This window comes from Streptomyces sp. NPDC048434, from assembly GCF_043200375.1.
Lineage (GTDB): Bacteria > Actinomycetota > Actinomycetes > Streptomycetales > Streptomycetaceae > Streptomyces.
On sequence record NZ_JBICXQ010000004.1, the window covers coordinates 291,011 to 343,917 of the forward strand.

Here is a 52,907-nt window from a genome sequence, read left to right on the forward strand (position 1 = left end):
TCAGTAAAAGAGAAAGCCCGCCCGAGTAACAGGCCCGGGCGGGCGGTTCTGGGGCCTTCAGGGCCCTACGCAGGCATCGTGGCCGAGGACGGCGCCTCGACGGGAGCCTGCTCATCCTCGGGAACCGAGATCACCCAGTGCGTCTCCTGGCGCGGCCGGAGATAGCACACCCAGTACAGCGCGGCGACGGCCACGATGACGCCGGTGACGACCAGACTCGTCGTGCTCTGCTGGTAGAGCACCCAGGCCAGCACCACGATCAGCAGCGCCGGGACGGCCGGCCACAGCGGCATCCGCCAGGCCAGCCGGTGCTTGTGCTCGCCACGGCGCGAGGCCAGGGCGCCCAGGGCGACGAAGACATACATCGCGGCGACGGCCACGCCGGTGACCTCGCTCAGGGTGTCGAGGTTGACGAAGCACAGGGCCGCCCCGGGGACACCCACCGCGAGAGTGGCTGCCCAGGGGGAGCCGAAGCGCCGGCCGACGTGCGAGAAGACGCGGTTGACCGCCGTCGGCCAGGCCGCGTCACGCGCCGAGGAGAACACCACACGGGAGTTCTGGATCACCATCACGATCGCCGCGTTGATGATCGCCAGAGCGATACACAGGCTGACGAACGTGCCGACACCCGAGTTGCTCCAGTCCCGCACCATGCCGGCGACATCACCGGCACCGAGGGTCTTCAGGTCGGGGGCGCCGAGGGTGATTGCGACCACCGGGATCAGGACGACGGCCGCGCCGATGCCGAGGGTCCACAGCACCGTACGGGAGACGTTGCGGCGGGGGTTCTCCATCTCCTCGGCGAGGTACACGGCGGTGGAGAAGCCCTGCAGGATGAAGAGCGCGGTGGCCAGGCCAGTCACGAGGAGGCCTGCGGTGACCGCGGAGCTGTGTCCGTGCCCGGCGTCGATCACGGGGTGCACGAGCACGGAAGCGGACCGGTGGGCGTGGGTGAAACCGAGGAAGGCGACGACCGCGCAGGCCACGACCTCCAGCACCAGGAAGATGCCGGTGATCCAGGCGTTGGCACGCAGATCGAGCAGACCCATCGCGGTGGCCAGCAGCATCACACCGGCAGCGGTGTACTGCGGATCGAGATGGACGATCGGTGCCAGATAGTCGGCCGTGCCCAGGGCGATGATGGGCGGCACGATCATGACGACGATCAGCGAGAGGATGAATACCAGCCACCCTGCGAGGCGCCCCATGAGCGTGCCGACCATGGCGTACTCGCCACCGGAGCTCGGTATCAGCGTGCCGAGCTCGGAGTAGGTGAAGGCCACCCCGATACACAGCAGTGCCGCGACGGCGATGGTCAGTGCGGTGCCCGTGCCCAGGCTGGCGAACGAGTCCGGCACGATCACGAAGAGCGAGGACGCCGGGGTCAGACAGGACAGCGTGAGCAGGGTGCCGCCGACCACACCGATCGACCTGGTGAGTTTGGGGGCGCCGGGGGCATCCCCCTCCGTCGCACTGCGGGTGACCCGCTCAGGAGCTGCGGAGGCAACAGGCGTGTAGGGCATATCGGTATCCGTATCCCATCGGTGCTGGCGGCAGGAGGGGGCTGCGTCCTGGAGGAGGAACGCCGCAAAGCGTTCTGAACCCGGACATCCGCAGGTCCCGCTTTGGTGACCGAATAAAACCCCTGCCGACGACCCACGTCAAGGTCTTGTTAAGGCCTTGAGACAACGAAATCCGTAGCATTACCGGGCCACCGGAACGCTTATCCACGACCAAATCGCGGATGAGGAGCGGATTTCGCGGCCGGAAGGGCGATGCGGCATCCGACAGGGACACCGCCGAATCCGTTGCGGTTCCGCCGAAACCCGCTGCCGGTGCGGTCAGTCCTCGTGCGCGTGCACACGGGCGATGAGCAGCGCGACATCGTCGTGGTCGTGCTCATCGCGCAGCGCGCCCAGGAGGCGGTCGCAGAGGTCCTCCAGATCCTGCTCGGGCTCCCTCAGCAGCTCCAGGAGGTCGTCCAGGCGGGCGTCGATGGGCTGGTCCCGGGTTTCGATCAGACCGTCGGTGTAGAGCACCAGCAGATCGCCGTCGCGGAGCGGAACCGTGGTCTGCTCGAAGGGGACGCCCCCGACGCCGAGCGGTGCGCCGGTGGGCAGATCGAGCAGCTCGGGAGCCCGGTCCGGGCGTACCACGATGGGTGGCAGATGCCCGGCGACGGCGACCCGGCACAGGGCGCGGTGCGGGTCGTACACGGCGTACAGGCAGGTGGCGAAGGCCGGATCGAGACCGCCGGCGATGTGATCGAGGTGGCGCAGCACCTCGGCCGGGTCGAGGTCGAGGTCGGCCAGCGCGCGGGTGGTGGTGCGCAACTGGCCCATGGTGGCGGCGGCGTTGATGCCGCTGCCCATGACGTCGCCGACCACCAGCGCGGTCTTGTCGCCGGTCACCGGGATGGCATCGAACCAGTCACCGCCGACCTCACTGGCCGCCTGGGCGGGCTGGTAGCGGTAGGCGATCTCCATGGCCGTGGGCTGCGGCGGCCGGTGGTTCATCAGATGGCGCTGGAGGGTGAGCGCGGTGCGGCGTTCGCTCTGGTAGGAGCGGGCGTTGTCTATGCAGACCGCTGCCCGCGCGGCCAGCTCGACCGCGAGCACCGCGTCGTCCTCGTCGAACGGCTCCGGGTTGCGGACGCGGTACAGCGACAGCGCGCCGAGGACCTCACCGCGGGCGATGAGCGGGACGGCCAGATAGGAGTGCAGCCCGGCCTTTCCCAGGAGAGCGGCGCCCTGCGGGTCCGCGGCGATGTGCTCCAGATCGTCCGGGCCCACGTGCGGGATGCGCACCGGACGGGCTTCGGTCACACAGCGGGTGATCAGCCGGTCGGCTTCATAGGAGGCGATCTGGCCGGTGGGGTCGGCGGCGCGGACGGCCTCGGTGGAGTAGGCCGTGGCCACCGCGAGCGCCCGGAAGCGGGCCGGGCCGCCGCGGGAGAGCGAGGTCGGGCGCCGGCCGTCGAGCACGGCATCGAGGACGTCGACCGCGGCCAGGTCCGCCAGCTCGGGCACGATGACGTCGGCCAGTTCATGGGCGGTCTGGTCGACGTCGAGGGTGGTACCGACGGTTGCGGAGGCGTCGGCGATGACGGCCAGCCGCCTGCGGGCGCGGGCGGCCTCGGTGGCGGCGCGGTGCTGCTCGGTGACGTCCACGACCGACGTGGCCAGCCCCAGCACCCGGCCGTGGGCGTCCTCCAGCCGGTAGTACGACACCGACCAGGCGCGGTCGGCGTGCGGATCGGCAGCGGTGCGGCCGAGGGTGAACTGGTCGAGCAGCGGGGTTCCGGTGTCGAGAACCTGGCGCATGCCGTCGACGATGGCGTCGGCGTCCAGGAAGGACAGCGCTTCCCGGACATCGTGACCGAGGTGCTGGTCGGCGGGCAGCTCGTTGATGCGTTCCAGCGCCGGATTGACCATGACGAAGCGCAGCGATGTGTCGAGGACCGCCAGGCCGATCGGCGACTGGGCGACGAGGCGTACGGACAGCGCCAGATCCCGCTCGACCCGCCGCAGCACGGCCTGGTCGGTGGCGATGCCCAGGGCGTAGGACTCACCGCGCTCGTCCAGCAGCCGCATGTTGCGGAATTCGACGAGCCGGGTGCTGCCGTCCTTGTGCTGGACCGGGAAGACCCCCGCCCAGCTCTCGCCGCCCGCCATGACCTGGGAGAAGAGACTCAGCACCAGATCGAAGTGTTCCGGTCCGACCAGCAGCTGCGCCGCGGGCCGGCCGAGCGCCTCCTCCGCGCTCCAGCCGAAGAGTTGCTCCGCCTGGGGGCTCCACAGGGTGATCCGCCCGTCCGCGTCCAGCATCACGGCGGCCACGCCCAGTACATCCAGCAGGCCGCCGGGCTGCCCCGGCGTGGCCCCGACCGGGGCGGCGCCCTCGGGGAACGCGTCGGTCGCACCCATCCAGGCACTCCTTCCGCCGGTCACCGCTGACCGACAGCCGTGGCGCTCTCCGTACATCGGCCGGTTCTCGCTGTGCTTCCGTTGCCTTCCATCATCTCTCGACACGGGACGGACCCGCAGGGAGAGCGAGATCCGCAGGGCATCGGCGCCCCGTGCGCGAGCGAGCATTATCCGTCGCTGTTCCCAGGTCGGCGACCTTGTTGGCGATATTCGGGGCGATGATTCCGGACGCGCGTGCGGTACGGGCCTGCGGGGCGGTGGCCTGAGACCACAAAGCCGGCTCCGCAGCGCGGCCGCCGGGGGCTCTCCGTACGTCACCGTCCGACTTGGAGATGTTGATCGACAGCGACTACCCTGGCATTAGTTGCCTCTAGCAACTAAATACATGTATACCGCATCCGGCGTGGCCGACCGTGCCCGCCGACGTCAGGAGGAAGCCTCCCCCCATGCCCATCGCCGCCCCGACATTCCGTACCTATGTAGAGGAGAACCTCGATGTACTTAGCGCCGACCCGGCGCGTGAGGCCCTGGTGCACCAAGGCCGCCGCGTCACAGCAGGTGAGTTCCGCGCACTGGTCCACCGCATGGCACGGGCACTGTGCGCCCAGGGCATCGACCGCGGAACGACCGTCACGCTACTGAGCGGCAACCTGCCGGAGATCATCGCCGCCCGTTACGCGGCCAACCTGATCGGCGCCCGGGTCAACTACCTCTACAACAAGCTGTCCGCCGAATCCCAGGCCGACATCGTCCGCGATGTCGAGACCCGCGCCCTGATCGTCGACCCGCGCTATGCCGAACGTGCCGCCGAGGTCACCGAGTTGGCGCCGGTGGCGGACATCCTCGTCCTCGGTCCCGCCAAGGTGGGCACGGATCTGCTGGAGCTGGCGGCCGGCCAGTCCGACGAGCCGTTCGCGAGCCGGGCCCGGCCCGACGACGTCTGCACCATCCGCCACACCGGCGGCACCACCGGCCATCCGAAGGGCATCTGCACCACCTTCGAGCAGGCACGCTGGTTCCACGGAGTGCTCCAGCAGCCGGAGTCCGAGCACCGGCAGCTGGTCTGCACCACCCTGGCACACGCCGCCGGCCTGATGGCCGACAGCACGCTGCACGCGGGCGGCACGGTCGTCCTGCTCGACGACTTCGACCCGAGCACCGCGCTCGCCGCCATCGAACGCGAGCGCATCACCGAGATGTTCCTGCTGCCGCCGCTGCTCTACCAGTTGATGGACCACCCGGACGCCCGGCACACCGACACCTCCAGCCTGCAGATGCTGACCTACGGCGGCTGCCAGGCATCCCCGGCCCGGATAGCCGACGCGGTACGGGCCTTCGGGCCGGTGCTGATGCAGGGCTACGGGCAGAACGAGGCCGGCGGCATCAGCATGCTCAGCCAGGAGGACCACGACCCGCAGCGCCCCGAGCGGCTGCGTTCGGCGGGGAAGCTGCTGCCCGATGTCGAGGTGGCGATCCGCGACGAATCGGGTCGCGATCTGCCGGCCGGCGAGCACGGCGAGATCTGCGTCCGCTCCGCCATGATCATGAAGGGGTACTGGAAGCAGCCCGCGCTGACCGCCGAGGTGCTGCGGGACGGCTGGCTGCACACGGGGGACGTCGGATTCCTCGACGACGAGGGGTACTTGACGATCGTCGACCGGCTCAAGGACATGATCGTCGTGGTCGGCGGCCATGTGTACACCACGGAACTGGAGGACCTGCTGAACTCGCACCCGCAGGTACTGCAGAGCGCCGTGTTCGGTGTCCGTGACGCCGACCGCATGGAGCGGGTGCACGCCGTGGTGGTGCGGGCGCCCGGCAGCATCGTCGACGGGCAGCAGCTGCGCGAGATGGTCTGCGCGGAACGCGGTGCGATGTACGAACCGGCCCGGATCACCTTTGTCGAGTCGCTGCCGCTGACCGATGCCGGAAAGCCCGACAAGAAGGAGCTGCGCCGGCGGGCCGAGCAGGAGGCCGGCACCGCGGGATGACAGCGACGAGCCGCCGCAGCTGAGGGCTGCGGCGGCCTGTCAGTACTACTGCAGGTCAGAGGATGCCCAGCAGGCCGAAGGGGAAGCCCCCGAAGCCCCCGAAGCGGCCGAAGCCGCCGAAGCCGCCGAAGCCGCCGAAGCGGCCATTGTCGAAACGGTCGAAGCCGCCGTGGTGGTGGCAGTGGTGCCTGTGGTGGTGACGACCGTGGTGGTCACCCTGGGACGATGCGGCCGGCGCCTGAGGTGCGGCCGAAGCCATGCCGGCGAGCGGGACGACGGTGGCGGCGGCAATCGCCGCGGCGGCCACGGAGCGGCCTATGAACTTGCGCATTGCGTTTCTCCTGTTTGGCAGGAAATCTGACATTCGATGAGTACCGCGTCCCGCCGGAAACCCTGCAGACACGACGAACAGCCACTCCAACGGCCCCAAGAATTGCTCCACTCGCGGTAATGGATCGGCAAAACCACCTGGTGAACACCCGGCTCAGAGCCGGATGATGACGAGGGCCGCATCGTCGGTGGCGCCGCCGGGCGGCAGCAGATCCGCCAGCAGCGCGTCGGCGAGCGCCTCGGCGCCGGCACCCTGGTGCCGCGTCAGCGCGTCGGCCAGCCGCGCCAGTCCGACGTCGACGTCCTCGTGGCGGCGCTCGATCAGCCCGTCCGTGTACAGGACCAGCACGGCGTCTTCGGTGAAGTCGACAGACGCCTCCGGGCGGTCCACATGCTCGGGCCGCGCCCCCAAGGGCGGGTCGGTCGCCTCGTCCAGCAGCACCACGGTGCCGTCCGGGTGCAGCAGCGCCGGCGGTGGATGGCCCGCGCTGCTGTAGGCGATGGTGTGGGTGGTCCAGTCGATGATGGCCTGCACCGCGGTGGTGGATTCCGCGCCGTCCACCGAGCGGGCGTAGATGCCCAGTACCTCCAGCGCCCTGGCGGGGCTGTCGGCGACCCTGGTGGCGGCACTCAGCGCGCTGCGGAGCTGGCCCATGACGCAGGCGGCGGCCAGACCGTGGCCGACGACATCGCCGACAGCCACGGCCATCCGGTCCCCGGGCAGATCGGCCAGGTCGTACCAGTCGCCGCAGACATTGAGCGCGCCGATCGCGGGCCGGTAGCGCAATGCGGCCCGGTGATGCCCCACGGGCCGGGGCGCGGGCAGCATCGCCTCCTGGAGGGCCAGCACCACCTCCCGCTCCTGTGCATGGGACTGCCGGAGCCGGTCGTTGACCTCCTGGAGATCCTGGGCACGGGTGAACAGCTCGGCCTCCATCCGCTCCCGGTCGCCGCCGCGGGCACGGGCGCGGGCGCCGGCGCCGGCGCCGGCCAGGACGATCTCGGTGACCTCCTCGACCCGGTGCACGATCAGCTGGACCCGCCCCTCGGCGTCGAGCACGGGAGCATTGACCGGGCTCCAGTAGCGCTCCTCGAACGCCCCCGACCGGCCCCGGGCCTCGACGTCGTAACGCTGCAGCGCCATGGTGTCGCTCGCGCAGGTGGCCACGACACGTTCCAGGGACGCCCGGAGATTGCGCATACCGGTTGCGTCCGGGTCGTCGGGGTTTTCGGGGAACACCTCGAAGAGCAGGTGGCCGACCAGCTGATGGCGTTCGCGCCCGGACCGCCGCAGCAGGGCCTCGTTGACGTCGGCGATCACGAACTGCGGGGTGAGCAGCAGCACTCCGCCCGGCAGCGCCTGGAAGACCGCCGCATAGTCGACCGGGAACGCGCTCACGTGCTGCCTGCGTCCGGCGAGGGGACCCGGGTCCCGGGAGGCAGGGGTGTGAGCGCGGCCGGGAACATCGGGTCGATGAAGATCGTCCACGCCGTGACGCGCACGGCCGCCGGCGAGAGCGTCTCCTTCGCCGCTCCCGTCCCGGCGTCCCGCTGTGCTCCCGGTGCGTGCTGGTGGTTCGCCTCCGGTGCGTTCCTGTCGTGCGCCACGTGCGGAATGTTCCCGTCCGGACCGGGCGCGCGCATGACGGGAACCGAGTCCGTACGCCCCGTCGGCACGCGAACGACGAGGCCGGTCCCGCCCGGTGGCCGCCGCGGCGGATACCCCCGTTCGGGTCAGTCGTCCCCGCGCGGTCGGCGGTGGGCGCGCCGGATCTCCGGACGGTCGGCCGCCTCGACCAGCCAGTCCAGGTCGGCGAGCTCGTCGGTGACGGTGTTGGTGAGGGTGCCGAGGCCCTCGATGGTGATCTCCACGAGGTCTCCGGCGGCCAGGGTGAAGTCCAGCTCGGGCACGATGCCGGTGCCGGTCGAGAGCACCACGCCGTCGGGGAAGGGCTGGCCGCGCCGCAGATGCCCGACGAGCTCGTGCGGTGTCCGGTGGAAGGCGGCGGTGGAGGTCGTGCCCTCGTACGCGATGCCACCGCCCCGGCGCACCACGAGGGCGATCTCCAGCGCGCCGGGGTCGGTGATCTCCCATGCGGGGACGAGGGCCGCGGAGACCGCACAGCTGCCGGCGTAGATCTTGGCCTGCGGGAGGTAGAGCGGGTTCTCGCCTTCGATGGAGCGGGAGCTGACATCGTCGACGATGAGGCAGCCGACGGTCTCCCCGTGCCGGTTGACGACCAGTCCGAGTTCCGGCTCGGGCACATTGAGCGGGGAGTCCGCACGGAGGGCGACCGGCTCGCCGTCCGTGACGATCCGCCAGGGCACGGCCTTGAAGAACAGCTCCGGCCGCTCGGCGTCGTAGATCCGCTCGTACACCGTCTGCTCGGTGCTCTCGGCAACCCTCGCGGCGCGGGACCGCTCATAGGTGACACCGGCCGCCCACAGTTCCATCCGCCCGTCCAGCGGCGGCAGCAGCAGCACCTCGTGCTCGGTGTGGGTGGGGCGGCCGGCCGCGGTGGCCTCGGCCAGATCGCGCAACGCGGCGGCGCGCAGCCGGAGCAGATCGGCGATCTGTGTCCCCTCCGGGAAGGCCCGGATTTTCCCCTGGTCGTCGGCGATTCCGGTCTGTACGGCCGGGGCGCTTGCGGTGTCGTCGATGAAGCGCACGATGCGGGTCATGGACTCCCCTTTCATGGGCCTTCCCTGTCGGTGATCGGTGGGGCGGCGGGGGCTCACTGCGAGATGCGCGGGACCTGTGCCGGCCGCCGGGCGTCGCGGCCCACCCAGCGGAAGCCGGTGACGACCACGGCGCCCGCGGCGACCACTGCGCCGATGACATACAGTCCGGCCGCGCCCGAGCCGGTGCCGGTCTCGACCAGGCCCATCACATACGGCCCGAGGAATCCGCCGAGGTTCCCGAAGCCCGAGATCAGTGCGATGGTTCCGGCCATCCGGGCGCCGCTGAGGATCGTGGGCGGCACCGTCCAGAAGACCGGCTGGGCACCGAGGAATCCGAAGGCCGCGAGGCCGAGCGCACCGATCGCGGCGAGTTCCTGCAGGCCGAAGCGCTCGGTATCTGCCAGATCGACGCCTGCCGGCTGGGCGGCGTCAACGAGGCGGTGGCCGCACTGCTGCTGGCCGCCGCGCACGGGGTGCCGGTCTGCCCGCACGCGGGTGGGGTCGGCCTGTGCGAACTGGTCCAGCATCTCTCGGTGTTCGACTACATCGCCGTCAGCGGCTCCATGGACGACCGGGTCATCGAGTACGTCGACCATCTGCACGAGCACTTCCACGACCCGGTGCGCATTCGCGGTTCGCGCTATCTGGTGCCCGAGGCCCCCGGCTACAGCGCGCAGATCCGCGGGGAGATCCTGGAGGCCTACCGCTACCCCGGCGGTGCGGTGTGGACCGGGATGACATCCTGAGGCCATGGCGACCAGAAGAGACGGGGGCGACGGCGTCGGGAGCGTCGTCGACGAGGCGATCGGCAGGCTCAAGCACCGTATCGAGACCGGGGAGTTCGCGCCCGGCCAGCGGCTGCCTCCGGAGAGCCGGCTCGCCGCCGAGCTGCAGCTGTCCCGCCCGTCCCTGCGGGAGGCGGTGCGCGCGCTCGTCATGGCCGGGGTCCTCGAAGTGCGGCGCGGCGACGGCACGTTCGTCACCGATCTGCGGCCGGACCGCCTGCTCAACGCCATCGGCAGCTTTCTCGAACTCGCCCAGGACACCGGCCTGGGCGAGATGTTCGAGTGCCGCAAGATGCTGGAGCCGAGCGCGACCGCGCTGGCGGCCACCCGTATCGACGAGGCGGCACTGGACGGCCTGCTTACGCGGATCGAGCGGATGCGCACCCTGCAGGACCCCGAGGAGCTGGTCCGGGAGGACCTCGCCTTCCACGCGGACATCATCGCGGCGACGGGGAACCGCACCCTGCTGTCGCTGGCGTCCTCGGTCAGCCGGCTGACGGCCCGGGCCCGGATCTGGCGGGCCCTGGTCAAGAGCGATGTGCTGGCCTGGACACACCAGCAGCACATGGACATCTACAAGGCACTGCGCGCACACGACAGCCTCGGCGCGTTCACCGCGGCGACCCGTCATGTCAGCGATGTGGAGTCCTGGGTCCAGGAACGGCTCGACGCGGTACGCGATCACGACGTGCCGTAGGCGAAGGGCGTCCTGCGGCGGCGGGAGAGACGGAGAGACAGATCAGCGGGCTCGATGCGCCCGGGGGGACGGCCCCGGAGCGGACGGCGGCCCCCGCGGTGGGGCGCGTCCTGGGGAAGGCGCCGGCCCCGGGGCTGGTGTGCGGCGGAATCGTCGGCCTCCAGGGAGGGGCCGCGCTCTCGGTGCGCCTCTATCCGGCCATCGGGCCCGCCGGGGTGGTGATGCTGCGGCTGGTGATCGCCGCGGTGATCCTGGGCGCGCTGTGGCGACCCCGGTGGCACTGTCAGCCGCGCAGCAGCCTCGGCATCATCGTCGCCGCCGGGACCCTCCTCACCGTGCACCATCTCGCGTACTACGAGGCCGTGGGCCGGATCCCGTTGGGCGCGGCCACCACCATCGAGTTCATCGGCCCGTTCGCCATCGCGCTGGCCACCTCGCGGCGGCCGGCCGATCTGTGGTGGTCGCTGCTGGCCGCGGCCGGTGTGCTGCTGCTGGGCGAGGGCGGCACCCCGCTCAGCCTGCTGGGCATCGGGCTCGCCGCGCTCGCCGCCGCCTGCTGGGCCGGGTACATCCTGGTCTCGGCCCGGCTCGCCCGACGGGTCAGCGGCGGTGGCGGCCTCGCCCTGGCCGTCGCCTGGGGCGCACTGCTCAGCCTCCCCTACGGCATCGCCCAGGGCGGCAGCCGACTGCTCGACCCCCGGGTGCTGCTGCTCGCGGCGGCCGTGGCGGTGCTCTCCAGCGTTGTGCCGTACTCCTGCAACCTAGAGGCGCTGCGCCGGATCCCGCCGCGCGTCTTCGGGATCCTGACCAGTCTTGAACCGGCAGTCGGCGCCGTGGTCGGGCTGCTGCTGCTCGGTCAGCGTCTCGGCCCGGTGCAGTGTCTGGGCATCGCCGCCGTGGCCACGGCATCCATCGGCGCGGGCCGGGCGGACGGCGCCGGCACTGGGTCGGGCGATGCCGGGCCGGGCGATGCCGGGCCGGCGGACGGCTCGGCGCACCGTAGTGACCGTCGTCGCCGGGAGGTCCCGTAGCCGCCCTGGTGTCCTGTGCCATGCCCTCGGCACCGACGCCGATGCTGCTCGCCTGGGCGGCGCGCGCGTCCACGCCCGGAACGGGACGCAACGGGATGACGAGGGGGTCCGGGGCCACCGTTCACCGAGGCCCCGGGGCCCAGGGCCTCAGCGCTTACGGGCCCGGCTCGGCTGGACCCTGGACGGCTCCCCGGGCATCTTCGGATGGTCGGGCGGATACGGCATGTCGCCCAGTCCTTCGTCCGCCGCCTGACGGTCCGCGAGCTCCAGAACGGATTCCAGGCCGTAGGCGTGGTCCACCATGTCCGCGTGCACATCGCCGAGTTCGGCGAACCGCGGCGGGACCGTCCGCAGATCGAAGTCCTCGGGCGCGGCGTCGGACAGCTCGTCCCAGCGCAGCGGGGTGGAGACGGTCGCCCGGGGCCGGGCGCGCAGCGAGTAGGCGGAGGCGATGGTCCGGTCCCGCGCCATCTGGTTGTAGTCGACGAAGACCTTCGCGCCGCGCTCCTCCTTCCACCATGCCGAGGTCACCAGGTCCGGCATCCGGCGCTCCAGCGCCCGGGCCAGAGTGATCGCGGCCCGTCTGACCTCGGTGAACGTCCAGTGGGGCTGGATCGGTACATAGACGTGCACCCCCCGTCCGCCCGACGTCTTGGGCCAGCCGCGCAGCCCGTGCTCCGCCAGCAGCTCGCGCAGGAGGCAGGCGACCCGGACGGCGTCCGCGAAGTCGGTGCCGGGCTGCGGGTCGAGGTCGATCCGCAGCTCGTCGGGGTGCTCGGTGTCACCGCGGCGGACGGGCCATGGATGGAACGTCAGACACCCCAGATTGGCCGCCCAGAGGACCGCCGCGGGCTCGGTGGGACACATCTCGTCGGCGAAGCGTCCGCTGGGGAAGGCGATACGGGCGGTGGGCAGCCAGTCCGGCAGCCCCTTGGGCGCCCGCTTCTGGTAGAAGAACTCGCCCTCCACGCCGTCGGGGAAGCGCTGCATGGTGGTGGGCCGGTCACGCAGCCCCCGCAGCACCCCCTCGGCGACGGCGAGGTAGTACTGCGCGACGTCCAGCTTGGTGAATCCGCGCTCCGGGTAATACGTCTTGTCGGGGTGCGACAGACGCACGGTGCGCCCCGCGACGTCCAGCTCGACAGCTCCGGCTCCGGCCATGACTCCACGCTAGATTCCGGGCGCCGCCGCCGCGCGCCGGGAGCGGTGGGACCGGCGGCCCGTGGGGGCGCCTTCCCGGCGCGCGGGAACCGGCCCCAGCCCTCAGGATCGGGACCATGGACCTGCCCGTCATGCCCCCGGTCTCCCCCATGCTCGCGAAGCCGGTGACCGACATTCCCGCCGGCATGCAGTACGAGGCCAAGTGGGACGGCTTCCGCGTCATCGTCTTCCGGGACGGCGAGGACATCGAGATCGCCAGCCGTACGACGAAATCGCTCACCCGCTACTTCCCCGAAGTGGTCGCCGCGGCGCGGGCCGAGCTGCCGCCGCGCTGCGTCATCGACGGCGAGATCGTCATCGCCCATGCCGGCCGGCTGCACTTCGAGGAGCTGCTGGAGCGCATCCACCCGGCGGACTCCCGGGTCCGCACGCTCGCCGAACGGACGCCCGCCTCGCTGATCGCCTTCGACCTGCTGGCGCTCGGCTCCGAAGCGCTGCTGCACGAGCCGCAGTCGGCGCGCCGGGAGGCCTTGGTCGAGGCGCTGCGCCCGGCCGGGGCGCCGGTGTACACCGCGCCCGCGACGCGGGATCAGGAGCTGGCGCGCAACTGGTTCACCCAGTTCGAGGGGGCGGGTCTGGACGGGGTGGTCGCCAAGCCGCTCGATCTGCCGTACCGGCCCGGCGACCGTGCCATGTTCAAGATCAAGCATGCCCGCACCGCGGACTGTGTGGTCGCGGGCTACCGGCTGCACAAGAGCGGGCCGGTGGTCGGCTCCCTACTGCTCGGTCTGCACGACGGCGACGGGCAGTTGCAGCACGTCGGGGTGTGCGCCTCGTTCCCGATGGCCCGGCGGCGCGCACTGGTCGAGGAGTTGGAACCGCTGCGGATGGACGACGTCTCGGGCCACCCGTGGGGCGCGTGGACCGACGAGACGGCCCATGCCGCGCGGCGGATGCCCGGCGGGCCCAGCCGGTGGAGCGGGGGCAAGGATCTGTCGTGGGTGCCGCTGCGCCCGGAGCGGGTGTGCGAGGTCGCCTACGACCACATGGAGGGCAGCAGATTCCGTCATACCGTCCAGTTCCGCCACTGGCGTCCCGACCGGACGCCGGAGAGCTGCACCTACGCCCAGCTGGAGGAGCCGGTGGGCTACGACCTGGGGCAACTGCTGCCGGGCTGACCCGGCGGAACGGCTCGCTGAAGGCCACCGGGCGTCAGGTCACCTTTGGTCACCCTCCGGCGGCCATCGGCGCCGGCTCTCCCCCGGGGCCAGCCGGTCCACCACTTCGGCCAGTTCGCTGCAGGCCTGCTCGATCTTGCGACGGACGCTGTTCTGCTCGGTGACGATCGCCGACAGCAGCAGCGCGGTGAGCGCCGCGGACGCGTTGAGGGCCTGCAGATTGATCATCGCCTCCAGCAGGCTCTGGCCCTCGAACGGTCCGTTCCGGGCCGTCGCCGCGGTGATGACCAGGACGGACACCACCAGCACACAGGGCGCGGCCCCCGCCAGCTGGAAGCGCAGCGCCGCCCAGATGATCAGCGGGAAGACCAGGAAGAGCAGCGACAGCTCGCTCCGGGTCACCACGAGCGACACCACGACCGTGACGACCAGCAGGGCTGCCGCCTCGGCCCACCGGTAGCCGGGGATGCCCCGGGGCCGCCGGATCGTACGGCAGGCGAGGAGGAGCGGGGTGATGACGAGGATGCCCATCGCGTCGCCCACCCACCACGCCACCCAGGTCCGCCAGAGGCCGCCGGCCGGCAGAGCGCCCTTGAGGAACAGCATCCCGGTGCCCAGCGTCGCGCTGATCACCATCCCGGCGAAGGCGCCGAGAGCGACCAGCGCCACCCCGTCGCGCAGCCGGTCGAGTTCGACCCGGAAACCCACCCGGCGGAGCATCAGGTAGGAGCACACCGGGGCCAGGGTGTTGCCCGCCATGATCCCGAGCACCGAGACTTCGAGCGGGCTGATCGTGGCGACGACCAGGAGGGTGCCGAGAGCGATGCCCGGCCAGGTCCGCAGGCCCAGGAGGAGCAGACAGCTCAGGGAGATGCCCGTCGGCGGCCACAACGGCGTGACCACGGCACCCGCGATGACCACCTGCTCCAGCAGACCGATCCGGGCGGACGCGTAGTAGACGCCGGCGAGGCCGAGGATCGTCAGGGCTGCCGGTGCGAGACGGCGGAGTTCCTCGGTGCGCACCACAGCAGCCATCAGACAACGCCGACTGCCGGGCACCGGCCGCGACACGCACGCCCCCGCCGCGCTTCACCCGGCTCTGGGCGGGGCCGCGTCGAAGCGCAGCACGATCACCGCCGAGTCATCGGTGTGCCCGGTGAACTCGGCCACGCTCATCGCCACGTCGGCCACCGTGGCCGGATCTCCGCCGGCGTTGGCGCTGACCAGTCGGGTCACCTGCGTCAGCCCCGCCTCTATCGGGAAGGACGGTCCCTCGACCACCCCGTCGGTGAGCAGCACATACGCTCCCGCTGTGGCGAACCGGCGGTGGGTCACCGGATACCTTTCGCCCCGCACGATGCCGAGCGGCAGGCCCCCGGGGTCTTCGGCGAGTCCGGACCGGCCGTCGGTGGTGGCCCAGATGCCCGGTACGTGACCGGCCCGGGCGCTGGACAGCTCCCAGGCGACCGGGTCGAAGCGGACGAAGGTGCAGGTCGCGAAGAGCCCGCAGTCGACCGAGAGCAGCAGGTCGTTGGCCCGGCTCAGTACCTCCCCCGGGTCTGCGGCATGGCCGGCGACGGCGCGCAGTCCGAAGCGGATCTGTCCCATGAAGGCGGCCGCCTCGACGTCGTGCCCCTGGACGTCGCCGATGCAGAAGGCGAGCGACCCGTCCGGCAGGGAGAAGCCGTCGTACCAGTCGCCCCCGATGTCCAGTCCGTGCCGGGCGGGTGCGTAGGTGGCGGCGGCGCGCAGCCCCGGGACCCCCGGCAGCGCGGCCGGCAGCATCTCGCGCTGCAGGGCCTCGGCCAGCTCCACCCGGGCCCGCTGCTTCTCGGCGCCTTCCCGTGCCTGAGCGGTCAGCCGTCCGAGCGTGGTCAGCAGGTCGTCAGCACTCGCCGACCGCGGGGGACGACGCCGAAGCATGGACCGCTCCAAGGTGCATCGGTGAACAGCCAGGGAGCGCGCTCCGTACGGCAGTCCGCAGTGGCCGCCTGACCTGGCCTGATGGGGCTCTTGTGGAGCCCGCCTTTCCCGATTCATCTTATTTCTGCGGTGCGACTTCCGCTTGGCGGCCGGGTGGCCGGCGGCCCCGCGGCCGTCAGGCGACTGCCGGTCGTCGGCTCACACCGGGGGCGGGGGCGGGCGCCCGACCCACCCACCATGAGCCCGGCCCCGCACCCTCCGCAGCCGGCCGTGCGTGCGAAGCGATCCCCTGCCGGGGCTGCCCGGAACCCTGCCGGGCAGCCCCGGCCACCGACTCGCCCCTTCGCTCTCCGCGGCCGGGCTCAGGCGCCCGCGGGGCGGGACACCGCCAGATGCCCGACGCCGGACCGGACGGCCCAGAAGAAGACGGCGATCGCCATGACGGCCACGGTGATCGAGTCGTACGGTGCCGGGAGCCGGCCGGAGCCCTCGAACGTGCCCAGCCAGGAGATCACGGTCAGGGCGACGAGGTAGACCACCAGCCAGGCGCCGGTGCGGAGTTCGGCACCGAGCGGGCGGCTCGGGCCGGCGCCGTCGTCCTCGGCGCGCACACCGGGGCGGCGCATGGCCAGGAAGATCAGCAGCCCGCCGAGCACGAGCGGCAGTGCGAGGCGCAGGTCCTGCCAGCCCGACCAGTAGACGAACTCGCTGGCCACCACGAAGCTGAGCGGCGCGATCCAGCGCAGCCCGGGGACCCAGCCGGCCGTGTGGCCGCCCGGCTCGGCGCGGAACACCGCGACGGCCACCGCGGAGGCGGCATAGATCAGCAGATACATATCGCCCATGACGCTCACGATGTCCTGCCAGCCGCCGAACGGCAGCAGAAAGATCACAATGACGAGGAGGTTGATCGCCAGGGCCCGGCGCGGGATGCCGAACCGCTCATTGACCTTCATGAAGTACCGGGGGATGGTGCCGTTCTTGGCGAGCGCGTAGGTGTGCCGCGCGTCGATCGCCACGCCCACATACGCCGAACCGCCGGGCGAGATCACCGCGTCCGCGTAGAGCAGGCTGGCCAGCCAGTGCAGATTGAGGATCAGCGCGAGCTGGCCGAACGGTGAGTCGAAGGAGACTCCGTGCCAGCCATGGCCGAGCAGATGCTCGGGGACGGTGAAGAGGAACGCCAGCTGCAGCGCCAGGTACATGAGCAGGGCGAGGCCGATGCCGGTGAGGACCGCGGCGGGGATGGTCCGGCGGGGGTTGCGGGTCTCGCCCGAGAAGTCCAGCGGCGCCTGGAAGCCGTTGACGGAGTAGACGATGCCGCCGCCGGCCAGCGCCGTCAGGCAGGCGACATAGCCGTACGGTGCGAAACCGCCGTGGTCCGTCAGGCGGCCGGAGTGCCAGCCGGAGGCGATCAGCGCGATCACCGTGACCACCGGGACGACGATCTTGAACACCGAGATCAGGTTGTTGAGTTGGGCGAACATCCGCACCGCGAACCAGTTCAGCACCGTCAGCACGACGCTGAGTCCGGTGGCCAGGGCCAGCCCGGAGAGGGTGAGGGTGTGGCCGTTGTAGATGCCCGGCAGGTAGTGCGCGGCGTACTGCATGATCGCGCTGATCTCGGCGGCGGTTCCGCCCACCGACAGCAGCGTCGACCAGCCGATGAGGGTGCCGACGAGCCGGCCGCTGGCGAACAGCGGCCAGCGGACCGTGCCGCCGCCCTCCGGCCGGGACGCGCCGAGTTCGATCATGACCAGGGCGACCAGGCCGCACAGCAGACCGGCCCCGACCCAGGACAGCAGCGCCGCAGGGCCGGCCGTCTGAGCCGCGTACATGGCGGCGAACAGCCAGCCGGAACCGACGATGTTGGAGAAACCGATGCCCGTCAGACCCCAGAACCCCAGGTCACGGCGCAATCGGCGCTCCTGCGCCAGCACTTCCGGCGCGCCGGCCCCGTCGCCCCCACCTGATACCTGACGCTCCGTCACGGAAACGGCCTCCTTGATTCACTGTTCCGGCTCGCCGGACCCTACTCGACGATCGCCGAAGAGGAATTCCCCGCTCCACCAGCGGACACTTCCTGCACACAGCGCATGGATCAAGCACTCAGCGCAGTGTCGCGGCGCCCAAGGGTGCAGCCCCGACCCATCCGCCGGCCCTCCACGCATGGCCCGTCAGCCGTCCACTCATGATCAGAAGGGTAAGAGGCACCACTGACAACGGCCTTGGCCCGGCCGGCCCCGAGCCGGCGCCGACGAGGCGCGCGACCCCGGCCACGCGACGGACGACGTCACGGACGACCCGCGGCGGGCCTCACACGACCTGGTCGACCCGGACGCCGAACGTCGTCGCCAGGCCGTCCCGCCCGGCGTCGGTGAGATGGACGACGCGGCGGTACTTCCCGTGGCGGATCCACTCCAGGGCGAACAGCCGGGCGGTGAGCGCTGCGCCGAGCGCACCGGCCAGGTGGTGGCGCTGCTCGGCCCAGTCGACGCAGTAGCGGACGGACGCCCGGCGGCGAGGGAAGCGGTCCGTCCCGACGCCGAATGCGGTCAGTTCCTCGCGGCCGTGGGGCGTGAGGGCGTAGGCGACGTCGGTGGCACCGGCGCCGGTGTCCGTGGCGCCGCCGCCCCGCCCCGTCCGCTCGGCGGCGAGGATCTCGCGCTCCTGGAGGGCGCTCATCACGGCGACGCCGAGCCGGCCCGCCAGGTGGTCGTAGCAGAGGCGGGCGCGCAACAGGGCCTTGGCTCGGGTGTCCGCCTTGAGGGACTGCACCGGCAGGGGACGGGCGATCAGGGCGAGCTGTTCGAGAGCGCGGGCGACGTCCGTGGTGGCGAGCCGGTAGTAGCGGTGGCGGCCGTCGAGCTCGACGGTCAGCAGCCGGGCATCGAGGAGCTTGGCCAGATGGCCGCTGATGGTGGAGTTGCTGACCCCGGCCTCGGCGGCGAGGGCGCTGGCGGGCAGCACGCCGCCCCCGGCGAGGGCCAGCAGCACCTTGGCACGGGAGGGGTCACCGATCGCCGCCGCGACATGGGCCACGTCGGTCTCGGTCCGGGCATCCATGTCCACGACGGTACGCCGTTCACGCTTCGGCAGATGGCGAAACGTTCTCCCGCTGCGGCCCCGTATGGCGAGAACGTTTCGGCACCTGCCGTACGGATCCGACAGAACACTGGCCGTATGCCAACGCTCTGTTCCCCCACCCCGGCACAACGGACCGCGGACCGGCGGTCGCCGCTGCCGCTCGTCGCCGTGTGCCTGGGGTACTTCATGGTCATCCTGGACGTCACCGTCGTCACGGTGGCTCTCCCGGCGGTCGGCACCGCCCTGCACACCGGGGTGACCGGACTCCAGTGGGTGGTGGACGGCTACACCCTGGTGTTCGCGGGGCTGCTGCTCTTCTGCGGCGGACTCGGTGACCGGCTGGGCGGCAAGCCGGTGTTCCTGGGCGGCCTGCTGGTGTTCACCCTCGCCTCCGCCGGGTGCGCGCTGGCCCCCACCGGCACGGTGCTGGTCCTGGCCCGGCTGGTGCAGGGGCTGGGGGCGGCGCTGATGGTGCCGGCCTCGCTGGCACTGCTGCGGACGGCGTACCCCGACCGGGCGGCACGGGCCCGCGCCTTCGGCGTCTGGGGCACCGTCGCGGGCCTGGCCGCCGGGACCGGTCCCGTCCTGGGCGGCGTCCTGGTCGCCGGGCTCGGCTGGCGGTCGGTGTTCTTCCTCAATCTCCCCGTGGGCCTCGCCGCACTGGTCCTCACCACCCGTCACGTCCCGCACTCCCCCGCCGGCCGCACCCGCCCCGGCCTGGACATCCCGGCCCAGACCGCGGCGGCGGTGTGTCTGGCCGGGCTGGTCACCGGATGCATCGAGGCCGGTGCGCTGGGCTGGACGCATCCCGCCGTCCTCGGCGGCTTCGCGGGCTGCCTCGTCGGACTCGTCGCGTTCCTGGTACTGGAGCGGCGCTCGCCCGCGCCGATGCTGCCGCTCACCCTCTTCCACTCCCGCGCCTTCTCCGCCTCCGTGGTCATCGGCGTGCTGCTCAACACCGGCTTCTACGGGCTGCTGTTCCTCGCCCCGCTGTACTTCCAGCGGGTGCACCACTACAGCGCCCTGCACACCGGAGCCGCGCTGCTGCCCGCGGTCGGTGTGGTGGCCATCGGCTCCGCGCTGGCCGGGCGGGTCACGGCCCGCACCGGGCCGCGGCTGCCCATGGTGGCCGGCCTGCTCGTGGGCGCGGCCGGACTGTCCGGATGGCTCGTGGCCGGCCCTGACACGCCGTATCTCGCGCTGGTGGCACCTATGGCCTGCGCCGGCTTCGGCACCGCACTGACCATGCCGGCCTCCACCGCGGCCGTGATGGAGGCCGCCCCGGGCGAGCACAGCGGTGTCGCGGCCGCGGTGTTCAACGCCGCACGGCAGACCGGCAGCGCCCTCGGCGTCGCGCTCTTCGGCACGCTGGTCGCCACCGGTCTCGTGACGGGTCTGCACACCGCGGTGAGCATCGGCGCCGCGGGATTCCTCGCCGCGGCGGCCCTCTCCGCACGCTGCATCCCGGGCACCGGCCGGGCAGGCAACCGGACCTGACGGAAGCGGACGCGGCGAGACCGCGCCGCCCGGCGTACGTAAGGGCCCGCCCGGACCCGGACGCGGCGCTGCCGCCCGGCGCGCAGCAACACCCCTCACCAGGTGGCGTTTCCGCGGCATTCTTTGCCGAGGCGGGGTAGGAGACAGCCGGGGAAGCCGCATCGGCATACGGGGATGTCGGCTCTGCCGTACGTGACCATCGAGGCAAGGAGCGGACCGATGACACTGCCGTGGCGCGAGGACGAGAGCTGGCGGCGCCGGTACCCGCAGCCGGGTCCGGACTGGACACAGGGCATGCCGCAGGGGCCGACGGAGCCGCTGACGCCCATGGGGCGGATCGAACAGTACGGCCGGATGGGGAGCGCGCTGCGCGGTGGCGACATGGCGCCCTGGCAGCGGAAGGTGACCTTCACCTTCGCCGTCGGCGCACTCGTGGTCGCCGTGGTGTCGGTCCTGCTGGCCCTCTTCGGCTGACCGTCCGTCGGACCGGCCGGGCGAGCGCGGCCGGTCCGGAGAACGCAGCGGCCTGGCGGGAACCGTCGGCCGGCGGTGCGCGCCCGGAGGGTTCAGCCGCAGATCCAGCAGCCCGACCAGCATGCGGTGTGGCGGGCGTGGTGCCGCCGGGCGACGGGCCGCTCCTCGGCCTGGCCGCGCGCGGCGACGGCGCGCATACCGGCGAGTTGGGCCCACAGCACGACGCTGATCGCGGCGATTTCCTCGGGCTCGGCATGGCCCTTCTCGATACGCAGCCAGGATGCGGGCGGGCCATCGAGCGGCGCGCCCGCATCGGCGGGCGCGACGTCATCGACGGCCGTACACTCCCCGGCGGCCGTGCCCTCGGGTGAGACATCCCCGGCCCCTGCGCTCTCGCCGGTGGCCGTGCGCTCCTCGGTACAGGTGTCCGCACCGACGGGTGCGTCCTCGCCGACGGCCGCTTCCTCGCCGACGGCTGTGCCCTCATCGGTGGAGGTGCACTCGCCGAGGGCGGTGCTCGCCTCGGTGGAGGTGCCGTCACCGGCGGGTCTGGCCTCGCCGATGACTGTGCTCGCGTCGGTGGATGTGCTCATGTGGGGTCCGTCGGATCGGTGGCGGTGCGCGGTATGTGACGGGCGGCCACGGCGTCGCGCTGTGCCGTGTCCGGACAGGTCACAGGGCCGACGCTAGAAGCGCTCCGGGGCCGTGTCGCGCGGGGGGCGCTCCGGCTGCGCCATTCGGACGACCGGCCCGTGGCCAAGGCGTGATATCGGGCGCGGACACCGTGTTGCTCCCGGCCGTCGCGTCGGGGGCGACGAGCATCGCGCACAGGTTTGTGCAGGCACGCGGCTGCCGGACGACGCAGTCAGGATGGGCGGGACGATGAGATGTGATCAGGCCGGCGACGAACGTGCCCCTGTGCGCGAGGACGGGCGCCGGGGCTTTCTCAAGTGTGCAGCGGGGCTCGCCGGCGTGGCGGCCGCGACGGGACTCGGCCGGGAGGCAGCCGCCGCTGCGGCGGACCGGTCCGCGAGCGGGCTCAGCGACAGCGGGGCGCGGCTGCCCGACAAGGTGCCCTTCCATGGGCGCCATCAGGCCGGCATCGTGACCCCCCAGCAGCTCTTCGCCGGGTTCGTCGGCTTCGATGTGCTGGCCGAGGACCGTGCGGGCCTGACTGATCTGTTCCAGAAGCTCACCACGCGCTCGCGGGTGCTGGCGGGCGGGGTCAAGCCGCTGGACGAGCAGGTCGCCTCGGAGCGGCCCACCCCCGACTCACTCACCATCACACTCGGCGTGGGTGCCTCCCTCTTCGACGACCGGTTCGGGCTCTCGGGACACAAGCCCCGGCACCTCAAGGCCATGCCGGCGTTCCCCGACGACCGGCTGGAGCCGTCCCGCTGCCACGGTGACCTGTCACTGCAGATCTGCGCCCAGCATCCGGACGCCATCGTCCATGTGCTGCGCGATCTGGCGCGGGAGACGGACGGCCTGCTGCGGCCCCGTTGGCGCGCGGACGCCTTCCTCAACCCATCGCGGCCCTCGGGCTCGCCGCGCACCTTCGTCGGCTTCAAGGACGGGATCGTCAATCCGGACACCGGGTCGTCCCGGGAGATGAACCGGCTGATGTGGGTGACCCCGCCCTGCGGGGAGCCGGACTGGGCCCTGGGCGGCAGCTATCAGGTGCTGCGTCTGATCCGCTTCCACATCGAGAAGTGGGACAAGGTGCCGGTGGCCCGGCAGGAGAAGATCTTCGGCCGGCGCAAGGCGACCGGTGCGCCCCTGGACAGCGAGCACGAGACGGACCCGCCGAGGTACCGCGAGGACCCGCACGGCAGGAAGATCCCGCTCAACTCGCATATCCGACTGGCCAACCCGCGCACCGAGAAGACCGACAAGTCCCGTTTCCTGCGCCGGAGTTACAACTACGACCAGGGCTTCGACCACTCCGGACGGATGGACCTGGGGCTGGTCTTCTGCGGCTACCAGCAGAACCCTGAGCGGCAGTTCGCCACCGTACAGCGGCGTCTGCGGCACGAGCCGCTGTCCGAGTTCATCACCCCGCTCGGCGGCGGCTACTTCTTCATCCTGCCCGGGGTACAGGACTCCGACGACTGGTTCGGGTCCCGGCTGCTGAAGAAGACCTGAGCGGGACCGGACACCCGGACCGAGGGCGGCGCCGAAACGGGCGCCGCCCTCCGCCGTACCCCGGGAGACCCGCTCAGCAGATCCGCGGCAACTGCTCGCCCAACGGCAGATCGACCACCCGGGTGCCGCCCAGCGGAGTGCCGGCCACCACCATGCCGGGGTGGGTCGCGACAGCCTCGCCGATGATCGCGGCGCCGGCGCCCAGCGGGTGCGCGCGCATGGCGTCCAGCACGGCGTCGGCGTGTTCGCGGGGGACGAATGCCACCAGCTTGCCCTCGTTGGCGACGTACATCGGGTCCAGGCCGAGGATCGCGCAGGCATTGGCGACGGCCGGCGGGACGGGGATGGCACGTTCCTGGATGACGATGCCGGTGCAGGAGGCGGTGGCGATCTCGCACAGCGCGGCGGCCAGGCCGCCGCGGGTGGGGTCGCGCAGCACATGCAGGTCGGGGGTGACGGCGAGCATGGTCTCGACGAGGCCGCCGAGGGGCGCGCAGTCGCTCTCGATCTCGACCCCGAATTCCAGGCCTTCGCGCACGCTCATGATCGCCACGCCGTGCAGACCGATGTCGCCGCTGACGATCACCACATCGCCGGGCGTGACGCGCTGCGGGCGCAGATCGACGCCCGCCGGGATCAGCCCGATCCCGGCGGTATTGAGGTAGACGCCGTCACCGTGGCCCGCCTCGACGACCTTGGTGTCGCCGGTGACCACCTCGACACCGGCGGCCCGCGCGGCCGCGCCCATGGCGTCGGCGACACCGGCCACCACCGGCATCTCCACGCCTTCCTCCAGGATGAAGCCACAGGAGAGGTAGGCGGCCCTGGCGCCGCTCATGGCAAGGTCGTTGACGGTGCCGTTGACGGCGAGGTCGCCGATGCAGCCGCCCGGGAAGAAGAGCGGCCGGACGACATAGGAGTCGGTGGAGAACGCCAGGCGTACACCGCCGAGGGACACCGCAGCGGAGTCACCGAGCTGGGCGAGGATCTCGCCGCCGAAGGCGGGGGCGAAGATCTGCTGGACGAGTTCGGCGGACAGTGCGCCGCCCCCACCGTGCCCCATAACGACGCGGGGCTGGTCGCGGAGCGGGGTGGGGCAGGTCCAGCCGGAGATGTCGACGGTGGGCAGGCCGCGGTCGGCCGGGGTGGGACCGCCGTGAGTGGGACCGCCTGGGGTGGGTCCGCCGTGGGGGGTGGGGCTTCCGGGGGTGGGGCCTCCGGGGGTGGGATGGATGGTGTCAGACAACGGGGCTCGCCTCCTGTGGGGTGGGCGTGGTGCCGAGTCGGCGGTAGAGGTAGTAGGCGGCGCAGGCGCCCTCGCTGGAGACCATCGTGGCGCCGAGCGGAGTGCGCGGGGTGCACAGCGTGCCGAAGGCCTCGCACTCGTGCGGCTTGATGAACCCTTGGAGGACTTCCCCGCTGCGGCAGGCGGCGGGTTCCTTGGTGGTGATGCCACTGACGGAGAAGCGGTGCTCGGCGTCGTAGTCGCGGTAGCGCTCCGACAGCCGCCAGCCGCTGGCGGGGATGGTGCCGATGCCGCGCCAGGCGCGGTCGGTGACCTCGAAGACATCCGCGAGCATGGCCTGGGCCGCCGGGTTGCCCTCGCTGCGTACGGCGCGCGGGTAGGCGTTGTCCACGGTGTGTTCGCCGCGCTCCAGCTGGCGGACGGTGCGGCGGATGCCCTCCAGGATGTCCAGCGGTTCGAAGCCGGTGACCACGATCGGCACCCGGAAGCGTGCGGCCAGTTCGGGGTACTCCCCCATCCCCATCACACTGCATACGTGACCGGCGGCGAGGAACGCCTGGACCCGGCAGCCGGGCGACGTCATGATGGCCTCGATCGCGGGCGGTACCCGGACGTGCGAGACCAGCATGCTGAAGTTGGGGATGCCGAGCTTGCGGGCCTGATGGACCGTCATGGCATTCGGTGGTGCGGTGGTTTCGAAGCCGATGCCGAAGAACACCACCTCACGGTGCGGGTTCTGCTGGGCGATCTTCAGCGCGTCGAGCGGGGAGTACACGACCCGCACATCGCCGCCCTGGCTGCGCACCTGGAAAAGATCCCGGTCGCTGCCGGGGACGCGGAGCATGTCGCCGAAGGAACAGAAGATCACGTCGGGGTGGGCGGCGATCTCCAGGGCCTTGTCGATGACCTCCAGCGGCGTCACACAGACCGGGCAGCCCGGCCCGTGGATCAACTCGACCTGATCGGGCAGCAGTTGGTCGATCCCGTGCCGGATGATGGTGTGGGTCTGACCGCCGCAGACTTCCATCAGGGCCCACGGCCGGGTCACCGTGGACCGGATCTCGTCGAGCAGCCGGCGGGCGAGCTCGGGGTTCTGGAATTCTTCGAGGTACTTCACCGGCCCGCCTCCCGCGCTCCGTCGCCGGCCGCGGCCGCCGGTGCGGCGTCCGCCCCGCCGGCCGTCTCATCCCATCCCGGGGGCGCGGCAGCCGCCTCCCAGGGGTCGCCGAACTCCTCCTGCAGCAGGCCCAGTTCCTCGAACAGGGCCAGGGTCTGCCGGGCGGATTCCTCGTCCAGCCGCTGCAGCGCGAAGCCGACGTGGACGATGGCGTACTCGCCGACCTGCAGGTCGGGGACGTACTCCAGGCACACCTCCTTGACCACACCGCCGAAGTCGACGGTGGCCATACGGGTGCCGTCCCGTTCCTCGATGTCCAATACTTTGCCGGGTACCGCCAGGCACATGGGCCTCTCCTCGTCGTGAGTACATTGCGTCCGCCGCGCCGTGGGCGCCGCTCAGCGCGCGGCAGCTCCTGCGGTGCGCGCCGCCACGACGATCTGGCCGAGCGCCAGTCCTCCGTCGTTGGGCGGGACGTGGCGGTGGCGCAGAACGGTGAAGCCGTCCTGCCGCAGGAGGCGGGCGGTGGCCTCGGCCAGCAGGGTGTTGGCGAAGACGCCGCCGGTGAGTGCCACGGTCGTCAGGCCCGCGCGCTCCCTGGCCAGCGCGCAGCCGCGCCGGACGAGGTCGGCGACCGCGGTGTGGAAGCGGGCCGCGATCAGCGCCGGGGCGGTGCCCGCGCGGAGGTCCGCGACGACGGAGGTGAGCACCGGCGCCGGGTCGGCGACGGTGTCGGCACCTGTCCCGCCCGACGGCGCGGAGCGCAGCGCGAACGCATAGCCGGGTCCGCGGTCCTCGCCCGCGGTCAGGGCCGCGGCTTCGAGTGCGACGGCGGCCTGGGCCTCGTAACCCGCGTGGTGGCAGATCCCGGCCAGCGAGGAGACGGCGTCGAAGAGGCGGCCCATGCTGGAGGTGGGCACACAGTTGAGGTGGCGTTCGAGCTGCCGCGCCAGCAGCCGCCGCTCCTCCTGCGGGCAGGCCGCCACCGGGGGCAGGTCCACGTCCCAGTCGATGCCGGCGGCCCGTAGATGGGCCAGGGCCATCCGGTAGGGGCGCCGTACGGTGGTGTCGCCGCCGGGGAGCGGGACGTAGGCGAGCTGCCCGAAGCGGCGGTAGCCGTCGTAGTCGGCGAGCAGGATCTCGCCGCCCCAGACGGCGTGGTCGTCGCCGTAGCCGGTGCCGTCGAAGGCGACACCGATGACGGGGTGGCCGTCGCGGAGGCCGTGTTCGGCCATGGCCGCGGCGACATGGGCATGGTGGTGCTGGACGCGTACCAGCGGCCGGCCGTCGGTGTGGCGCTGTGCCCACTGCCCGGAGCGGTAGCCGGGGTGCCGGTCGGCGGCGAGGAGTTGCGGGCGCACCCCGGTGACCGTCTCCAGATGCGCCTCGGCCTCCTCGAACGCGAGCTGGGTCGCCAGATCGTCCATGTCGCCGATGTGCGCGGACAGCCAGGCGCGGTGGCCTTCGGCGAGACAGAGCACGTTCTTGAGGTCGCCGCCGGCCGCCAGGGCGGGCCGTACCGGCACCGGGAGCCGGACGGGGAGCGGCGCGTGGCCGCGCGAGCGGCGGACGAACAGCGGCTCCCCGTCGCTGATGCGGACCACGGAGTCGTCGCACGGGATCCGGATCGGCCGGTCGTGGGTGAGCCAGGCGTCCGCCAGATGTGCCAGGCGCCGTACGGCTTCCTCGTCGTCGGTGACGATCGGTTCGCCGGCGACATTGCCGCTGGTCATGACGAGCAGCCGGGGACCCGGCGGATCGCCGGGCAGACCGAGCAGCAGATGGTGCAGCGGCGTGTACGGCAGCATGACGCCCAGGTCGGGGCTGCCGGGGGCGACGGCCCCGGACAGCACCGGCGCGTTCGGGGCCGGCGCGGGATCCTGGCGGCGGCGCAGCAGGACGATGGGGTGTGCGGGCCCGGTGAGCAGGGCGCGCTCCTCGGCTCGTACGTGTACCGCGTGCTCGATATCGGCGATATCACGGGCCATCAGGGCGAAGGGCTTGTCGCCGCGGGCCTTTCGCCGGCGCAGCAGGGTGACGGCACTGTCGTCGGCGGCGTCGCAGACGAGGTGGTAGCCGCCGAGGCCCTTGACCGCCACGATCGCGCCGTCGGCGAGCAGCCGGCGGGTGTCGGCGACCGGGTCGGCGCCGGGCACCGGGCGCGGTGGGCGGGTGCGGTCTTCCGGGTCCGCGGTGAGCAGACGCAGTCGGGGGCCGCAGTCGTGGCAGGAGATGGGCTGGGCGTGGAAGCGCCGGTCGGCCGGGTCCGCGTACTCCCGTGCGCAGCGGGCGCACATCGGGAAGCGGTCCATGGTCGTCAGCGCACGGTCGTAGGGGACCGCGGTGACGATGGTGAAGCGCGGACCGCAATGTGTGCAGGTGAGGAAGGGGTGCCGGTAGCGGCGGTCGGCCGGGTCGGTCAGCTCGGCGAGGCAGGCGTCGCAGGTGGCGGCGTCCGGGGAGACCAGGGTGCGGGAGAGGCCGTCGGTACGCGAGGGGTGGATGCGGAATCCGGTGTCTCCGGTCACCGGGACGTCCTCGGCATCGACGGTCTCGACCACGGCCAGCGGTGGCGCATCGGCGCTGATCCGCCGGCCGAACCGGGCGAGCGCGGCGGCGGCGCCTTCGACCTCGGCGACGACGCCCTCGCCCGTGTTGGTCACATGGCCCGTGAGGCCCAGTTCCGTGGCGAGGGCGTGGACGAACGGGCGGAAGCCGACGCCCTGGACGACGCCGCGCACGGTGATCCGCCGGCGTACGGCGGCTGTCGTGGGGGCCGTCGCGGTGACCCCGTCGACCTGCCCGGTGGTCATGAGCGGCTCGACGCCACGGTGTCGGGGTCGGTCGTGTGCGCATGGCCGCCGTCGTGTGCCCGCGGGGCGTGAGCGTGTTCCCGGTCGTGGGTGTGGCTCTCGTCGTGGGTGTGGCCCTTGTCGTGGGTGTGACTCTCGTTGTGCGGCTGGCCGTCCTCGGCGTCATGGACGTGATGGGACTTGCGGGTCATCACCGGGATGTGCACCGGCGCTCCGTCGCGCGCGGCCAGCGCCCGGTCCACCAGCACACCGTCCCCTTCGCCGCGGCGCGCCGAGGTGAGGACGACCTCGACGCCGGGGTTGATGCGTTCGACGTTGGCGCGGAACTCCGCCTCGTCGAAGGAGACCGCCTCGGCGATATCGGTCTTGGTGACCACGACCAGATGGGCAAGTCCGAAGGCGGTGGGGTACTTCAGCGGCTTGTCCTCGCCCTCGGTCACCGACGCCAGCACGATGCGCAGCGTCTCCCCCAGGTCGTAGGAGGCCGGGCAGACCAGATTGCCGACGTTCTCGATGAACAGCAGCCGGGTGTCGGCGGGGAGCCAGCCGTGGAGGTGCCCGCCCAGCATCTCGGCCTCGAGGTGACAGAGCCCGTCGGTGAGCACCTGCTTGACGGGCACTCCGGAGCGGGCCAGCCGTACGGCGTCGTTCTCGGTGGCGAGGTCGGCGGTGAGCGCAGCGACCGGGATGCCCCGGCTGCGGGCGAGGGTGAGTTCGCGCTCCAGGAGGGCGGTCTTGCCGCTGCCGGGGCTGGAGAGCAGGTTGACGACCGCGGTGCCACGGGCGGCGAGGTCCTCGCGCAGGGTGTGGGCGCAGGCGTCGTTCTTGGCCAGGACCGCCTGCTGCAGGTCGACGACACGGCACATGGTTCAGCGCTCCTCATGAATCGGGACGTGTACCGGGGCGTCGTTCCAGCACACACGGACGATCTGCAGTTCACGGCCGGACAGCAGCTCGGCCGTCGCCCCGCCGCATCCGGGACAGCTGAGCTGCGGTGGCATACCCACCGGCCAGGTGTCCGCGCAGGGGCCGCAGCGGGCGCGGGCCGGGACAGCTTCGGTGATGAGCTCCGCCCCCTCCAACACCGTTCCGGTGCAGGCGAGTTCGAAGGAGAAGGCCAGCGCGTCCGGGACCACCCCGGCCAGTTCGCCGACCTGCAGCCGGACGCTGTTGACGGTGGTGGCCCCGGCGGGCCGGTCCGCGCTTTCGACCTGCTCCACGACCGCGAGCGCGATGGACATCTCGTGCATCGGTCCCTCTCTGGTGCGGGCACGACCGGGTGCCGCCCGGTTCATTAGACGGCGGGTCCGGAGGGCGGCTGCGGTGCCTCGCCGGGGCGACGCGGTGGCGTACACCGTTCGGTGCAGCGCCACCCGGTCACATGGACCGGATCCGCATATAGCGCTGGATGTCGGGGAGTACGGCCTTGATGGCGACGGCGAGCGCGGCGGCGAGTGCCCCGCCCAGGGCGAGCTTCAGCATGGTGTCGTGTTCCTCTCACTGGTGTGCGGTCCGGCGGCTGACACCGTCGGCTCCGCCGCGCCGACCAGCCGCAGGATCAGCCCCACGGCCTCGTCGACCGCGGCGTCGACCGGTTCGCTGAGCCCGATGCCTTCGGCGACATCGGCGGGTTCGCAGCCGACGACCAGGACGCGCTCCGGGCGCCGGCTGTTGGTGCCCGCGCTGAGCGTGTCGAGCAGCGCGAGCACGGTGTCGGGGGTCATGTGGTGGCCGTCGAGCGCGGTGTCCTGGGGGCGGTCACCGGCCGGAGTGGTGGCGTCGAGGAGGTAGACGGTGCCGGGTTCGCCGCCGCGTGCGGAGGCGTCCACGAGGAGCACCGTGTGGTAGCCGTCCAGCATCTGATAGGCCAGATGAACGCCGCGTACGCCGATGTCGACGACCTCGGCCCCGTCGGGGAGCCGGTGCTCGCCCAGTCGGCGCACGACCTCGACGCCGAACCCGTCATCGCCGAGGAAGATGTTGCCGACGCCGGCGATCAGGGTCTTCGCGGGCGGCCCGGCGACGGGTGCTTCGGCGTTCACGCGTCCTCCAGGGGAGCGATTTCATCGGGTTGGAAGTACAGGAACCGGCCCTGCTCGCGCCGGATGTCGACACCCGGGTCGCCCTCCACGGTCACCGCGAGGTGCACCCCGCCGTCGACGTCGTGCAGTACGGCCTCGACATGGGCGGTGCGGCCCTGGAGGAAGAGGTCCTGGGCGTCGGTGCGACGCAGACCGGGCCGCAGCAGCACCCGGCTGCCGGCGCCGACCGACCGCCCGTCGACCATGATCCGGTCGCGGACGGGATCGACGCTGCGGTCGCTCTCCGGGTCCCACCAGGGGGTGTCCGGGCGCAGGCCCGGCAGGTCGGGGGTCAGGTCATCGGGTGCGGCCGGGCCGGGCCCGGTGACTTCGCGCAGTGCCCGTACGGCGCCGTGCAGTCGCTCCAGCACCTCGGGCGGCATGGTGTCGGCGAGTTCGATGACCTCGGCGGCGCGGGGGTCGGTGCCGCGGGCCTCGCGCTTCTCCTGGTCGGTGAGGGCCGCGGTGCGCAGGGCGAGGATTTCGTCGATCTCCAGGGCGTCGTAGAGCGCGCCGGGGCTCTCGGGGGCGATGGCCGGGTGGTCCTCCAGGATGATCGGGGAGGACAGGACCACATCGGCGCGGCCGTCGGCGCCGGCCAGCACCGGCCAGGTGTGCTCGTTGCGGCAGGCCGCGACCGCGCCGCCGGCCCACTCCGGCGGGTCGGTCATGGACACGAACGAGCCCGCGCTCAGGCCGAGAAAGAGATGGACACCGACCAGCGAGTGGGGCAGCGCCGCATCACGACCGTCGCCGGTGTCGTCCGGTTGCCAGCCGCTGGTGTTCTCGACGGTCGCGGTCAGCCGCAGCGACGCGTACGGGCCGTCGAGTGCGCTCGCGGTCAGCCGCACGCGTCCGTGGAGCTCGGCGCGGCGGCGCACCAGCCGGCCGACGAGCTGCCCGTCGGCGTCGTGCACCGGCTCGGTCTCCTCGCACGCGGGGCGGGTGAACGGGGCGGTGACGCCCTCGCCGGTCAGCTGGGAGATGTCGGCCACGAGCGTGACGCGCTCCTCGGCGCCCTCGTCCCAGGGGACCAGCACCCGGTCGGGCAGTTCGAGTTCCTCGACGGTCTCGAACTCACCTCCTGGACCCAGGCGTTGGACGGTCCGCCGCTGTGCGTGCAGAAACCGCAGCTCGGCCGAGAGCCGGGCACCGGACCTGGGTTCCATGAGGCACTCGGTGCGCTGGAAGGAGTGTTCCGCGCTCCCGGCGCCCCAGTGGGGCGGTACGAGGACGCCGAACTGCCAGCGGAGTTTGTTCTTGGCGGCGGAGGCGCGGTACGGGTAGAGCACATAGCCCTCGAACAGCACGGCGTCCGCCACCTGGCGGGCGGTGGCGAAGCGGTCCGCCGTCTCGTCGGGCAGGACGCTGGTCGTCACGGCGCGGTCCTTTCGGTGACGGGGCGCGCTGCGGCGCCGGGGAAGAGCAGGGCGCGCGGTGCGGGCGGTTCGGTGCCGTCGGCGGTGGCCAGCAGCGCCTCGACGGTCGCCTGCCAGGAGGGCAGGGCGTGCCGTGAGCGGTAGGCGAGCAGCGCGTCGAGGGATTCGCGCGGCAGCCGGAGCCAGCCGGAGCCGGGGAAGTGCGCCTCGGTCATCTCCTGCCAGACGGCCACCGGCATCCGCACGGAGGCTTCCTTGTCCCAGGGCACCGGCTCGACATGGAAGCCGCCGGCGCCGGCGAACACCGTGCCGGAGAACAGCAGCAGCAGCGGGACCTCGCCGTCGCGCAGCGCATGGAAGTAACGGCCGGCCGCGACGTCCAGGTCGTAGCTGCACGGGACCGGGAGCTCCACCTCGGTCTCGCCGGTGAAGCCGGGGACGACCAGGGAGACCTGGGCGAACTGCAGGGGCTGCAGGGTGCTGCCCCAGCGGGACCGCTCGCCGAAGAGATCGGAGAGCGCCTCGGCCTCGTCGGGGCGGTAGCCGCGCCGGGCCGGTTCGATGCGGATCTGGCAGCGCAGCGCGATGGCGTGCACCCGGGCCGCTTCGGCGGCGGTGATGCGCAGCCGGAAGAGCAGGGTGGGGGCGGCGGCGTAGCGCTCGGCACGGACACCGGTGCAGACGAAGGACAGCTCGGTCACGGCCGGTCGTCCTCCTTCGGCTTGCGGGCCCGGCGGGCGACCTTGGTGAAGAAGTCGTTGAGCGCGGCGCGTGCCTCGGCCCCGCCGTCGAAGCCCTGCCACAACAGGCGCATCCGGCCGACGAGTTCGTAGCAGATGTCGACGGGCACCAGATAGCAGTCGATCCGGTCCTCGAAGCGGCGCAGCAGCAGCGCCTCCACGTCGGGCCGGAGGAGGCCGGCCAGCCGGCTGGCGTCGAGCACGGTCTGCCAGGTCGAGGGGTCGAGTTCGCTCTCGGTGGCGCCGGCCGGGCTGGGGTAGAGCGCGACCAGCCGGTCGAGGTCGGCGTGGCGCAGGAAGAAGACGACGCCGACGGGGATCTGGAGGAGGTTCCAGGCCTCGTCGTCGAGGGTGTGGCCGGGGTCGACGAGATAGCGGTCGGGGACCGTACGGAACTGTCCGCCGCCGGCACCGTCCCGGTCGAAGAGCAGCGCACAGGCGGTGCAGGCGCAGGCCAGTGCGCGGCGTTCGGTGTTGACCAGGTGGCGGTGGTTGTGCTCGGCGAGCACCACGCCGCACAGTTCGCAGCGTTCGGGGGCGGGGGGCACCGGTGCACGGAAGCGGCGCAGGCCACGGTGGGCGGCCGGCGGTCCGAGCCGCGGGGGCGCCGTCTGCCGGCCGCTCACGAGGCGGTGGTGGCGGTCGGCGGGCGACGGGAGATCTGCAGCAGCGTCGGTTCGGTCCTGTCACCGGCCGCCTCCCACCGCACCGAGGTCACCTCGGGCGCGAAGCAGGACACGGCGGCCTCGACGGCCTGCTGGGCCTGCTGGTTCGTGCTCGGGCAGCCACAGCCTCCGGAGTCACCGGCGTGCAGTCGCAGCGCACCGCTGTCCGCGTCGAACTCCCCGACCTCGGCGGGGTGTTGACGGCGGACGCTGTCCAGGGCGCGGTCGATGCGCGCCGCGGTGTCCTCGGGGTGCAGATCGTGCAGCACGAGCAGGCTGGTCACCAGCTCATCGCGGAGCAGCGCCGACCGGGGGCCGTCGTCGTCCGTGCCGCTGCCCATGAGGCGCATGATCCGGGCGAGTCCCGCTCCGTAGAAGTCCATCAGGACACGGACGAGCTCCTCGGCGGCGGCGCTCGCCTCGCGGTCGCGCTGGGCGAGGCGGTCCAGCGCCTCTTCGATGCGCCGTCCGGTCGCCTCGGCGTTCGGCGCGGTGCCGTGCGCCGCGGCGCCCTGGGGGGCGCCGGCCTGGGGTGCGGCGGCCTGTGCCGTCGTGGTCCGGGCGCTCATCCCGACAGCCCGCTCAGACCGGTGGGCACATGCATCTTCTGTACGGTCTTGCCGTTGCCGACGTACATGTGGACGCCGCAGGGCAGACACGGGTCGAAGCTGCGCACCGTGCGCATGATGTCGATGCCCTTGAAGTTCTCCGGGGTGTTCTCCTCGAAGATCGGGGTGTTCTGCACGGCGTCCTCGTACGGCCCGGGGGTGCCGTAGCTGTCGCGGGTGCTGGCGTTCCACGGGGTGGGCGGGTACGGGTGATAGTTGGCGATCTTCCCGTCCCGGATGACCATGTGGTGCGAGAGGACGCCGCGTACCGCCTCGGTGAAGCCGCAGCCGATGGACTCGTCGGGAACCTCGAACTTCTCCCAGGTCTGGGTGCGTCCGGCGCGGACCTCCTCCAGTCCCTTTTCGGCGAAGTGCAGCGCCATGGCGGCCGTGTACGCCTGGAAGTAGGTACGGGCGCGGTTACGCTCCAGCGCGTTGCTCCACTTGGGGATCTTCCACTCGAAGCGCACCTCGGGCTTGGTCATGCTGCGCGGCAGGTCGATGACGACGCTCTGGCCGGTGGACTTGACGTACGGGGTGTCGACGAGCCCGGACAGCGCGGTGGACCACAGCCGGGCGATCGGGCCGCCGCCGGTGTCCAGCGCCAGGTGCTCCTTGCCGTCGAACCAGCGCGGGGACATCACCCAGCTGTACTTGTCGTTGAAGTCCCGCTTCTGCGGGGCGGGGATGGTGTGCTGGTTCCACGGGTGGCGCGGGTCGACGGGGTTGCCGAGCGGGTCGTGGGTGACGAACAGCTCCTGGCCTTCCCAGTCCTGGTAGTAGGAGCTGCCCAGCAGGATGCGGATGCCGAGGTTGATTTCGGTGAGGTCGTTGGTGACCAGCTTGCCGTCGACGATGATGCCGGGGGTGACGAACATCTTCCGCCCCCAGTCCGTCATGTTGCGATAGGTGAAGTCGCAGTGGTCGGGGTCGTTGAGCGCACCCCAGCAGCCAAGCAGCACCCGCCGCCGGCCGACTTCCTCGTATCCGGGCAGCGCCTCGTAGAAGAAGTCGAACAGGTCGTCGTGGAGCGGGACGACACGCTTCATGAACTCCACGTAGCGCATCAGCCGGCTGAGGTAGTCGGTGAACAGCTGGACGCTGGCGATGGTGCCGACGCCGCCCGGGTAGAGCGTGGAGGGGTGCACATGGCGGCCCTCCATGAGGCAGAACATCTCCCGGGTGTAGCGGCTGACCTGGAGCGCCTCGCGGTAGAACTCGCCTTCGAGGGGGTTGAGGGAGCTCATGATGTCGGCGATGGTGCGGTAGCCGTGGTCGGCCGCGTGCGGGGCCTCGGTGCGCTGGGCGAGTTCCCAGACGCCGGGGTTGGTCTCGCGGACCATTTTCTCGCAGTAGTCGACCCCGACCAGGTTCTCCTGGAAGATGTTGTGGTCGAACATGTACTCGGCGGACTCGCCGAGGTTGATGATCCACTCCGCCAGGTGCGGGGGCTTCACCCCGTAGGCCATGTTCTGCGTGTACACCGAGCAGGTGGCGTGGTTGTCACCGCAGATGCCGCAGATCCGGCTGGTGATGAAGTGCGCGTCACGCGGGTCCTTGCCCCGCATGAAGACGCTGTAGCCGCGGAAGACCGAGGAGGTGCTGTAGCACTCCGCCACCCGCTTCTGCTTGAAGTCGATCTTCGTGTGGATACCGAGGCTGCCCACGATCCGGGTGATCGGATCCCAGGACATCTCCGTCAGACCGCTGCCGTCACCGGCCGCCTTTGTCTTCGGTGCCATCGTGAGTGCCGTGCCCTTCTTTTGCGCGCGGAGGTGAGGTCGGACGGAGGTCCGGAGGTGCCGGACGGCTACGGGCGCGGTGCGCTCACCACGGTTTCCGGTAGCCGGTGGTCAATTGGTCGCCACGGTGGCGCCACTTGGGCTCGTGGTCGACGGTTTTGGCGGTGATGTCCCGCAGCCGGCGGATGACGCTGCCGTACGCGGCGCTCGCGGTACTGGAGAGCTTGCCGCCGGGCGGCTCGTCCATGAACGGCATGAACTTGTCGGGGAAGCCGGGCATGGTGCAGGCGATACAGATACCGCCGACGTTCGGGCAGCCACCGATGCCGTCCATCCAGCCCCGCTTGGGCACGTTGCATTTGACCACGGGACCCCAGCATCCGAGCTTCACCAGGCACTTGGGCGAGTCGTACGTGGTGGCGAACTGGCCCTGTTCGTAGTAGCCGGCCCGGTCGCAGCCCTCGTGCACGGTCGCCCCGAAGAGCCAGGTGGGACGCAGCTGGTCGTCCAGCGGGATCATCGGGGCCGAGCCCACCGCCTGGTAGAGCAGATAGACCAGCGTCTCCGAGAAGTTGTCCGGCTGGATCGGGCAGCCGGGCACACACACGATCGGGATCCCGGCCTTGGACGTCCAGTCCCAGCCCAGGTAGTCGGGCACGCCCATGGCTCCGGTCGGGTTGCCCGCCATCGCATGGATACCGCCGTAGGTGGCGCAGGTGCCGATCGCGACGACCGCCAGTGCATTGGGCGCGAGGCGGTCGATCCACTCGCTGGTGGTGATCGGCTGGCCGGTCTCGGGGTCGTCACCGAAACCGCACCAGTAGCCTTCCGGCTTGATGGACTCGTTGGGGATGGACCCCTCGATGACCAGCACGAACGGGTCGATTTCGCCGCGTTCGCCCTTGAAGAACCACTCGATGAAATTGTCCGCGCCCTGGACCGGGCCGCATTCGAAATCGATCAGTGGCCAGTGGACGGCGACCTTGGGCAACCCCGGCAGCACACTGAGCGCGATCTCCTCAATGCTCGGCTGGGTCGCGGCGGTCAGCGACACGGAGTCGCCATCGCAACTCAGGCCGGCGTTGATCCAGAGGATGTGGATCGGGGACTCGTCCTCAGCGGACGGCTTTCCGTTCGCAGCGGCCTGGGCGGCCACGCTCGAAGCTGCAGACATGGGGATGTCTCCTAGGCAGATATGCAACGAAAGCGCTCAATTCAAGACTTCCATCCACCTTGGTAACACCGATCCGAGGCCGCGGGGCGGTCATAAGGGGCCGTTGCGGTGACACACGACCCGAGTGCCCGGTCCGACGGGGGGACACCGCCCCGCCGGACAACGCCGGGAGCCGGGCGACCACCTTCGCGGTCGCCCGGCTCCCGGGTCGTCGTACGGCGGGTCAGCCCAGGGACCCGGACTCCAGCGCCGTCACATCGAACCGTCCACCGCACACCCGCAGCCCGGCACTGCCGGTGGTCATCGACTCCTTGGAGCCGGGCGGGTAGGCGAAGACGATCTGCGAGTGGTCCCAGCACGGGGTGTCCGAGACGCCGTCGTTGAGGGTGTGCAGCAGGGCGTGTGCGCTCTGCCCCGGCTGCAGCCGGACGACGCCGCCGGAGCCGCCCTCGCGCGTGGCGGGCTTGCCGACGGCCGAGCCGTCCCGCTTGATCAGCGACACCCCGGGGAAGCCGCGCAGTGAGCAGGCCTTCTTGCCCTTGTTCGTGAAGACGAGGGGGTAGCGGATGTTGCCCGCACCGATGTCGGAGGCGCCCAGGCGCAGCGACATATTGGCGGCGGTGCAGCGGTCCGAGGCCGTCATGCCGGAGGCCTGGGACTGTGCGGCGCTGGAGGCCTTGCCCGTCGGCTTGGCGCCGGGGGGTGTCGCCTTCGCCGACGACGCCGACGGCCGCTGACCGTGGGCGGAGGACTGCGGCTGCACGCCGGACGGCTGTGCACGGCCGCCGGACGACTGCGAGCCGCTACCGCTCTCCGTGTCGTGGGAGGTGACGGGTGCGGCGGCCGACGAGGGGCGCGATGCGGCGTCGGGCCCGCCCTGGCAGGCGGTGAGCCCGAGCGCGGCGACGGCGATCAGCGATCCCGCGGCGACACGACGGCCGCGGCCGAGTGTCTTGATGGTGAGCCACATAAGTGTCCCCCTCGTCTGGTAGGTGCGAGCTCTCGTCGTGGGTGTGTACGGTCCGTCCGGTGCTCCTGCCAGCGTGGCCGTGGGCACTGCCGGTCCGCTAACGAGGCACTAACACATCACTAACGAGCCGGGGTGCTCGGCACGCCGGTAACCCCTGCAATCGGTGTGACCAGCCAGTATGCGGGGTATGCCGCCCAGAATCGCAGAGAATTCCCGAGTTGCGAATGTGCCACCGCCAGGTTCGGCCGTTCCGTCGGTCGAGATCACCGGCCCCACCTGCCCCGACGGGCCCACCGGCCCCGGTGACCCTGCCGGTCGCCGGACCCGCTACGCCCCGTGTCCCTGGTAGGCGCCGACGTTCGGCGGGTCGGGAACCGGATGGCCGTAGAAGTCGCGGTCGCCCCCGCCCGGGACGGCCACGCCCGCGCCCAGCGCCCTGGAGCCGGTCCGCAGCCGTACGTCGCCGGGGGCGGCGAAACGCGGATCACCGCGCACTGCGCCGGTGTCACCACCGGGAATCCCTGAAATGCGGGCGTAGAGGTTGTGGTCGTAGGTGTTGTGCGGATCGGCGATCGGGGAGAGCGCCGCGGCACCGGCGAAAATGTTGTTACGGAAGGTGACGCCACCGGGGCCGTTGCTGCTGACCATGGCCGTGCCCGGGACATCGGTGGTGACGGTGTTGTTGTGCACCAGGGTGTGGGTCGCGGGGCCGCAGACGACCGAAATGACGCCATACGGCGCGGAGGTGTTGCGGTCGTTGACGCTGACGTTGTAGCGGACGGTGTTGCGGTCCGACACCATTCCCGCGCCATTGCAGATCAGCAGGAAACCGCCCTCGTTGTCGTGGCTGTAGTTGTACTGGTAGACGTTGCCGTTGTTGCCGCCGTCGATGTCGTACGCCATCGAGTCCCGGGTGCCGTGGCCGCCGGTGACCTCGTTGAACTGATAGCGCACCCGGTCGGAGTTCCAGGCCCAGATTCCGGCGTTGTAGCCGCCCGAGCGGGCGTTGAAGCCATCGACGAGATTGTGTTCCACCCGCGCGCCGACGGCGTTCTGGACGACGATCCCGTCGCCGCCGACGTCGCGCACGGTGTTGTGGTGCACGAAGAGTCCGGTGACCGGCGCGAAGGTGGTGCCGGGCCCGCCGGGGTGCTCGGGCCGCCGGCCCCAGGTCGACGAGGTGCCGATGCCCGTGCGGTCAGTGTGCTCCACACGCGAGTGCCGCACCGTCACCCCGTCGAAGCGGGTGGGCTTCGACGCTCCCTGAACGGCGAAGAGGATGCCCCCCGACGGGTCGGGGTCCTTGACGTCGGCACCGTTGACGTCATGCACCGTCACCCCGTCCACCACGTAGTGGCGGCCGGTCCCGAAGTCCCGCAGCCGTACGAGCACCCCGGCGCGGCGTTCCGTGGCGGTGACGGGCCCGGTGTTGGTGACGTCGAGATCGCGCAGCTCCCAGTACTGGACGTTGTCCAGGAGGATCGCGGCCCGCGCGCCCGCCCCGGCGATGCGCGGGGCGGCGCCGCTGCCGTACGCACCGGCGGCGAGCGGCGCACCGGCGGTGCCCGAGCCGGTGGGGGCGAAGGTTCCGGTGCAGGTCGTGCCACGCTTGAAGAGGATGCGGTCACCGGGTCGGTAGGCGGCCGTGCTCGCCTTCTTGAGGGTGCGCCAGGCGGTGGTGGGGCTGGTGCCCCGGGCGGTGTCGGCCCCGTCGGCGCAGTCGACGTAGTACGTGGACGCGGCGCCGTGGCGGTGGGCGGGGAGCGCCCGTGCCTGGGGGGCGGGGACGGCCACGAGGGCGGTCAGGACGGCGACGGCCGCGGCGACGAAGCCGCGTCCCGGCCACCGAGCGGCGACCGCCGGGCTGCGGTGCCGTGCCGGCCCGCTGATACCGATGGTGCGTTCTTCTTCCACGGTGCCTCCCTGCCCCTCGTACCAGTGGCGCCACATCGTTGGGCACGCGGTGACAGGTGACAAGGCCGGCCGGACGAAAGTGCAAGTGTTCCCCGGGAAAAGTGCAACTCCCCTGGCGGCAGGGGACGCTGGGGCCCGGTAGCCGTTCCCGGGCCGGGGCGGGCCTGGCCGGGGCGGGCCGGGGCGAGTCGGGCGGCGCGCCCTTCGCTACGTACCCCTCGGTCTTCCGCCGGCCGGTGACCTGGATCAGCCGGCCGCGTGGGTGGTACGGCAGGCCCTCCGCCGGCCACTGCACCGAAGCCGTCGGCAGCGCTTTCTGGACCGCGTCCTCGGCGGCGTCGAAATCGTCATGGGGAGGAGACCGGGGCGAGGACTGGGGCGAGGACTCGGGCGGCGGACGCCCCGGGAACGCCCGCCGCCCCTGTCGTCGGCGGCCGTCCCTGCCCGCGCCCGCCCGGTTGACGGCCGACAGCACCGCCCGCACCGAGGCCGTCAGGACGGAGGCGTCCCCGCGCCCCAGCACGTGGCGCTTCCGACAGGGCACCGGTGGCGGGGGGCGGGCCGCCGGAAGCAGCGATTACCGCTGAGCCCCTGCATTCGACAGGATGGGAGGCATGACCGAGATCCGCACCCCCCGCCTCATTCTCCGCCGCTGGACCGACGACGACCTCGCCCCCATGGCGGACATCAATGCGGACCCGACCGTCATGCGCTGGATCGGCGACGGCTCCGTTCTCGGCCTGGAGCAAACCGCCGAGGAGATCGAACGCTGGGAGGAGGAGTGGGACGACGAGGGCTTCGGCCTCTTCGCCGTCGAGCTGCTCGCCTCGGGCGAACTGGCCGGATGCGCCGGTCTGTCCGTGCCCGAGTTCCTGCCGGAGGCACGGCACGAAGTGGCGATCAGCTGGCGCTTCGGCCGCCAGTACTGGGGCCAGGGGTACGCGTCCGAAGCCGCCCAGGCCGTGCTGGAGTTCGCCCTCCAGGACCGCGGCCTCGACCGTGTCATCGCCATCAACCGGCTCGGCCACGAGGCTTCGGACAATGTCCTGCGCAAGCTCGGCATGGCCTTCGAGCGGGAGGCGACGCATCCGGAGTACGGCCATGCGCTGACGGTGCACAGCATTGATCTCACGGAGTACCAGGGCTGAGGGGACTCGTAGCGGACGGGGCGGCGGTCCGCCGTTCGGCGCGTCAACGCGTCGGCCGCAAGGGATGACGGCACGCCTCGGGTGGGGACTTGGACTGAGGCCTCTATGACGAGGAGTTCTTCGACTGACCTGCGCCGGACCCGCGAAGTCGGCGCCCTGCTGCTGGGCCGGCGCGCCTACGAGCACTTCGCCGACGTCTGGACCTCGGCCCGGGCCGCGGAGGCGATGCCCGAGGTCACGGCCTTCATGAACGCCGTGCCCAAGACAGTGGTGACGGGCAGCGGCCCCGGTCACCCCCTGGGAGGGCACCCGCATCACCGACGGCGGCGATCTGGGCGCCGAGGTTGCTCGGCTCCGGGCCGAATCCGCCGGTGACATCGCGGTCTTCGGGAGTTCGGGACTCACCGTGACACTGCTGGAGCAGGGATGGGTGGATGACCTGCGGATCTTGCTGCATCCGGTGCTGCTGGGCCGCGGCCGGAGCCTGTACGCCGGTCTGAAGGACCGCATCGACCTCACGGCCGGGGCGGTGACCGTGTTCCGTTCGGGCAACGTCCTCCTGCGGTATCGGCCGCCCGGCCGCACCGGGAACCGCTAGGGCCTGTCCTCGAAGACCCCTCGTTGGCCCGTAGGGCGGGCCTTGCGGTGTCCGGTGCGTGCGATCGCAGAGCGGTCCGCCCGCTGTCCGCCGGTGATGACCAGGGGCACCGGGCGGCAGCGGCCGACGGCGCACAGGTGGAGCCTGCCGCTGAGCCCGCCGGCGGAGCGGCCCGGTCCCCCACCTGCGGCCGCTCCCATCCCGCGTCCGTCAGATCGCCGTGCACCGTGCCCGCGTCAACGTTCCAGCCACAGGGCGGTCACACGATCGCCCGGACACGTCCGAGGCGCACGTGCACACCTGCGCCTGCGCCTGCGCCTGCGTCAGCGAGCGGACACCGGCGGCTGGGCGAGGTCCAGGTCGAGGCTCTCGTGGGCGCCGTCGGCGAGGGATATCGGGACGGCGTGCGGCGGGTAGCCGGCTGCCGTGAGGGTGTAGTGATGTCCGCTCAGGTCGGAGAAGGCAAAAATGCCGTCCGGTCCGGTGACGGTGTGCCCGGAGACCGTGCCGTCCTCGACGAGGGTCACGGCGGCATCGGCGAGCGGCCGGCCGTGCGGGCCCCGTATCGTTCCGCGGACGGTTGCGGTCGGCTGCAGGCGGATGTCCTGTCGTTCCGGCTCGCCGCCGGACAGTTCCAGCGCGCGGGCCTGCGGCTGGTGTCCGGGGGCGCTGAGCACCAGGGTGTACAGGCCGGGCGGCAGAGGGGCGACGTCCCAACTCCCGTCGGCGCCGGGGGTGGTACGGGTCACCACTTCGCCACCGGCATCGGTGAGGACGATGCTCCCGGCGGCCAGCGGGGCGCCTTCCGGGCCCCCGAGCAGAACGCCGCCCAGGCGGCCGGTGCCCGCGAGTATCAGATCGACCTGGGCCGAGGCGCCCTCGCCGCGGTAGAGGGCAGAGGCGGCGTACGGGGCGTGACCGGGCGCGGCGCCCGTAAGGACATAGGTGCCGGCCGCGGGGGCGGCGAGCGCATAGCGTCCGCCGGCGCCGGCCGTGGTGACACCGGCCTGGCGGCCCTGCCGGTCGATCAGGGTGATGCTCGCGCCCGGGACCGGGGTACCGAAGGTGTCCAGAACGCGGCCGACGAAGCCGGAGCGGGCCTCGGCCGATTCGGTCACGGTCGTCTCGGCGGGGGCGGAAGGTGCGCGGGTGGCTTGCGGTGCGACGGCCGGCCGGGCCCAGGACGGCGCAGGCTTCACGAGCCGGGCCGCCGGGTCGGCGGGGTGGACCGCCCCCTCGGCCCCGGCGTCCGCATCGAGCGCCTCCTCGGCACCGCCGTCCGTGCTCTGCGCGACCAGGGTCGGACGGGATGCCGTGCGCTGCGAGGGCAGGAAGGATGCCAGGGCGACACCGACGAGGACGGCGACCGTGGCGATCAGGAAGGAGACCCGGAAGCCGGCCATCGTGGGCACCGTGACCGGTCCCACGCGCTGGGACATATGGGCCAGCACCATGCCGATCACGGCGCTGGACACCGAGGTGCCGATCGAGCGCATCAGGGTGTTCAGACCGTTGGCCGCACCGGTCTCGGACGGGTCGACGGCACCGATGATCAGCGCGGGCAGCGAGGAGTACGCCAGGCCGATGCCGGCGCCGACGACCACCGCGATGATGACGGTCTGCCAGGGGGCGTTCATCAGGCCGATGCCAGCGCCGTAGCCGATCGCGATGACCAGCATGCCGAGCAGCAGGGAGACCTTGGGGCCGCGACGAGCGGCGATCCGCGCGTACAGCGGGGCGACGAACATCATCGTCAGGCCCAGCGGCGCCACGCACAGGCCGGCCACCACCATGGACCGGCCGAGGCCGTATCCGGTCGATTCGGGCAGCTGCAGCAGCTGCGGCAGCACCAGGGAGATCGCGTAGAAGGCCACACCGACGGTGATCGAAGCGAGGTTGGTCAGCAGTACCTCGCGGCGGGCGGTGGTCCGCAGATCAACCAGGGGGTGCGACATGCGCAGCTCCATCACGCCCCACAGCACCAGGATCAGGGCCGCGACGCCGAACAGACCGAGCGTGGTGGGCGAGCCCCAGCCCCAGTCGCTGCCCTTGGTGATGGGCAGCAGCAGGGCGACCAGCCCCGCCGACAGCCCGAGGGCGCCCGCCACGTCGAAGCGTCCCTGGGCGCGTACCGCGCTCTCCGGGACGACGAGGAAGGTGAGCAGCATCGACAGCACACCGAGACCGGCGGCGCCGAAGAACAGGGCGTGCCAGTCGGCGTGTTGGGCGACCAGGGCCGCGGCCGGCAGTGCGAGTCCGCCGCCCACACCGATCGATGAGCTCATCAGGCCCATGGCGGAGCCGAGCCGTTCGCGCGGCAGCTCGTCGCGCATGATGCCGATGCCGAGCGGAATGGCGCCCATGGCGAAGCCCTGCAGTGCCCGGCCCACGATCATGGTGAGCAGGTCGCTGGTGAATCCGCAGATCAGCGAGCCGACGACCATGACCGCGAGGCTGGTCAGCAGCATCCGCCGCTTGCCGTAGAGGTCGCCGAGGCGTCCCATGATGGGCGTCGAGACGGCACCCGCGAGGAGGGTGGCCGTCATCACCCACGTGGCATTGCTGGGCGCCGTGTTGAGCAACACCGGCAGGTCCTTGATGACCGGCACCAGCAGCGTCTGCATCACCGCGACGACGATGCCGGAGAAGGCGAGAACCGGGACGATGCCACCGCGGGCTCTGCGGTGCCCGCCCACGGCCGGGTCGGGCACCGGGGGCGCGGCAGCGGCGGTCGCCGCCCTTCCGGGGAGCTGGTCCGTCGTCGTCTGGGTCATGCGTGCGGCCTCCAGGGCGGCAGAGGTGAGCGTCGGTGGGCGTCGAGGGTGAGCGTGTGTCGTGAGGGGTGGCGGAGCAGGGGCGAGCAGCAGGCGTTCAAAGGGTGGGGTGTCACCGGGCATGGGCGCGATCAGGCCATTGATACGTGCATGCCGAACGTTTTATCTCGGGGCTCTATTCCGGCGCACCGGCCGACATCTCATACCGGCGGTCGTGATCTGCCTCACGCCGCCCTGCTCCTGGCTCCCCTTCGCCCCGTTCATCGGGCCTCCCCCGGCCTCGCCTTCGACGCGGAATCCACTGAACCCGCCGAATCCAGTGAACAGCACGCCACTGACAATCCCGTCCGGGAACGACCGCCGCGCACCGTTGCCACCGCTCACGGCGTATCGCTCACCACTGCCCCCGTCAACAGCGAGAGGCGCCGCGGACCCACCGCGGCGCCTCCGGGAGGCATGCACACACCACCGGCCTGGACGCGCTCACCTCAACAAAGAACACCGTCTGAGCGGTATGTTTTTGCCTCCTGAACGCAGCGAATAATCCGGCTTGCCCGGCCCCTGCCGCCCATCTCTTCCGGCTCGGCCCGGCCGGTTCGGTCAACTCGCCGCGACATCGGCCCCTGCGTCCGCCAAAGCCTTCCCCTGCAGTGCGGCATCGAGCTCCGCGCCACGTTCCGGATCAAGCTTGAGCTTGGCGAGCACGGCCGGCACCGCGATGCTGGGGAGAGTGTGCTCGAAAAAGATGGTCAGCCGGTGGCTGAGATCGGCCTGGTTGGTCAGGGCGTTCGACATCAGCTGCAGACCGGCGAACGCTCCGACGAAGAGCTCGGCGGTCTCCGTCACGACGACGCTCTCCAGGACCTCGCCGCGATCCCTCGCCTGATGCAGCAACTTCTCGACGAATCGAGTCCAGGCGATCATCGACTGCTTGCGGTCAAGGTGGTTGGAGCCCTGCTCCACCGCAAGCCGGGCCGCCCCGCGCTGGATCGGGTCACTGCGCAGGCGGTATGCCAGCACCTGCCCCGCGTCGACGAACTCCTGCAACTTGATCTTCTGCGGCTGCACGGCGATGTCCAGCACATGCTCATCGAGCACCGCCAGCGCGAGCTGTTCCTTGGAGGCGAAGTGGAAATACAAGGCACCCTTCGTGACGCCGGCGCGCTCGAGGACCTCGGCGATGGTCGCGCGGTCGTAGCCGAGGTCGTCAAAAACCGAGGCGGCTGCTTCCAAGATCAGTCGCCGGGTCCGGATCGCGCGGTCCTGTTGTGCCACAGGACGCCTCCTGTCTCTCGTGTTTTCCATTCCGCATCAGTTAGCTACCGCTCAAGTCGCCTTGGGGCCAGCTACTTACTCCAATTCGCCGCCCGGCATTGAAAATAAAACCGGATGGTACGTATCTTAACAGCGATGTACCTCATCCCGTAGAGACGCCTGGGGGCACTCATGAGCGACACGATGCAGGTCAGCGGCACGGTTCAACCCAGGGCTCCACACCAGACGCAGGCAAATCGGAACCAGCGCACCGCCACCGGGCATCACGGCGATGCCGGCGTCCCTCAGGAGTTCGTGCACCGCCCCTTCGTCGACGACATTCTGGTCACCTCATGGCGCCGACTGGACGACTCCCGATTCTCGCTGACCGCCCGGTGGCCGCACGATCACGGGTACTTCACTCCGGTGCACGGCCACCACCATCTCATTCTCACCGGTGAGACCATTCGCCAGGCAGGGCTGCTCCTGTGCCACACCGAGCTCGGCGTACCGGTCGGCCACCACTTCATCCTCGGCGACCTGGTATACACAACCCACCCCGAGCACCTGGCCGTTGGCAGCGGACCCACCCGGCTGACGGTCGATGTCACCTGCAGCAGGATGCGCTTGCGGGCCGGCACGCTGGTCGGCGGCCACTTCAACATGACCATCCGCAAGGCGGGCCGGATCGTCGCAACGGGCTATTCCGACGTCACCGTCACCTCCCCTGCCGTCTACCGCCGGATCCGCGGCGAGCGGCTGGCCGCACGCCGTACCCTGGGCCCGCTCCCCTCACCCGTCCCGCACCAACTGACCGGAAGCGCCAAGGACAGCGATGTCCTGCTCTCCCCCACCGACCGGGCCGATCGGTGGCAACTGCGCATCGCGCCCGGCCATGCCGCGATGGTGAATCCGGCGAACGATCACATTCCGGGAATGCTGTTGCTCGACGCCGCACAGCAGGCCGCCCGAGCGCTGACCGCGCCCCAAGCCTTCGTGCCGTACGCCTTCGGCACCGAATTCCGCCGCTATGCCGAACACGGCGTTCCCTGCACTATCGTGGCCCAGCACGTCCCGTCCGCGCTCCCCTCCACCACAACGGTGCAGGTCACCGGCTCCCAGGAGGGCGAGCCGGTGTTCGTCTCCACCCTGACCGCACTGGACGCCCGTCGCTGAGCGCGCGTCTGAGGAGCAACGCACTTCTCGATGGAGCAACGCACTTCTCGATGGGCCCTCCACCTGACAAGCCACCGGACCGCGCGACATGAGCACGGAGTGAGCGGCAGCGGCTCTTGAGGCATGGGCAACGGGCCTCCCGGCAGCCCCACCGCACAGCGATCGACAGTAACCGGCGGCAGCACGCCCCCTCCCGCAAGCAACCGAAAGGCAAGAGAACGAGCATGGGCGACCTCAACGGAAAGACCGCACTGGTGACGGGATCCAGCCGCGGCATCGGCCGGGGCATCGCCCAGCGCCTCGCCGAGGACGGTGCGCTGATCGCCGTCCACTACGGCAGTAATGACGCCGCGGCCAAGGAAACGGTCGAAAGCATCACGAGCGCCGGCGGCCGGGCCTTCCCCGTCCGCGCCGAACTGGGGTTTCCCGGTGATGCCGAAGCCCTCTTCACTGCCTTCGACACCGAACTCGCCGCCTGCGGTGCGGAACCCGGCCTCGACATCCTCGTCAACAACGCGGCGCTCAACTTCCCCGCGCGCATAGACGCGGTGACCTACGAGGATTTCGACCGCACCATCGCGGTCAACACCAGGGCCCCGCTCTTCGTCATCCAGCACGGCCTGCGCCGGATGCGGGACGGCGGACGCATCATCAACATCTCGTCAGCGGTGACGAGCACGGCGCACCCGCAACAGATGGCCTACAGCATCTCCAAGGGTGCGGTGGACACCCTCACGCTCACCCTCGCCAAGGACCTCGGTGACCGCGGGATCACGGTGAACGCCATCGCCCCCGGCTGGGTCGAGACCGATGTGACCGCGGCGCGGAGGGCGACGCCCGAGGGGCGGGCCGCGCTGGCGGCCTATTCGGTGTTCAACCGGATCGGCCGGCCCTCGGACATCGCGGACGTCGCCGCGTTCCTGGCCTCGGACGACTCCCGTTGGATCACCGGCCAGCGCTTCGATGTCACCGGCGGCTCGATGCTCTGACCGGTCGGGCACAGCCCTGGGCCCGGCGCGCGGCCGCGGCGTCGTCAGGCGCCGTCAGGCGTTGTGGAAGACCAGGCCCAGGGAGTGCCGGTGGCCCGAACGGACGGTGCTCACACCGTGGCGTACGGGACCGGCCGACCAGCCGCGGGCGGAGCGTACGGGGCGGTCGCGGGTGGTGAAGATCAGGCCGTGGCCCTGCCGCAGGACGGTGGTGGTACCGCGGGACTGGGCGCGGGGCCGCTGCTCGACGAGCAGGAACTCACCGCCGGTGTAGTCGGTGCCCTGCTCGTCCAGGCCGATGACGACCTGGAGAGGGAAGACCATCTCCCCGAAGATGTCCCGGTGCAGCGCGTTCCAGTCGCCCGCGCCGTAACGCAGCAGGATCTGTGAGGACTTGGCCTGCCCGGCTTCGTGGCACAGGGTGAGCCACTCCCCCAGGGTGTCCGGCCAGGGAGCCGGCCGGCCGAGCTTGTCCGCCCAGTCACGGGCCGTCCGCAGCAAGTGCGGGTAGAACGCCTCGCGGAGGGCTTGGACCGGTTCGGGCAGCGGGTCGGCGAAGTAGCGGTACTGGCCCGAGCCGAAGCGGTGTCGTGCCATGTCGACGGTCGAGCGGAAGCGGGAGGTCTCGTCGTACAGCGCGCCGAGGGCGCGGCAGTCGGCCGGGCTGAGCAGTCGTGGGGTCAACGCGCAGCCCAGGGTGTTGAGTTCGTCGGCCAGGGCCGTCCAGTCGGCGGCCGCTACCCGCTCGGCGGGCGCGGCGGGACGGGCTCGGCGCTTGGTGGTCGTGGTGGTCATGGCGTGCTCCAGTAGGGATTCGGGGCGGGGGCTCACCGGGGGTCGGGACGGCGCGGGTTCGGCCGGCGTCCGGTACGGAGGGCTCAGCCGGCATCCGGCGCGACACCCTCGATACCGAGGAGCTGCCGCTTGCGTACGGGCCCGCCCGCGTAACCCGACAGGGACCCGTCCGCGGCGATCACACGGTGGCAGGGCCGGACGACGAGCAGCGGATTCGCGCCGATGGCCGTGCCGACGGCGCGCACCGCTCCCCGCGCCGCGCCGATCCCGGCCGCGATGGCCCCGTACGTGGTCGTGGTGCCGTACGGAACGGCCTCCAGGGCCTTCCACACGCGCTGTTGGAAGTCGGTGCCCCGGGTGGGTGCGTATTCGATGCCGAAGCGGGTCAGCTTCCCGTCGAAGTAGGCGCGGAGCTGGTGGGTGATCTCGGCGAAGGCCTCCGGGGCGTACGTCCAGCCGTCCTGGACGGTCGCACCGCCCTTCTGGCCGGGCAGGCTCAGCGAGGCGAGCGCGGTGCCGCCCGGTGCGGTGGCCGAGTCCTCGCCCACCAGCAGGAGTTCGCCCAACGGGCTGTCGAGGGTGGTGTAGAGCGTCATGGTCCGGTGCTTTCCGTGGTGGAGGGGCGGGTGCGCGCCGGTTCGGTGGCCGGCACGTTCCAGAAGTGGTGCATGGCGTACGAGCGCCAGGGGTGCCAGCCGTTCGCCTGCGCGGCCAGGCCGGCCGTCGGAGCTCCGGCCCGGCGCATTCCGGCCAGTACGGCCACATCACCGGCCAGCAGCACATCGGGATCCCCGAGGGCGCGCATCCGGATGTATCCGGCGGTCCATGGGCCGATACCGCGCAGCCCGAGAAGCGCACGTTCGGCCTCGTCCCGGTCGGCTCCGGCGTTCAGCGTGACCGTGCCGTCGGCGAGCGCCGAACTGAGGGTGCGCAGGGTCGTCCGTCGCGACTCGGGCATACCGAGTTCCGCGAGCGAGGCCCCCGTCAGGTCATCGACGCGGGGGAAGAGGTGGGTGAGCGCACCGGACGGCTCCGGCAGCGGCTCGCCGTACGCGGCGACCAGAGCGCCGCCGAGGATGCGGCCGGCCGCGACCGAGACCTGCTGGCCGAGCACCGCACGGACCGCGAGCTCGTCCGGGGCGGCAGCGCCCGGGGAACGCAGTCCGGGATGCCGGTCCACCAGCCGTGCCAGGACGGGGTCCGCGCGGAGGCGCTCGGCGACGGCGTACGGATCCGCGTCCAGATCGAAGAGGCGGCGCACCCGCTGTCCGGCAGTGGTGAGATCGCGCAGCTCGGTGAGGCGCAGCCGGCAGTCCAGCCAGCCGTCTCCGGTCGCCTCGTCGACCTCGGCGATTCCGGTGCCGTTCGGCAGCCGCAGGGTGCGCCGGTAGGTACGGGCGCCGGGCTCGCCGCTGACGTCCTCGATACCGGGGATCGCGCGCCGCTGGAGGTGATCGAAGAGCTGCCGTGCCGCGTAGGGGCCACGGAAGGCCAGCCGCAGCGGCAGCACCCCGGGCGTGGCATGCGGCGCCACCGGGCCGAATCGGGACCCCTTTCCGGGGCGGGCGGCACGCAGCTCGCGCGGGGTGAGCGCGTAGATCTCCTTGATGGTGTCGTTGAACTGCCGCACGCTGGCGAAACCGGCCGCGAAGGCGATCTCGGCCGCCTGCAGACCGGTGGTCTGCAGCAGGACCCGCGCGGTGTGGGCGCGCTGCGCCCGCGCCAGTGCCACGGGGCCGGCACCCAGCTCGGCGTTCAGCTGACGCTGCACCTGCCGGGCGCTGTAGCCGAGCCGGGCCGCCAGCCCGGAGACCCCTTCCCGGTCGACCACACCATCGCTGATCAGCCGCATTGCCCGCCCGACGACATCTGCGCGGCCATTCCACTCCGCGGAGCCGGGCACCGCATCGGGGCGGCAGCGCCGGCAGGCGCGGAAGCCGGATCCCTGGGCGGCCGCGGCGGTCGGGAAGAAGGCGACATTCCGGCGTCGGGGCGTGGTGGCGGGGCAGCTCGGCCGGCAGTAGATCCCGGTCGTGGACACCGCGAAGAAGAAGGCGCCGTCGAATCTGGCGTCTCTGCTGCGCACCGCCTCGTACCTGCTGTCCTCATGCATCACAGAGTCCACTGTGCAGCAGGTCAGGCGGCGACGCTGGCGGAATTCGGACGCCGCGTTCGGGGCCGGGCGGGCTGATCGACGGCCCGGTGGGATGTCCGGCGAGGGCGCGCCGGGCCGGACGCGCGTTACGACGCTGCCGCGGCCAGGACCACCAGGATCAGGAGCAGCACGAGTGTCTCCCAGCGCATCGCCCGCCGCAGGACACTCCAGCTTGGGACGCCCGACGACCGGGCGCTCAGCGATGAGCTTCCACTGTCGGAACCGTCGTCGTACCCGGTGTCCCCGCTGTCACTCACGCCGTGCTCCTGCCTCTGCTGCCGCAACTCACGAACCGGCAGCCACAGGGCCACCGTTGGTCAGCCTATGTCGTTCCACCGCGGCGACTCGACTTTCCTGTCGTACCGCGTTCCCGGTGGGACGAGGGGGGAGCGGTGACAGGCAGCCGGGACGCGGCCGGTGCCGGCTTCAGGAGATGCGGCTGGGGCTGGGGCTACGGCTATGGACGGATGCGGCTGAACGGTGGCGTACGCGCCGTCGCCCCGTCCGTCGTTGCCTGCCGGCATTCCTGCCGCCGGTTCCAAGCGGCGCGGTCGCCCCGTCAGGCCGGCGGCATCGGCCAGTCGTCCAGCGAGCCGCCCCGCCATTCGACGAGCCGGGGGTCGTCCAGCGCAATGTCCTCGGCCGGGCCGGCGACGCCCGCGCGGCGGAGGAACTCGGCAACATCGCCACGGCCGTGGGCCAGGCCGACGATCTGCCCACGCACGGTCACCCGTCGGCCACCGGAGGGCGTCGGCGGGTGCACGATGACAGGCGGATGCTCGGTCATGCATCCAGCGTGCGCCGGGCTCCGCGCTCGCGCACTTCGACAGCCGCCGTGAGCCTCAATCAATCCTTGACCCCGCAACCATTCACTAGGCTGGCCGGGTGGCAGGGAGCACGGAGCGGACGGCCGCTCCGCAACGCCATGGACCGACCTCCGCGACGAGATCATGAGGCCGACCGTGAACAACCCCATGGACTCAGCCGAGTTCTCCCGAAACCCGTACCCGCTGCTCGCCGCCTTGCGCTCGCGCGGCCCCGTGCAGCAGATACGGACGGGCAACGGGCGTACGACATGGGCCGTGACCGGATGGGCGGAAGCCCGGGCGGCGCTGGCGGACGCGCGGCTGTCGAAGGACACCGCCCGCTACTTCGCCGACCGTCCCAGCAACCGCAATCTGGCCCCCGCCGTCAGCCGCACCATGCTCGCCACCGACCCGCCGCACCACGGCCGGCTGCGGAAGCTGGCGATGACGGCGTTCACTCCGGCGGCCGTCGCACGACTGGAGCCCCGTATCCGCGCGATCGCTGAGGAACTGGCCGACGCGCTGGCCGCGCGCGGGTCGGGTGACCTTGTCGAGGAGTTCGCCGTGCCGCTGCCGATCGCGGTGATCAGCGAGCTGCTGGGGGTGCCGGAGCGGGACTGTGCGGCGGTACGGCACTGGTCGCACGACCTGTTCGCCGCGGCGGCCCCGGACACCGTGGACCGCGCGTCGCACGCCCTCAGCGACTACATGACGCAGCTGATCGCGGACCGGCGCGCGGACCTCGGGGACGACATCCTCAGCGGTCTGATCGCCGCCCGTGATGACCAGGACCGGCTGTCCGAGCCCGAACTCCTCTCGCTGGCCGTGCTGTTGGTCGTCGCAGGCCACGAGACGACCACCCACCTCATCGGCAACGGCATGCTGGCCCTGCTCCAGGACGATGCGCTCCGCTCCCGCCTCCGGGACGATCCCGGCCTGCTCCCCGCCGCGGTCGAGGAATTCCTGCGCTACGACGCTCCGATCACCCTCGCGACCTTCCGCTTCGCCACCGAACCGTTCGAACTCGGCGGCGCCCGGATCGGCACGGGGGATGTGGTTCTGGTGTCCCCTGGAGCCGCCAATCGCGACCCGGCGCAGTTCGTCGCGCCGGACGAGGTACGGCTGGACCGTCACCACCCTGCGGGGCGTCCGGACGGTCCCGGCCATCCGAACTGCCCCCAGGGCCCCCGGCATCCCGGGGAGTCCGAGGGCCGCGATCGCCCGGGGGGACATCTCTCCTTCGGACACGGCCCGCACCACTGCCTCGGTGCGCCGTTGGCCCGCGTCGAGGCCCGGATCGCCTTCGAGGTGTTGCTGACGCGTTTCCCCCACATCCGGGCGGCGGTGGACAGTTGGGAGGCGCTGGACTGGCGGCGCACGCGCTTGATGCGCGGTCTGGCAAGTCTCCCGGTGATCCTCGACCGGTGATCAGGGCGTACGTGGCAATCCGCTGAACCGGGTCCCGGGGGCGTATTTCCAGCCTTCGGGCAAGAGGAAGCCCCGGCCAGACGGGGGGAGCTGGCCGGGGCGGCTTGGTGTGGGTGTCATCAACACCCACACCCATTTGAACGGTGAACAAGGGGCGGGTGTTCCGCGAGGAGACGTGAGGGCCCTCACGCCAAACCGCCACACATCACCCCTCGAAGCCCTCCCCGCACGAGTCCCCCGCGATCTCCCCCACAGCAAACCGGCGCCGTGACTGCAGTGCAGCAGTCACGGCGCCGATCGGGCCGAGCGTCACGGGCTGATCCCGGGCATCGGCTCAGCTTTCGGTGGGGTGTCCGGAGAGGCGTTCGACGCCGCGGAGGAGGGCGGAGTGGTCGAGGTTGCCGTCGCCCTGGGCGCGGAGGGCGGCG

48 protein-coding genes and 2 pseudogenes (1 of these 50 cut by a window edge) are annotated in these 52,907 nt (G+C 71.5%); 14 read left to right on the forward strand and 36 right to left on the reverse strand.

Going from position 1 to position 52,907, the window contains the following annotated elements; genetic code table 11:
* Positions 1 to 7: the final stretch of a hypothetical protein gene (locus ACGFWI_RS07110; RefSeq protein WP_393904900.1), read on the forward strand. It extends 332 nt beyond the left edge of the window; only the last 7 of its 339 coding nucleotides appear in the window; its start codon lies off the left edge, out of view; it ends in the stop codon at positions 5 to 7.
* A gap of 58 nt (positions 8 to 65) precedes the next feature.
* Here ACGFWI_RS07110 and ACGFWI_RS07115 read toward each other — a convergent pair whose 3' ends face one another.
* Both ACGFWI_RS07115 and ACGFWI_RS07120 read right to left on the reverse strand, forming a co-directional pair.
* Positions 66 to 1,523: an APC family permease gene (locus ACGFWI_RS07115; protein WP_393904901.1), complete on the reverse strand. Its 1,458-nt coding sequence runs from the start codon at positions 1,521 to 1,523 to the stop codon at positions 66 to 68.
* Between the two features lie 318 nt (positions 1,524 to 1,841).
* Entirely contained in the window at positions 1,842 to 3,926 is a 2,085-nt protein-coding gene (locus ACGFWI_RS07120; protein ID WP_393904902.1) for a SpoIIE family protein phosphatase, read from the reverse strand.
* A gap of 446 nt (positions 3,927 to 4,372) precedes the next feature.
* Between ACGFWI_RS07120 and ACGFWI_RS07125 the strand changes: the two genes are divergently transcribed.
* Positions 4,373 to 5,917, forward strand: a complete 1,545-nt coding sequence (locus ACGFWI_RS07125) for an AMP-binding protein (RefSeq protein WP_393904903.1) — start codon at positions 4,373 to 4,375, stop codon at positions 5,915 to 5,917.
* A 55-nt stretch (positions 5,918 to 5,972) separates the two neighbouring features.
* On the opposite strand, the gene ACGFWI_RS07130 is transcribed toward ACGFWI_RS07125, so the two are convergent.
* The 4 genes from ACGFWI_RS07130 to ACGFWI_RS07145 form a co-directional block, all read right to left on the reverse strand.
* Positions 5,973 to 6,248 (reverse strand): hypothetical protein, encoded by a 276-nt coding sequence (locus ACGFWI_RS07130; protein ID WP_393904904.1) that lies wholly within the window; start codon positions 6,246 to 6,248, stop codon positions 5,973 to 5,975.
* A 153-nt stretch (positions 6,249 to 6,401) separates the two neighbouring features.
* Positions 6,402 to 7,646 (reverse strand): PP2C family protein-serine/threonine phosphatase, encoded by a 1,245-nt coding sequence (locus tag ACGFWI_RS07135; RefSeq protein ID WP_393904905.1) that lies wholly within the window; start codon positions 7,644 to 7,646, stop codon positions 6,402 to 6,404.
* On the reverse strand, positions 7,643 to 7,855 hold the full coding sequence (locus tag ACGFWI_RS07140; RefSeq protein ID WP_393904906.1) for a hypothetical protein: 213 nt from the start codon (positions 7,853 to 7,855) through the stop codon (positions 7,643 to 7,645). Before ACGFWI_RS07140 ends, ACGFWI_RS07135 begins: the two co-directional genes overlap by 4 nt.
* A gap of 126 nt (positions 7,856 to 7,981) precedes the next feature.
* Complete coding sequence (locus tag ACGFWI_RS07145; RefSeq protein ID WP_393904907.1) at positions 7,982 to 8,929, reverse strand: fumarylacetoacetate hydrolase family protein; 948 nt, start codon at positions 8,927 to 8,929, stop codon at positions 7,982 to 7,984.
* A 368-nt stretch (positions 8,930 to 9,297) separates the two neighbouring features.
* Here ACGFWI_RS07145 and ACGFWI_RS07150 point away from each other — a divergent pair.
* The 3 genes and pseudogenes from ACGFWI_RS07150 to ACGFWI_RS07160 form a co-directional block, all read left to right on the forward strand.
* Positions 9,298 to 9,675 (forward strand): annotated as a pseudogene (locus tag ACGFWI_RS07150) (enolase C-terminal domain-like protein); the annotation flags it as partial.
* 4 nt (positions 9,676 to 9,679) lie between these two features.
* Entirely contained in the window at positions 9,680 to 10,411 is a 732-nt protein-coding gene (locus tag ACGFWI_RS07155) for a FadR/GntR family transcriptional regulator (protein ID WP_393904908.1), read from the forward strand.
* Between the two features lie 98 nt (positions 10,412 to 10,509).
* On the forward strand, positions 10,510 to 11,442 hold the full coding sequence (locus ACGFWI_RS07160; RefSeq protein WP_393904909.1) for a DMT family transporter: 933 nt from the start codon (positions 10,510 to 10,512) through the stop codon (positions 11,440 to 11,442).
* Between the two features lie 147 nt (positions 11,443 to 11,589).
* Here ACGFWI_RS07160 and ligD read toward each other — a convergent pair whose 3' ends face one another.
* Positions 11,590 to 12,603, reverse strand: coding sequence for a non-homologous end-joining DNA ligase (gene ligD, locus ACGFWI_RS07165; protein WP_393904910.1), 1,014 nt, complete (start codon positions 12,601 to 12,603; stop codon positions 11,590 to 11,592).
* A 116-nt stretch (positions 12,604 to 12,719) separates the two neighbouring features.
* Here ligD and ACGFWI_RS07170 point away from each other — a divergent pair, with 116 nt between their 5' ends.
* On the forward strand, positions 12,720 to 13,781 hold the full coding sequence (locus tag ACGFWI_RS07170) for an ATP-dependent DNA ligase (RefSeq protein WP_393904911.1): 1,062 nt from the start codon (positions 12,720 to 12,722) through the stop codon (positions 13,779 to 13,781).
* A gap of 39 nt (positions 13,782 to 13,820) precedes the next feature.
* Here ACGFWI_RS07170 and ACGFWI_RS07175 read toward each other — a convergent pair whose 3' ends face one another.
* The 4 genes from ACGFWI_RS07175 to ACGFWI_RS07190 form a co-directional block, all read right to left on the reverse strand.
* Positions 13,821 to 14,807, reverse strand: coding sequence for an MASE1 domain-containing protein (locus tag ACGFWI_RS07175; protein WP_393904955.1), 987 nt, complete (start codon positions 14,805 to 14,807; stop codon positions 13,821 to 13,823).
* Between the two features lie 63 nt (positions 14,808 to 14,870).
* Positions 14,871 to 15,704 carry a PP2C family protein-serine/threonine phosphatase gene (locus tag ACGFWI_RS07180; RefSeq protein WP_393904912.1) on the reverse strand — a complete coding sequence of 278 codons (834 nt, stop codon included), beginning with the start codon at positions 15,702 to 15,704 and terminating at the stop codon, positions 14,871 to 14,873.
* 362 nt (positions 15,705 to 16,066) lie between these two features.
* Positions 16,067 to 17,695: an APC family permease gene (locus ACGFWI_RS07185; protein ID WP_393904913.1), complete on the reverse strand. Its 1,629-nt coding sequence runs from the start codon at positions 17,693 to 17,695 to the stop codon at positions 16,067 to 16,069.
* Between the two features lie 325 nt (positions 17,696 to 18,020).
* Positions 18,021 to 18,770 (reverse strand): ArsR/SmtB family transcription factor, encoded by a 750-nt coding sequence (locus ACGFWI_RS07190; RefSeq protein WP_393904914.1) that lies wholly within the window; start codon positions 18,768 to 18,770, stop codon positions 18,021 to 18,023.
* Between the two features lie 117 nt (positions 18,771 to 18,887).
* Between ACGFWI_RS07190 and ACGFWI_RS07195 the strand changes: the two genes are divergently transcribed.
* A complete protein-coding gene (locus tag ACGFWI_RS07195) occupies positions 18,888 to 20,288 on the forward strand; it encodes an MFS transporter (RefSeq protein ID WP_393904915.1) in 1,401 nt (466 codons plus the stop codon).
* A 219-nt stretch (positions 20,289 to 20,507) separates the two neighbouring features.
* Positions 20,508 to 20,762: a hypothetical protein gene (locus tag ACGFWI_RS07200; protein ID WP_393904916.1), complete on the forward strand. Its 255-nt coding sequence runs from the start codon at positions 20,508 to 20,510 to the stop codon at positions 20,760 to 20,762.
* A 92-nt stretch (positions 20,763 to 20,854) separates the two neighbouring features.
* Here ACGFWI_RS07200 and ACGFWI_RS07205 read toward each other — a convergent pair whose 3' ends face one another.
* Positions 20,855 to 21,355 carry a hypothetical protein gene (locus ACGFWI_RS07205; protein WP_393904917.1) on the reverse strand — a complete coding sequence of 167 codons (501 nt, stop codon included), beginning with the start codon at positions 21,353 to 21,355 and terminating at the stop codon, positions 20,855 to 20,857.
* A 289-nt stretch (positions 21,356 to 21,644) separates the two neighbouring features.
* On the opposite strand from ACGFWI_RS07205, the gene efeB reads away from it, so the two are divergent.
* Positions 21,645 to 22,907 (forward strand): iron uptake transporter deferrochelatase/peroxidase subunit, encoded by a 1,263-nt coding sequence (efeB, locus tag ACGFWI_RS07210; protein ID WP_393904918.1) that lies wholly within the window; start codon positions 21,645 to 21,647, stop codon positions 22,905 to 22,907.
* Positions 22,908 to 22,980: 73 nt separating this feature from the next.
* On the opposite strand, the gene hypE is transcribed toward efeB, so the two are convergent.
* The 16 genes from hypE to ACGFWI_RS07290 all read right to left on the reverse strand — a co-directional run bounded on the left by hypE (position 22,981) and on the right by ACGFWI_RS07290 (position 39,356).
* Positions 22,981 to 24,036 (reverse strand): hydrogenase expression/formation protein HypE, encoded by a 1,056-nt coding sequence (gene hypE / locus ACGFWI_RS07215; RefSeq protein WP_393904956.1) that lies wholly within the window; start codon positions 24,034 to 24,036, stop codon positions 22,981 to 22,983.
* A 109-nt stretch (positions 24,037 to 24,145) separates the two neighbouring features.
* Entirely contained in the window at positions 24,146 to 25,270 is a 1,125-nt protein-coding gene (hypD, locus tag ACGFWI_RS07220; RefSeq protein ID WP_393904919.1) for a hydrogenase formation protein HypD, read from the reverse strand.
* Positions 25,267 to 25,617, reverse strand: a complete 351-nt coding sequence (locus tag ACGFWI_RS07225; protein ID WP_393904920.1) for a HypC/HybG/HupF family hydrogenase formation chaperone — start codon at positions 25,615 to 25,617, stop codon at positions 25,267 to 25,269. The genes hypD and ACGFWI_RS07225 overlap by 4 nt, the downstream gene beginning before the upstream one ends.
* Before the next feature lie 51 nt (positions 25,618 to 25,668).
* Positions 25,669 to 28,083 carry a carbamoyltransferase HypF gene (gene hypF / locus ACGFWI_RS07230; RefSeq protein WP_393904921.1) on the reverse strand — a complete coding sequence of 805 codons (2,415 nt, stop codon included), beginning with the start codon at positions 28,081 to 28,083 and terminating at the stop codon, positions 25,669 to 25,671.
* Positions 28,080 to 28,949 (reverse strand): hydrogenase nickel incorporation protein HypB, encoded by an 870-nt coding sequence (hypB, locus tag ACGFWI_RS07235; protein ID WP_393904922.1) that lies wholly within the window; start codon positions 28,947 to 28,949, stop codon positions 28,080 to 28,082. The genes hypF and hypB overlap by 4 nt, the downstream gene beginning before the upstream one ends.
* 3 nt (positions 28,950 to 28,952) lie before the next feature.
* Positions 28,953 to 29,333 carry a hydrogenase maturation nickel metallochaperone HypA gene (locus ACGFWI_RS07240; RefSeq protein WP_393904923.1) on the reverse strand — a complete coding sequence of 127 codons (381 nt, stop codon included), beginning with the start codon at positions 29,331 to 29,333 and terminating at the stop codon, positions 28,953 to 28,955.
* A gap of 127 nt (positions 29,334 to 29,460) precedes the next feature.
* Positions 29,461 to 29,565: a DUF6893 family small protein gene (locus ACGFWI_RS07245; protein WP_393904924.1), complete on the reverse strand. Its 105-nt coding sequence runs from the start codon at positions 29,563 to 29,565 to the stop codon at positions 29,461 to 29,463.
* Positions 29,559 to 30,125 (reverse strand): hydrogenase maturation protease, encoded by a 567-nt coding sequence (locus ACGFWI_RS07250; protein WP_393904925.1) that lies wholly within the window; start codon positions 30,123 to 30,125, stop codon positions 29,559 to 29,561. Before ACGFWI_RS07250 ends, ACGFWI_RS07245 begins: the two co-directional genes overlap by 7 nt.
* Positions 30,122 to 31,543, reverse strand: a complete 1,422-nt coding sequence (locus ACGFWI_RS07255; protein ID WP_393904926.1) for a hypothetical protein — start codon at positions 31,541 to 31,543, stop codon at positions 30,122 to 30,124. Before ACGFWI_RS07255 ends, ACGFWI_RS07250 begins: the two co-directional genes overlap by 4 nt.
* Entirely contained in the window at positions 31,540 to 32,244 is a 705-nt protein-coding gene (locus ACGFWI_RS07260; RefSeq protein WP_393904927.1) for a DUF6084 family protein, read from the reverse strand. The genes ACGFWI_RS07255 and ACGFWI_RS07260 overlap by 4 nt, the downstream gene beginning before the upstream one ends.
* Entirely contained in the window at positions 32,241 to 32,909 is a 669-nt protein-coding gene (locus ACGFWI_RS07265) for a DUF5947 family protein (protein ID WP_393904928.1), read from the reverse strand. Before ACGFWI_RS07265 ends, ACGFWI_RS07260 begins: the two co-directional genes overlap by 4 nt.
* A complete protein-coding gene (locus tag ACGFWI_RS07270) occupies positions 32,906 to 33,517 on the reverse strand; it encodes a hypothetical protein (protein WP_393904929.1) in 612 nt (203 codons plus the stop codon). The genes ACGFWI_RS07265 and ACGFWI_RS07270 overlap by 4 nt, the downstream gene beginning before the upstream one ends.
* Positions 33,514 to 35,298, reverse strand: coding sequence for a nickel-dependent hydrogenase large subunit (locus ACGFWI_RS07275; protein ID WP_393904930.1), 1,785 nt, complete (start codon positions 35,296 to 35,298; stop codon positions 33,514 to 33,516). The genes ACGFWI_RS07270 and ACGFWI_RS07275 overlap by 4 nt, the downstream gene beginning before the upstream one ends.
* A gap of 85 nt (positions 35,299 to 35,383) precedes the next feature.
* A complete protein-coding gene (locus ACGFWI_RS07280) occupies positions 35,384 to 36,472 on the reverse strand; it encodes a hydrogenase expression protein HypE (RefSeq protein WP_393904931.1) in 1,089 nt (362 codons plus the stop codon).
* Between the two features lie 223 nt (positions 36,473 to 36,695).
* On the reverse strand, positions 36,696 to 37,442 hold the full coding sequence (locus tag ACGFWI_RS07285; RefSeq protein ID WP_393904932.1) for a DUF4232 domain-containing protein: 747 nt from the start codon (positions 37,440 to 37,442) through the stop codon (positions 36,696 to 36,698).
* A gap of 327 nt (positions 37,443 to 37,769) precedes the next feature.
* Positions 37,770 to 39,356 carry a hypothetical protein gene (locus ACGFWI_RS07290; protein WP_393904933.1) on the reverse strand — a complete coding sequence of 529 codons (1,587 nt, stop codon included), beginning with the start codon at positions 39,354 to 39,356 and terminating at the stop codon, positions 37,770 to 37,772.
* 614 nt (positions 39,357 to 39,970) lie between these two features.
* Between ACGFWI_RS07290 and ACGFWI_RS07295 the strand changes: the two genes are divergently transcribed.
* Together ACGFWI_RS07295 and ACGFWI_RS07300 are read left to right on the forward strand one after the other, a co-directional pair.
* Positions 39,971 to 40,504 (forward strand): GNAT family N-acetyltransferase, encoded by a 534-nt coding sequence (locus ACGFWI_RS07295; protein WP_393904934.1) that lies wholly within the window; start codon positions 39,971 to 39,973, stop codon positions 40,502 to 40,504.
* 331 nt (positions 40,505 to 40,835) lie between these two features.
* Positions 40,836 to 41,102, forward strand: a complete 267-nt coding sequence (locus ACGFWI_RS07300; protein WP_393904957.1) for a dihydrofolate reductase family protein — start codon at positions 40,836 to 40,838, stop codon at positions 41,100 to 41,102.
* A gap of 323 nt (positions 41,103 to 41,425) precedes the next feature.
* On the opposite strand, the gene ACGFWI_RS07305 is transcribed toward ACGFWI_RS07300, so the two are convergent.
* Together ACGFWI_RS07305 and ACGFWI_RS07310 are read right to left on the reverse strand one after the other, a co-directional pair.
* On the reverse strand, positions 41,426 to 43,876 hold the full coding sequence (locus tag ACGFWI_RS07305) for an MFS transporter (protein ID WP_393904935.1): 2,451 nt from the start codon (positions 43,874 to 43,876) through the stop codon (positions 41,426 to 41,428).
* Positions 43,877 to 44,476: 600 nt separating this feature from the next.
* Entirely contained in the window at positions 44,477 to 45,151 is a 675-nt protein-coding gene (locus tag ACGFWI_RS07310) for a ScbR family autoregulator-binding transcription factor (protein ID WP_393904936.1), read from the reverse strand.
* 171 nt (positions 45,152 to 45,322) lie between these two features.
* Here ACGFWI_RS07310 and ACGFWI_RS07315 point away from each other — a divergent pair, with 171 nt between their 5' ends.
* Positions 45,323 to 46,306: a ScbA/BarX family gamma-butyrolactone biosynthesis protein gene (locus ACGFWI_RS07315; RefSeq protein WP_393904937.1), complete on the forward strand. Its 984-nt coding sequence runs from the start codon at positions 45,323 to 45,325 to the stop codon at positions 46,304 to 46,306.
* Between the two features lie 224 nt (positions 46,307 to 46,530).
* Positions 46,531 to 47,295 (forward strand): SDR family oxidoreductase, encoded by a 765-nt coding sequence (locus ACGFWI_RS07320; RefSeq protein ID WP_393904938.1) that lies wholly within the window; start codon positions 46,531 to 46,533, stop codon positions 47,293 to 47,295.
* Between the two features lie 54 nt (positions 47,296 to 47,349).
* Here the strand turns inward: ACGFWI_RS07320 and ACGFWI_RS07325 are convergent, their stop codons facing one another.
* The 5 genes from ACGFWI_RS07325 to ACGFWI_RS07345 all read right to left on the reverse strand — a co-directional run bounded on the left by ACGFWI_RS07325 (position 47,350) and on the right by ACGFWI_RS07345 (position 51,032).
* On the reverse strand, positions 47,350 to 48,090 hold the full coding sequence (locus tag ACGFWI_RS07325; protein WP_393904939.1) for a 2OG-Fe(II) oxygenase: 741 nt from the start codon (positions 48,088 to 48,090) through the stop codon (positions 47,350 to 47,352).
* 83 nt (positions 48,091 to 48,173) lie between these two features.
* Entirely contained in the window at positions 48,174 to 48,686 is a 513-nt protein-coding gene (locus tag ACGFWI_RS07330; RefSeq protein ID WP_393904940.1) for a methylated-DNA--[protein]-cysteine S-methyltransferase, read from the reverse strand.
* Entirely contained in the window at positions 48,683 to 50,203 is a 1,521-nt protein-coding gene (locus ACGFWI_RS07335) for an AlkA N-terminal domain-containing protein (protein WP_393904941.1), read from the reverse strand. The genes ACGFWI_RS07330 and ACGFWI_RS07335 overlap by 4 nt, the downstream gene beginning before the upstream one ends.
* Before the next feature lie 128 nt (positions 50,204 to 50,331).
* Positions 50,332 to 50,502 carry a hypothetical protein gene (locus ACGFWI_RS07340; RefSeq protein ID WP_393904942.1) on the reverse strand — a complete coding sequence of 57 codons (171 nt, stop codon included), beginning with the start codon at positions 50,500 to 50,502 and terminating at the stop codon, positions 50,332 to 50,334.
* A 302-nt stretch (positions 50,503 to 50,804) separates the two neighbouring features.
* The gene (locus tag ACGFWI_RS07345; RefSeq protein WP_006608014.1) at positions 50,805 to 51,032 is read right to left on the reverse strand and encodes a hypothetical protein; all 228 of its coding nucleotides are present in this window, start codon (positions 51,030 to 51,032) and stop codon (positions 50,805 to 50,807) included.
* Between the two features lie 187 nt (positions 51,033 to 51,219).
* On the opposite strand from ACGFWI_RS07345, the gene ACGFWI_RS07350 reads away from it, so the two are divergent.
* Complete coding sequence (locus ACGFWI_RS07350; protein ID WP_393904943.1) at positions 51,220 to 52,479, forward strand: cytochrome P450; 1,260 nt, start codon at positions 51,220 to 51,222, stop codon at positions 52,477 to 52,479.
* 334 nt (positions 52,480 to 52,813) lie between these two features.
* Here the strand turns inward: ACGFWI_RS07350 and ACGFWI_RS07355 are convergent.
* Positions 52,814 to 52,907, reverse strand: a pseudogene (locus ACGFWI_RS07355) (2-hydroxy-3-oxopropionate reductase); the annotation flags it as partial.

Bases quoted from the DNA above. Each gene is read 5' to 3' on its own strand.
- ACGFWI_RS07115 (WP_393904901.1), bottom strand. From the start codon at position 1,523: ATGCCCTACACGCCTGTTGCCTCCGCAGCTCCTGAGCGGGTCACCCGC.
- ACGFWI_RS07120 (WP_393904902.1), bottom strand. From the start codon at position 3,926: ATGGGTGCGACCGACGCGTTCCCCGAGGGCGCCGCCCCGGTCGGGGCC.
- ACGFWI_RS07125 (WP_393904903.1), top strand. From the start codon at position 4,373: ATGCCCATCGCCGCCCCGACATTCCGTACCTATGTAGAGGAGAACCTC.
- ACGFWI_RS07130 (WP_393904904.1), bottom strand. From the start codon at position 6,248: ATGCGCAAGTTCATAGGCCGCTCCGTGGCCGCCGCGGCGATTGCCGCC.
- ACGFWI_RS07145 (WP_393904907.1), bottom strand. From the start codon at position 8,929: ATGACCCGCATCGTGCGCTTCATCGACGACACCGCAAGCGCCCCGGCC.
- ACGFWI_RS07155 (WP_393904908.1), top strand. From the start codon at position 9,680: ATGGCGACCAGAAGAGACGGGGGCGACGGCGTCGGGAGCGTCGTCGAC.
- ligD (WP_393904910.1), bottom strand. From the start codon at position 12,603: ATGGCCGGAGCCGGAGCTGTCGAGCTGGACGTCGCGGGGCGCACCGTG.
- ACGFWI_RS07170 (WP_393904911.1), top strand. From the start codon at position 12,720: ATGGACCTGCCCGTCATGCCCCCGGTCTCCCCCATGCTCGCGAAGCCG.
- ACGFWI_RS07180 (WP_393904912.1), bottom strand. From the start codon at position 15,704: ATGCTTCGGCGTCGTCCCCCGCGGTCGGCGAGTGCTGACGACCTGCTG.
- ACGFWI_RS07190 (WP_393904914.1), bottom strand. From the start codon at position 18,770: ATGGATGCCCGGACCGAGACCGACGTGGCCCATGTCGCGGCGGCGATC.
- ACGFWI_RS07195 (WP_393904915.1), top strand. From the start codon at position 18,888: ATGCCAACGCTCTGTTCCCCCACCCCGGCACAACGGACCGCGGACCGG.
- ACGFWI_RS07200 (WP_393904916.1), top strand. From the start codon at position 20,508: ATGACACTGCCGTGGCGCGAGGACGAGAGCTGGCGGCGCCGGTACCCG.
- ACGFWI_RS07205 (WP_393904917.1), bottom strand. From the start codon at position 21,355: ATGAGCACATCCACCGACGCGAGCACAGTCATCGGCGAGGCCAGACCC.
- efeB (WP_393904918.1), top strand. From the start codon at position 21,645: ATGAGATGTGATCAGGCCGGCGACGAACGTGCCCCTGTGCGCGAGGAC.
- ACGFWI_RS07225 (WP_393904920.1), bottom strand. From the start codon at position 25,617: ATGTGCCTGGCGGTACCCGGCAAAGTATTGGACATCGAGGAACGGGAC.
- hypF (WP_393904921.1), bottom strand. From the start codon at position 28,083: ATGACCACCGGGCAGGTCGACGGGGTCACCGCGACGGCCCCCACGACA.
- hypB (WP_393904922.1), bottom strand. From the start codon at position 28,949: ATGTGCCGTGTCGTCGACCTGCAGCAGGCGGTCCTGGCCAAGAACGAC.
- ACGFWI_RS07240 (WP_393904923.1), bottom strand. From the start codon at position 29,333: ATGCACGAGATGTCCATCGCGCTCGCGGTCGTGGAGCAGGTCGAAAGC.
- ACGFWI_RS07245 (WP_393904924.1), bottom strand. From the start codon at position 29,565: ATGCTGAAGCTCGCCCTGGGCGGGGCACTCGCCGCCGCGCTCGCCGTC.
- ACGFWI_RS07270 (WP_393904929.1), bottom strand. From the start codon at position 33,517: ATGAGCGCCCGGACCACGACGGCACAGGCCGCCGCACCCCAGGCCGGC.
- ACGFWI_RS07275 (WP_393904930.1), bottom strand. From the start codon at position 35,298: ATGGCACCGAAGACAAAGGCGGCCGGTGACGGCAGCGGTCTGACGGAG.
- ACGFWI_RS07280 (WP_393904931.1), bottom strand. From the start codon at position 36,472: ATGTCTGCAGCTTCGAGCGTGGCCGCCCAGGCCGCTGCGAACGGAAAG.
- ACGFWI_RS07285 (WP_393904932.1), bottom strand. From the start codon at position 37,442: ATGTGGCTCACCATCAAGACACTCGGCCGCGGCCGTCGTGTCGCCGCG.
- ACGFWI_RS07295 (WP_393904934.1), top strand. From the start codon at position 39,971: ATGACCGAGATCCGCACCCCCCGCCTCATTCTCCGCCGCTGGACCGAC.
- ACGFWI_RS07305 (WP_393904935.1), bottom strand. From the start codon at position 43,876: ATGACCCAGACGACGACGGACCAGCTCCCCGGAAGGGCGGCGACCGCC.
- ACGFWI_RS07315 (WP_393904937.1), top strand. From the start codon at position 45,323: ATGAGCGACACGATGCAGGTCAGCGGCACGGTTCAACCCAGGGCTCCA.
- ACGFWI_RS07320 (WP_393904938.1), top strand. From the start codon at position 46,531: ATGGGCGACCTCAACGGAAAGACCGCACTGGTGACGGGATCCAGCCGC.
- ACGFWI_RS07325 (WP_393904939.1), bottom strand. From the start codon at position 48,090: ATGACCACCACGACCACCAAGCGCCGAGCCCGTCCCGCCGCGCCCGCC.
- ACGFWI_RS07330 (WP_393904940.1), bottom strand. From the start codon at position 48,686: ATGACGCTCTACACCACCCTCGACAGCCCGTTGGGCGAACTCCTGCTG.
- ACGFWI_RS07335 (WP_393904941.1), bottom strand. From the start codon at position 50,203: ATGCATGAGGACAGCAGGTACGAGGCGGTGCGCAGCAGAGACGCCAGA.
- ACGFWI_RS07345 (WP_006608014.1), bottom strand. From the start codon at position 51,032: ATGACCGAGCATCCGCCTGTCATCGTGCACCCGCCGACGCCCTCCGGT.
- ACGFWI_RS07350 (WP_393904943.1), top strand. From the start codon at position 51,220: ATGGACTCAGCCGAGTTCTCCCGAAACCCGTACCCGCTGCTCGCCGCC.